This is a genomic window from Paenibacillus sinensis (assembly GCF_019904155.1).
Taxonomy (GTDB): Bacteria; Bacillota; Bacilli; order Paenibacillales; family Paenibacillaceae; genus Paenibacillus_AQ; species Paenibacillus_AQ sinensis.
In genome coordinates, this window is record NZ_JAHCMB010000069.1 from 1 (window position 1) to 46,685 (window position 46,685).

41 protein-coding genes, 9 tRNA genes and 1 other RNA gene are annotated in these 46,685 nt (G+C 55.2%); 48 read left to right on the forward strand and 3 right to left on the reverse strand.

Features of this window, described 5'->3' with window-relative positions; genetic code table 11:
• The first annotated feature begins 144 nt into the window (after window positions 1-144).
• From KIH86_RS08845 to trxB, 28 genes are all read left to right on the forward strand, one after another.
• A tRNA-Ser gene (locus KIH86_RS08845) sits at window positions 145-236 on the forward strand.
• A gap of 23 nt (window positions 237-259) precedes the next feature.
• Window positions 260-336, forward strand: a tRNA-Met gene (locus tag KIH86_RS08850).
• A 7-nt stretch (window positions 337-343) separates the two neighbouring features.
• Window positions 344-419: transfer RNA gene (locus tag KIH86_RS08855), tRNA-Val, on the forward strand.
• A gap of 33 nt (window positions 420-452) precedes the next feature.
• Window positions 453-528, forward strand: a tRNA-Thr gene (locus KIH86_RS08860).
• A gap of 14 nt (window positions 529-542) precedes the next feature.
• Window positions 543-619, forward strand: a tRNA-Asp gene (locus KIH86_RS08865).
• A gap of 18 nt (window positions 620-637) precedes the next feature.
• Window positions 638-713 (forward strand) — tRNA-Phe (locus KIH86_RS08870).
• Between the two features lie 4 nt (window positions 714-717).
• A tRNA-Tyr gene (locus tag KIH86_RS08875) sits at window positions 718-803 on the forward strand.
• Between the two features lie 7 nt (window positions 804-810).
• Window positions 811-883, forward strand: a tRNA-Lys gene (locus KIH86_RS08880).
• A 211-nt stretch (window positions 884-1,094) separates the two neighbouring features.
• A complete protein-coding gene (locus KIH86_RS08885; RefSeq protein WP_223083381.1) occupies window positions 1,095-2,192 on the forward strand; it encodes a PucR family transcriptional regulator in 1,098 nt (365 codons plus the stop codon).
• Between the two features lie 103 nt (window positions 2,193-2,295).
• Window positions 2,296-3,417: an ABC transporter ATP-binding protein gene (locus KIH86_RS08890; protein WP_223083380.1), complete on the forward strand. Its 1,122-nt coding sequence runs from the start codon at window positions 2,296-2,298 to the stop codon at window positions 3,415-3,417.
• A gap of 227 nt (window positions 3,418-3,644) precedes the next feature.
• Window positions 3,645-4,583, forward strand: coding sequence for an HPr(Ser) kinase/phosphatase (gene hprK / locus KIH86_RS08895; protein WP_223083379.1), 939 nt, complete (start codon window positions 3,645-3,647; stop codon window positions 4,581-4,583).
• A 13-nt stretch (window positions 4,584-4,596) separates the two neighbouring features.
• Complete coding sequence (gene lgt, locus KIH86_RS08900) at window positions 4,597-5,646, forward strand: prolipoprotein diacylglyceryl transferase (protein ID WP_223083378.1); 1,050 nt, start codon at window positions 4,597-4,599, stop codon at window positions 5,644-5,646.
• Between the two features lie 3 nt (window positions 5,647-5,649).
• Window positions 5,650-6,303, forward strand: a complete 654-nt coding sequence (ppaX, locus tag KIH86_RS08905) for a pyrophosphatase PpaX (protein ID WP_223083377.1) — start codon at window positions 5,650-5,652, stop codon at window positions 6,301-6,303.
• Entirely contained in the window at window positions 6,300-6,806 is a 507-nt protein-coding gene (locus KIH86_RS08910) for an acyltransferase (protein ID WP_223083376.1), read from the forward strand. The genes ppaX and KIH86_RS08910 overlap by 4 nt, the downstream gene beginning before the upstream one ends.
• 100 nt (window positions 6,807-6,906) lie before the next feature.
• The gene (locus KIH86_RS08915) at window positions 6,907-8,070 is read left to right on the forward strand and encodes an acyltransferase (protein ID WP_223083375.1); all 1,164 of its coding nucleotides are present in this window, start codon (window positions 6,907-6,909) and stop codon (window positions 8,068-8,070) included.
• A 144-nt stretch (window positions 8,071-8,214) separates the two neighbouring features.
• Complete coding sequence (locus KIH86_RS29815) at window positions 8,215-8,340, forward strand: hypothetical protein (protein ID WP_268964134.1); 126 nt, start codon at window positions 8,215-8,217, stop codon at window positions 8,338-8,340.
• A 296-nt stretch (window positions 8,341-8,636) separates the two neighbouring features.
• Complete coding sequence (locus tag KIH86_RS08920; protein ID WP_223083374.1) at window positions 8,637-9,842, forward strand: ATP phosphoribosyltransferase regulatory subunit; 1,206 nt, start codon at window positions 8,637-8,639, stop codon at window positions 9,840-9,842.
• Window positions 9,843-9,920: 78 nt separating this feature from the next.
• Complete coding sequence (gene hisG / locus KIH86_RS08925; protein ID WP_223083373.1) at window positions 9,921-10,556, forward strand: ATP phosphoribosyltransferase; 636 nt, start codon at window positions 9,921-9,923, stop codon at window positions 10,554-10,556.
• A gap of 202 nt (window positions 10,557-10,758) precedes the next feature.
• Entirely contained in the window at window positions 10,759-12,066 is a 1,308-nt protein-coding gene (gene hisD / locus KIH86_RS08930) for a histidinol dehydrogenase (RefSeq protein ID WP_223083372.1), read from the forward strand.
• Entirely contained in the window at window positions 12,002-12,661 is a 660-nt protein-coding gene (hisB, locus tag KIH86_RS08935; protein ID WP_407672256.1) for an imidazoleglycerol-phosphate dehydratase HisB, read from the forward strand. The genes hisD and hisB overlap by 65 nt, the downstream gene beginning before the upstream one ends.
• A 3-nt stretch (window positions 12,662-12,664) precedes the next feature.
• On the forward strand, window positions 12,665-13,279 hold the full coding sequence (gene hisH, locus KIH86_RS08940; protein ID WP_223083370.1) for an imidazole glycerol phosphate synthase subunit HisH: 615 nt from the start codon (window positions 12,665-12,667) through the stop codon (window positions 13,277-13,279).
• A 67-nt stretch (window positions 13,280-13,346) separates the two neighbouring features.
• Complete coding sequence (gene hisA, locus KIH86_RS08945) at window positions 13,347-14,078, forward strand: 1-(5-phosphoribosyl)-5-[(5-phosphoribosylamino)methylideneamino]imidazole-4-carboxamide isomerase (RefSeq protein WP_223083369.1); 732 nt, start codon at window positions 13,347-13,349, stop codon at window positions 14,076-14,078.
• 231 nt (window positions 14,079-14,309) lie between these two features.
• Window positions 14,310-15,068, forward strand: coding sequence for an imidazole glycerol phosphate synthase subunit HisF (hisF, locus tag KIH86_RS08950; RefSeq protein ID WP_223083368.1), 759 nt, complete (start codon window positions 14,310-14,312; stop codon window positions 15,066-15,068).
• Window positions 15,065-15,772, forward strand: a complete 708-nt coding sequence (gene hisIE / locus KIH86_RS08955) for a bifunctional phosphoribosyl-AMP cyclohydrolase/phosphoribosyl-ATP diphosphatase HisIE (protein WP_223083367.1) — start codon at window positions 15,065-15,067, stop codon at window positions 15,770-15,772. The genes hisF and hisIE overlap by 4 nt, the downstream gene beginning before the upstream one ends.
• A gap of 13 nt (window positions 15,773-15,785) precedes the next feature.
• A complete protein-coding gene (hisJ, locus tag KIH86_RS08960) occupies window positions 15,786-16,613 on the forward strand; it encodes a histidinol-phosphatase HisJ (RefSeq protein ID WP_223083366.1) in 828 nt (275 codons plus the stop codon).
• A gap of 24 nt (window positions 16,614-16,637) precedes the next feature.
• Window positions 16,638-17,588 (forward strand): ribose-phosphate diphosphokinase, encoded by a 951-nt coding sequence (locus KIH86_RS08965; RefSeq protein WP_223083365.1) that lies wholly within the window; start codon window positions 16,638-16,640, stop codon window positions 17,586-17,588.
• A gap of 237 nt (window positions 17,589-17,825) precedes the next feature.
• Window positions 17,826-19,208, forward strand: a complete 1,383-nt coding sequence (locus KIH86_RS08970) for a tetratricopeptide repeat protein (protein ID WP_316503187.1) — start codon at window positions 17,826-17,828, stop codon at window positions 19,206-19,208.
• A 154-nt stretch (window positions 19,209-19,362) separates the two neighbouring features.
• Complete coding sequence (trxB, locus tag KIH86_RS08975; RefSeq protein ID WP_223083364.1) at window positions 19,363-20,316, forward strand: thioredoxin-disulfide reductase; 954 nt, start codon at window positions 19,363-19,365, stop codon at window positions 20,314-20,316.
• 243 nt (window positions 20,317-20,559) lie between these two features.
• Here trxB and KIH86_RS08980 read toward each other — a convergent pair whose 3' ends face one another.
• Complete coding sequence (locus KIH86_RS08980; protein ID WP_223083363.1) at window positions 20,560-22,419, reverse strand: ABC transporter substrate-binding protein; 1,860 nt, start codon at window positions 22,417-22,419, stop codon at window positions 20,560-20,562.
• Window positions 22,420-22,967: 548 nt separating this feature from the next.
• Between KIH86_RS08980 and KIH86_RS08985 the strand changes: the two genes are divergently transcribed.
• From KIH86_RS08985 to KIH86_RS09030, 10 genes are all read left to right on the forward strand, one after another.
• Window positions 22,968-23,972, forward strand: coding sequence for a LacI family DNA-binding transcriptional regulator (locus KIH86_RS08985; RefSeq protein ID WP_223083362.1), 1,005 nt, complete (start codon window positions 22,968-22,970; stop codon window positions 23,970-23,972).
• A 408-nt stretch (window positions 23,973-24,380) separates the two neighbouring features.
• Window positions 24,381-25,643, forward strand: a complete 1,263-nt coding sequence (locus KIH86_RS08990) for a DUF438 domain-containing protein (protein ID WP_223083361.1) — start codon at window positions 24,381-24,383, stop codon at window positions 25,641-25,643.
• A gap of 134 nt (window positions 25,644-25,777) precedes the next feature.
• On the forward strand, window positions 25,778-26,728 hold the full coding sequence (locus KIH86_RS08995; protein ID WP_223083360.1) for an ROK family glucokinase: 951 nt from the start codon (window positions 25,778-25,780) through the stop codon (window positions 26,726-26,728).
• Window positions 26,729-26,771: 43 nt separating this feature from the next.
• The gene (gene rapZ, locus KIH86_RS09000; protein WP_223083359.1) at window positions 26,772-27,671 is read left to right on the forward strand and encodes an RNase adapter RapZ; all 900 of its coding nucleotides are present in this window, start codon (window positions 26,772-26,774) and stop codon (window positions 27,669-27,671) included.
• A complete protein-coding gene (locus KIH86_RS09005) occupies window positions 27,649-28,668 on the forward strand; it encodes a gluconeogenesis factor YvcK family protein (protein ID WP_223083358.1) in 1,020 nt (339 codons plus the stop codon). The genes rapZ and KIH86_RS09005 overlap by 23 nt, the downstream gene beginning before the upstream one ends.
• Before the next feature lie 5 nt (window positions 28,669-28,673).
• Window positions 28,674-29,606, forward strand: a complete 933-nt coding sequence (gene whiA, locus KIH86_RS09010; protein ID WP_223083357.1) for a DNA-binding protein WhiA — start codon at window positions 28,674-28,676, stop codon at window positions 29,604-29,606.
• Window positions 29,607-29,702: 96 nt separating this feature from the next.
• Entirely contained in the window at window positions 29,703-29,972 is a 270-nt protein-coding gene (locus KIH86_RS09015; RefSeq protein ID WP_223083356.1) for an HPr family phosphocarrier protein, read from the forward strand.
• A 340-nt stretch (window positions 29,973-30,312) separates the two neighbouring features.
• Window positions 30,313-31,068: an SIMPL domain-containing protein gene (locus KIH86_RS09020; RefSeq protein ID WP_223083355.1), complete on the forward strand. Its 756-nt coding sequence runs from the start codon at window positions 30,313-30,315 to the stop codon at window positions 31,066-31,068.
• Window positions 31,069-31,320: 252 nt separating this feature from the next.
• On the forward strand, window positions 31,321-32,421 hold the full coding sequence (locus KIH86_RS09025; protein ID WP_223083354.1) for a DUF3298 and DUF4163 domain-containing protein: 1,101 nt from the start codon (window positions 31,321-31,323) through the stop codon (window positions 32,419-32,421).
• A gap of 92 nt (window positions 32,422-32,513) precedes the next feature.
• The gene (locus KIH86_RS09030; RefSeq protein ID WP_235775326.1) at window positions 32,514-33,158 is read left to right on the forward strand and encodes a GDSL-type esterase/lipase family protein; all 645 of its coding nucleotides are present in this window, start codon (window positions 32,514-32,516) and stop codon (window positions 33,156-33,158) included.
• Between the two features lie 112 nt (window positions 33,159-33,270).
• Here KIH86_RS09030 and clpP read toward each other — a convergent pair whose 3' ends face one another.
• Window positions 33,271-33,867 carry an ATP-dependent Clp endopeptidase proteolytic subunit ClpP gene (gene clpP, locus KIH86_RS09035; protein ID WP_038692997.1) on the reverse strand — a complete coding sequence of 199 codons (597 nt, stop codon included), beginning with the start codon at window positions 33,865-33,867 and terminating at the stop codon, window positions 33,271-33,273.
• A 204-nt stretch (window positions 33,868-34,071) separates the two neighbouring features.
• Window positions 34,072-34,146 (reverse strand) — tRNA-Arg (locus tag KIH86_RS09040).
• 274 nt (window positions 34,147-34,420) lie between these two features.
• Between KIH86_RS09040 and KIH86_RS09045 the strand changes: the two genes are divergently transcribed.
• From KIH86_RS09045 to ssrA, 10 genes are all read left to right on the forward strand, one after another.
• Window positions 34,421-35,452, forward strand: coding sequence for a sugar-binding transcriptional regulator (locus KIH86_RS09045; RefSeq protein ID WP_223083352.1), 1,032 nt, complete (start codon window positions 34,421-34,423; stop codon window positions 35,450-35,452).
• A 135-nt stretch (window positions 35,453-35,587) separates the two neighbouring features.
• Entirely contained in the window at window positions 35,588-36,598 is a 1,011-nt protein-coding gene (gene gap / locus KIH86_RS09050; RefSeq protein WP_223083351.1) for a type I glyceraldehyde-3-phosphate dehydrogenase, read from the forward strand.
• 229 nt (window positions 36,599-36,827) lie between these two features.
• Complete coding sequence (locus tag KIH86_RS09055; protein ID WP_223083350.1) at window positions 36,828-38,009, forward strand: phosphoglycerate kinase; 1,182 nt, start codon at window positions 36,828-36,830, stop codon at window positions 38,007-38,009.
• 152 nt (window positions 38,010-38,161) lie between these two features.
• Window positions 38,162-38,917, forward strand: a complete 756-nt coding sequence (tpiA, locus tag KIH86_RS09060; protein ID WP_223083349.1) for a triose-phosphate isomerase — start codon at window positions 38,162-38,164, stop codon at window positions 38,915-38,917.
• Entirely contained in the window at window positions 38,917-40,461 is a 1,545-nt protein-coding gene (gpmI, locus tag KIH86_RS09065) for a 2,3-bisphosphoglycerate-independent phosphoglycerate mutase (RefSeq protein ID WP_223083348.1), read from the forward strand. Before tpiA ends, gpmI begins: the two co-directional genes overlap by 1 nt.
• A 62-nt stretch (window positions 40,462-40,523) precedes the next feature.
• Window positions 40,524-41,810 carry a phosphopyruvate hydratase gene (gene eno / locus KIH86_RS09070; RefSeq protein WP_223083347.1) on the forward strand — a complete coding sequence of 429 codons (1,287 nt, stop codon included), beginning with the start codon at window positions 40,524-40,526 and terminating at the stop codon, window positions 41,808-41,810.
• 197 nt (window positions 41,811-42,007) lie between these two features.
• Window positions 42,008-42,241 carry a preprotein translocase subunit SecG gene (secG, locus tag KIH86_RS09075; RefSeq protein ID WP_223083346.1) on the forward strand — a complete coding sequence of 78 codons (234 nt, stop codon included), beginning with the start codon at window positions 42,008-42,010 and terminating at the stop codon, window positions 42,239-42,241.
• Window positions 42,242-42,573: 332 nt separating this feature from the next.
• Window positions 42,574-45,294 carry a ribonuclease R gene (rnr, locus tag KIH86_RS09080; RefSeq protein WP_223083345.1) on the forward strand — a complete coding sequence of 907 codons (2,721 nt, stop codon included), beginning with the start codon at window positions 42,574-42,576 and terminating at the stop codon, window positions 45,292-45,294.
• 215 nt (window positions 45,295-45,509) lie between these two features.
• Window positions 45,510-45,989, forward strand: a complete 480-nt coding sequence (gene smpB / locus KIH86_RS09085) for an SsrA-binding protein SmpB (protein ID WP_038693006.1) — start codon at window positions 45,510-45,512, stop codon at window positions 45,987-45,989.
• A 233-nt stretch (window positions 45,990-46,222) separates the two neighbouring features.
• Window positions 46,223-46,587, forward strand: a transfer-messenger RNA (tmRNA) gene (gene ssrA / locus KIH86_RS09090).
• Window positions 46,588-46,685: the final 98 nt, after the last annotated feature.

Sequence of the window (46,685 nt, forward strand, 5' to 3'; positions counted from 1 at the left end):
TGCATGGAGCTGACCAGTACTAATCGGTCGAGGGCTTATCCAAAAGAACGCAATGTTTCGTTTCGATCCAGTTTTCAGGCGATCAAGCCTGAATGAGTTTGAATGCCCATCTTTGGCGGTCCATTGAGGACGCGAAGATTGTTTGGAGAGATACCCAAGTGGCTATAAGGGGACCCTCTGCTAAGGGGTTAGACTGCGTAAGCGGTGCGAGGGTTCGAATCCCTCTCTCTCCGCCATTTTAAACTCAATATTTTAGTATGGCGGCGTAGCTCAGCTGGCTAGAGCGTACGGTTCATACCCGTGAGGTCGGGGGTTCGATCCCCTCCGCCGCTACCATACATACGGAGGCTTAGCTCAGCTGGGAGAGCATCTGCCTTACAAGCAGAGGGTCGGGGGTTCGATCCCCTCAGCCTCCACCATGTAGCTAATTGAATAATGACATATGACATCTTGCCGGTGTAGCTCAATTGGTAGAGCAACTGACTTGTAATCAGTAGGTTGGGGGTTCAAGTCCTCTCGCCGGCACCATTGTCTTAAAACGCGGAACCGTGGTGTAGAGGCCTAACATGCCTGCCTGTCACGCAGGAGATCGCGGGTTCGAATCCCGTCGGTTCCGCCATTTNTTATGTCAACTTATGGCTCGGTAGCTCAGTCGGTAGAGCAGAGGACTGAAAATCCTCGTGTCGGCGGTTCGATTCCGTCCCGAGCCACCATCTTGGAGGCTTAGCGAAGTGGCCAAACGCAGCAGACTGTAAATCTGTTCTCTGACGAGTTCGGTGGTTCGAATCCATCAGCCTCCACCAGTTTTAAGAGCCATTAGCTCAGTTGGTAGAGCACCTGACTTTTAATCAGGGTGTCGAAGGTTCGAGTCCTTCATGGCTCATCCGAATTAAGGAGTCACCACTTAATAGTGGTGGCTTCTTTTTTTATCATTTCTATATAAAATAAAAGGTATAATCACCTGATGAGTTTAGCATACTTATCCGGGTACGGCGTGTCCCTCTGGATTCTTCATTAGTGCGAAGGAGCGCGCGAAACCGAATCGAAATATGATAAAATAGTCGAAAAGAGTAAAGTGGTGGAGAAGATTGGCGATGGACACGGAGACGTTACGGCAGAAGATCGAGCAGTTGACGGGCAACAAGGCAGAGATCAAGCAATTTGGGAGGCAGAAATCAGCTTCCCTTTTTGGTACGGGTTCGGATGCGGCTGAACGGTCAATCGGGTATGAGGAAAGCTTCTGGATTCCGCTATTCGAAAGCGAAGGGCGGGTTACGGCGCTCGGTATCGAAAGGGCCGGACTTTCCGATATGAATCTTCAGCTGGCGGAATTCGCCGCTCGTAGCTATAGCGCAGCTATGAAGGCGTCAGGGTTCAAGGAAGAAGGAGAGAATGAGGCTCGGCAGCTTAGTACATGGCTGAACGCCCAATTGGAGCAGGACGAGCATGATGGAGAGATTCCGGATGAGATCGGTCTGAAGAGCCGATTGTTCACCGATATGGTTCCGTTCTTGTTGATTAGCGAGAACATGCATGGCAACGAACTTGCCTTTCGGTCGCTGCTGAAACTGGTGCGAAGTTATTTTGACAGCACGGCGCTGCTGGTTCCCCTTCAGGAGAAGGAATGGCTCATCCTGGCCCGCAAGGAACTGCTGACCGGTTCGGAGGAGAAAGAGGAGGATGAGGCCAGCGACGATGAAGAACTTCTGGCTCAAGCCTGCATGGGGCTGCATGAGCTGATCGCTTCGGAATGGGTTGGTGTTTTTCATGTAAGCGTATCTTCGTCCATTGCGCCGGTCAAGGGATTGGCGGGGATAATTGCGCTTTTAAGAGAAACGATAAGCCTTGGACGCGTATTTCAAGTGGGAGCGTATATTCATCTGCCCTGGGAGCTTCAGCTGGAACGACTCGTGAACAGCATTCCCGACGGACGCAGACGGCAGCTGCTTGGACAGTTCGGAGATTATACGCCTGTTCTGGCAGATAAGGAGATGCTCACTACGCTGGAGACTTTCTTTGAAATGGACTGCAATGTCAGCGAAACGGCCAAGAAGCTGTATATTCACCGCAATACGCTCTTGTACCGCCTCGACAAAATCAAGCACGAGACCGGCGCCGATGTACGCAGTTTTGGAGATGCCGCTATTGTAAAGTTAACTATGCTATTGTATAAAGTAACGAAAAGGAAATAGGTTTTTTGTGAACGTTACAAATAGCCAGTTAGGGTGGACTGGGTTAAGATAAGTACAGGAATTGTTTCCGAACTCCAACTACCTATTCGAGGGGGAAATTATAATGGCAGGCGTTCGTTTAGAACATGTATTCAAGAAATATCCGGGTTCCGATAAAGCAACCGTTATTGACGTCAATCTTGACATTAAAGATAAAGAGTTTCTCGTACTGGTCGGACCTTCCGGTTGCGGTAAATCCACGACGCTGCGTATGATCGCAGGTCTCGAAGAAATCTCCGAAGGCAAGCTGTTCATCGGCGACCGCGTGGTTAACGATGTAGCTCCTAAGGACCGCGACATCGCGATGGTATTCCAGTCTTACGCCCTGTATCCTCACATGAGTGTATACCAGAATATGGCATTCGGTCTGAAACTGCGTAAGGTGAAGAAGGACGAAATCGACAGAAAAGTGCGCGAAGCTGCCAAAATCCTCGATATCGAGCATCTGCTGGAACGTAAGCCGAAGGCACTGTCCGGTGGTCAACGTCAACGTGTGGCCCTGGGCCGCGCAATTGTCCGTGATCCTCAAGTCTTCCTAATGGATGAACCGCTCTCTAACCTGGATGCCAAGCTGCGCGGTCAGATGCGCGCTGAAATCACCAAGCTGGTTAAACGTCTTGAAACGACTTGCATCTACGTAACACATGACCAGACAGAAGCCATGACAATGGGCGATCGCATCGTAGTTATGCAGGACGGCATCATTCAACAGGCTGCTTCCCCAGAAGAACTGTACAACAATCCGGAGAACCTGTTCGTGGCCGGATTCATCGGTTCCCCGACCATGAACTTCATTACCGGTACCCTGAATGAAGTGAACGGAGCTGTTCATTTCCGCGCTGAGAACCTGGACGTTGAAGTTCCTGGCGGCAAAGCTCAACTGCTCCGCGGCAAGGGCTACATCGGCAAGGAGGTTGTCATGGGCGTTCGTCCTGAGGACATTCACGAAGAGCCGGTATTCCTGGAAGCTTCTCCGAACACGATCTTCAGCGCACTGGTAGAAGTAACCGAAAATCTTGGTCACGAAATGCTGCTGTACCTGAACGGTGTAGGCAAGGATTCCATCATTGCCCGTGTGGACGGACGTTCGACAACCCGCGATGGCAGCAAGCCGAAGCTGGCAATCGACATGAACAAGGTTCACCTGTTCGACAAACAAAGCGAGCAAAATATTCTGCTGGGATAAGCACCAGCTTCCGAGCTTCGAGAAGCCGCCCTTTGGGGCGGCTTTTTTGCTGATACAGGGCAATGCCGGTGCGACCTTTGGAAGCAGCATATGATTGCATTGTCCCCCGTTATCCTTTAAGATAGCAGGAGAATTACCGTGCCGGAGGAAAGAATATACAGCCGCTGCCATCCCAATCAGCGGGACTAGCGGAGATAAGAGCTTCAGCGACGAAAGGAAGAACATACATGGCCAAGAAAGTAAAAGTAGCCGAATTGGTACAGCATTTTCAACTGGAAGTCATCTCGGGCAAGGACGGCCTGAAACGGCATATCACGGTCGACGACCTCAACCGTCCGGGTCTGGAAATGGCCGGATATTTCGAATACTATCCTGAAGACCGGGTTCAACTACTGGGTAAAACCGAGCTGGCCTTCTTCTCCATGCTTCCAGTGGAGGAGCGGACAAGCCGCATTCGTCGGATCTGCAACGATCAGACACCGTGTATTGTCATCACACGCGGGCTGGATGTGCCTCAGGAACTGATCGACATCAGCAACGAGAAAGGACTGCCGGTGCTGCGGAGTTCGATGGCAACGACTATTTTTTCCAGCAGACTGACTGGGTTCCTGGAAGGAAGACTCGCTCCGACGGCGACGATTCATGGCGTACTCTGCGACGTATACGGCGTTGGGATGCTAATTACCGGCAGCAGCGGAATCGGGAAGAGCGAGACGGCGCTGGAACTGGTCAAACGCGGGCACCGTCTGATCGCTGATGATGCGGTGGAAATCCGCCAAACGTCGGATAATCAGCTGCATGGTACGGCTCCTGAGCTGATTCGTCACCTGCTGGAGATCCGGGGTGTCGGCATTATCAACGTCATGACGCTGTTCGGGGCCGGCGCGATCCGCAATCATAAGCGCATCACGCTTGTCGTCCGCCTGGAAGCCTGGCAGCAGGATAAGCAGTATGACCGGCTGGGTCTGGATGAGGAGACCACCCGTATTATCGATACCGATGTGCCGCTGGTGACGATTCCGGTACGTCCTGGACGAAACCTCGCCGTTATTATTGAAGTGGCTGCGATGAATTACCGTCTGAAGCAGATGGGCTTCAATGCGGCGCTGCAATTCACCAACAAACTTACCGCAACCATATCCGAAGATATGGATGATATGGAATAGGGGGTAGCTAAGCATGTGGTTTCCACTGGCGCTGAACCCGATTGCGTTCTCGATCGGTGCGGTTAAAGTGCACTGGTACGGCCTGATTCTGGGGCTGGGCGCTTTAGCCGGACTGTACCTTGCGGTACGGGAGGGCAAGCGGTTCGGTATTTCGCAGGAATTCTTCATGGACATGCTGCTGCTCGGTGTTCCTTCCGCAATCATCGGCGCGCGTATTTATTACGTGGCCTTCACCTGGGACGAGTACAAGAACAATATTGCAGACGTCTTTAAGATATGGAACGGTGGCATCGCCATTTACGGGGCGCTCATCGGAGCTATTATATGTGCGATTATTTACTTCCGGTATAAAGGCTATCCGTTCTGGCGCATCGCCGATATTTGCGCTCCCGGTCTCTTGGCAGGTCAGATGATTGGACGCTGGGGCAACTTCGTCAACCAGGAAGCCTATGGCGGTCCGGCGAGCGAGACCTTTTTGCGGAAGACGCTGAATCTACCGGATTTCATTGTGAATCAAATGTATATTGAGAAGGATTTGGCTTATCACCATCCGACTTTTCTGTATGAATCGCTCTGGAGTCTCGTCGGGATCCTGTTGATTATGCTTCTTCGCCGTCAGCGTTTTGTCCGCGCGGGCGAGATCTTTCTGTCCTATTTCATCTGGTATTCCATTGGACGTTTCTTCATTGAAGGCCTTCGTACGGACAGCCTTGCGTTTAAGGGAAGCAGCGGCCTGGCCTCCTTCTTGAATGGGCTGTGGTCACCGATGAAGAGCCTGGGATTCGAGCAGGGATATTTGAATCCGGACTACGGAAACATCCGTACCTCCCAGCTGCTGGCGCTGCTGATCATTCTGGCAGCGATCGTGCTGATCGTGATCCGCCGGAACACGGCAGCAGGCAAAGTCCATTACCTGGACCCGATCATTCCGACCAAGCGGCAAACCGAAGGAGTTGTTCTGCCCGAGTCTGCCGATCAGGCTGACTCTTCCGCGCCGGGCCCTTCCACCCAGCCATCTGACCTAACCGATCCGCCTTCGGAGGAAGAGAAAAAGGAGCATTAATCCATGATTGAATGTGTTCTATTTGATTTGGACGGTACGATCGTCAACACCAATGAGCTGATTATCAACTCTTTCATGTACACGTTGGAGCAGCATGCGCTGCCTGCGCTCACAAGAGAGCAGATGATCCCCTATATGGGCACAAGCCTTCCGGCCCAACTGCGCAGTTTTACAAATCTGGAGGATGTGTCGCCGCTCGAGGCGTCTTACCGCCGCTATCAAACGGAACATCATGACGAGCTGATCAAGTCTTTTCCCAATGTGAATGAAACGCTGGAAGTGCTGCGAGGCCGGGGGATCAAGCTCGGCGTGGTGACGACCAAGATCCGGCCGAATACGATCCGGGCTCTGGAAATGTTCGATCTGAAGCAATATATGGATACGGTTGTTACGCTGGACGATGTGGAGAAGATAAAACCACATGCGGAGCCGGTGCTGACTGCGGTAGGCAATCTGGGCGTCAGCCCGGAGAAGACACTGATGGTCGGCGACAGCCCTGTCGATATCCAGTCGGGGAAGAATGCAGGGGTCCTGACTGCTGCCGTGGCCTGGTCGCTTAAAGGTGAGGAGATGCTGGGCCAGTACGAGCCGGACTTCATCCTGCAGGATATGACCGATTTATACGACATTGTTGGCGGGAGCGGGACCAGCCTGTGAGCAGAAGGGTGACGCGCTATCCCGTGGAGGGGCATAATGCGCTCTGGTATATTTACCGCACGGTAAGCCCCTGGAAGGGCGTTAAGAACTTTATTTTTATCCAAATTGCGCGCTACTGCCCGATCCTTCCGGTCAAGAACTGGATTTACCGCCGGGTGCTCGGGATGAAGGTGGGGAAGCATACCGCTTTTGGACTCATGGCGATGGTGGATGTATTCTTTCCGGAACTGATCACGGTCGGGGAGAACTCGGTTATCGGCTATAACGCCACCATTCTGGCTCACGAGTATTTGATCAAGGAGTACCGGCTCGGCGAAGTCGTCATCGGGGAAAATGTGTTGATCGGCGCCAATACAACGATCCTGCCGGGTGTAACGATCGGAGACGGGGCGGTGATCGCCGCTGGCTCGGTTGTGCACCGGGACGTACCGCCGGGAGCATTCGTCGGAGGGAATCCGCTGAGGGAGCTTAGCAGGAATGAAGGACGGGAAGCGGAGGAGTAGTCCAGGACTACTCTGTTCGCCGTTTATTGGGGACAGCCGAAGGACGGTCACGGCAACGCAGCGATGATTCATTGAGGCCGAAGCTTTGCAGGAGGAGAATATGGGACAAAAAGAACGCATTCCGCAGCTGGATATTTTTCGGGCCATCTCGATCTTCGCGGTGCTCGCGATCCACGCAACCTCGCGGACACTGGCGGAGACGCTGAACTCGCCGCTGTTTCATCCGTTTTTATATATCAATAAATTCAGTCAGTTCGCCGTACCCTCATTTGTATTCTTAAGCGGGTTCGTACTCTTCTACAATTATATCGACCGGCCGCTAACCGGCAGGACACTGGGTACGTTCTACCGCCGAAGACTGACTTATATTATTGTGCCTTATGTGGTGTTCTCGGTGATGTATTTTGTGCTGAAGGTGACAGCCGGCAGCCAGTGGGGGCTGCCTCCTGTAGAGCTGGCGTCCAAGCTGGGCAAGTATTTGATCACAGGAACGGCTTATACGCACTTGTATTACGTGATTATCATTATCCAGTTCTATATCCTGTTTCCTCTGCTGCTCTGGTGCCTTCAGGCAAGCCGCCGTCTGGCCGCCCTGGCCCCGCTGATCGGGCTTGCGCTGCAGTGGGCGTTCATTGTGCTCAACAAGTACATGGTCAACCACGGCTATTGGCATGTGTCGAAGGGAAGCCTGGCGATTACGTATTTTTCGTACTTTCTGTTGGGCGCCTCCATCGGGATCTTCTATCCGAAGCTGAAGTCATGGCTGAAGATAACAGAAACCAAGCCGACACCTGGCCGCTGGGCGGGCTGGATTGGGCTGTGGGTGCTCTGGATCGCCGCTGGTATCGCGCATGTGGAGCTCTGGTACAACAATTATACGCATAAAACGGTCATCAACACCTTCTGGTTCGAGGGAGCGGCCAATGCGCATGCTCTGCTGTCGTGTCTGGTGCTCTTCCAGCTGTCTTTCCTGCTCTATGGGGCGGGTCAGCGGCTCGGAACAAAGCTTCTGCTCTCCGCCGGGGCCTGCTCCTTCGGCATTTACCTGGTTCACCCGGCGGTGCTGTTCTTCTACCGGAAGATCGGATTCCACGGCGGCTATGCCGCTTATGCGCTGGCGATCGCAGGCGGCTGGCTGGTTGCCCTTGCGGTGTCCTGGATTATCGTAGGACTGGCTTTCCGTTATTTCGGACTGTCCTGGGTGCTGTTCGGAACGGCTCCGAAGCGCGAGACGAAGCAGTCACAGCAAGTGCAGGCCATGTAAAGCCGTCGGATTCAATTATGAAAAAGAGGTCTGTCCCCGGAAGCGCCGTCTTCTGGAGGCAGACCTTTTGTCATGTAAGGAGTAAGGCTACTAATTGGCCTCTTCTCCACTTGCTCACGCAGAATGCAGGCCATCGCCTCGTAAATGGTGGTCCAGGCTGCGGAGCAGCTTGGCGTAGTTAATCGATATGAATTCGATGCTGCGATCGAATACCTCCGATTTGGCATGACGCTGCCATACTCTGGCCTTGTAACCGGCGACATGGAATGAACAGGCGCGCCTGTGTACAGGTATATCTCATAAGTGAAAGCGACTGCTTGCCTGAACACTCGGACGTTCGCGGAAAAAGAGATATAATGGAAGCATCATCATGCTGAGCCTAGGCGTATCCTGCAGCTGATTTTTAGCATACTTCGCAATTGACTAAAAATAACACGGCATGGTACGATATCAAGGACGCTTTACTTTACTACCACTTTACCATAATGAAGTATTCGGATGTTCACCCAACGCATATATAGACAGCCGATGCTCATTTTCCAATAACCGACGAGGTGAAATTCGTTATGTCCAAACCAAAGGGCTTCGAGAAGCCGACAGGCTTCCGGGATTATCTCCCACATGCCGTAAGGAAACTGCGCAGAATCGAGAATGATGTGCTCGAATGCATGAATCAGTGGGGGTACCGGCAGATTATGACTCCTACGCTGGAATATTACGATACGGTCGGGGTCGCCAGCTCAACTTCAGATCAGAAGCTGTACAAACTGCTCAACAACCGGGGCCAGGCTCTTGTGCTGCGCTCTGAGATGACCGCGCCTGTGGCCCGCGTCGTCTCCTCGCTTCTGAAGGATGAGCCGCTGCCGCTCCGCCTGTCCTATCACGCGAATGTGTTCCGGGCGATTGAGGAGGAGGCGGGCCGCGAGGCTGAATTCTACCAGACCGGCGTTGAGTTCGTCGGAGACGACTCTCCGGAAGCGGATGCCGAGGTTGTGGCGCTGGCGATCGCCTCGCTGCAGGCTGCGGGCGTTCAGACCTTCAAGATTGCCATGGGACATGTCGGCTTTCTGAACGGGCTGTTCCAGGAGGTCGCCCCGGACCGTCCGGACGTACAGGAAGAGCTGAAGAGCCATCTGCTGGATCGCGATTATGTCGCCTTCCGGGACGCGCTCGGAAAGCTTGAGCTGAATGAAAGACAGCAGGAGGAGATGGACGGATTGCTCCGTCTGCGCGGCGGAAAAGAAATTTGCGGCCAGGCGATGAGCCTCAGCAGCAATCCGCTGGCCCTTGCTTCCATCACGCATCTGTGCAAGGTGTGGGAGGTGCTGGAGGCCTACGGTGTATCGAAGCATGTGCTGATCGACATGACGATGGTCGGCGACTTCACCTACTACACGGGCATGACGTTCGAAGGTTACGCGGCGGAGCTTGGCTTCCCGGTATGCAGCGGCGGACGCTACGACAATCTGCTTCAGCAGTTCGGCCGCTCCGTTCCATCAACGGGCTTCTCGCTGAAGACGAACCGGATTCTGGACGGCGTCCGCACCGAAGACAAAGGCCCCGAGCTTCCAACTCTTGTCCAGTACGACGCTTCTAACCGCAGTACGGGACTAGAGGAAGCGGCCAAGCTGCGGTTGGGCGGCCATGTTGTCGTAACCCGGCTCGTAGGCGGCCCGGAGGAGCTGGTTCCTGCGGAGGCAGGCAGCGGTACCGAAGTCGTGCGCTACAAGGAGATTTACACCTTCGCCGGGTTCAACGGCGGACGCAGTTGAAGTGAGGAAGAAAGACCGGGCTGTGATCCGGATCGAAATAGAATCTTATTCTTGAAGCAGAAAGGCGGACAAGAGCAAATGGCGCAGATATTGAAGGTGGCAATGCCGAAGGGCCGCATCTACAACAAGGCGGCGGAGCTGTTCCGCTCCGCGGGACTGCCGATCCCGCCGGAAGGCGAGGCTTCGCGGAAGCTGGTCATTCCGCTTCCGGAAGCGGGAATGGAGTTTATTCTGGCGAAGCCGGTGGATGTGCCGACTTACGTGGAATACGGCGCTGCCGATATCGGCATTGTCGGCAAGGACGTACTGCTGGAGGAGAATCGCGACGTGTATGAGCTGCTGGATCTCGGCATTGCGCGCTGCCGGATGTCAATCATCGGTCTGCCCAACTGGGAGCCGGGCATCCATCAGCGGGTCGCGACGAAGTATCCGAACGTCGCCTCTCGTTATTTCCGGGAGCAGGGCCAGCAGGTCGAGGTGGTCAAGCTGAACGGCTCCATCGAGTTGGCACCGCTGATCGGCTTGGCCGAGCGGATCGTCGATATGGTGGAGACGGGACAGACGCTGCGGGAGAACGGGCTTGTAGAGCAAACGAGCATTTTTGAGATCACCAGCCGGCTTGTGGCGAACCGGGTGAGCTACCGGATGAAGAACGCGGAAATCCAGCAGCTGTGCGACCGGCTCCAGGCCGTAATTGCCCAGCCGAGCCTGTAGTTTGCAGGTCTCGGCCATAACAGACGATGGCTGACGACAGGACACTGGTAGCAGAACAGCAGCCTGACGAACGTGCTGGACATACTAGACGTACATACGGGCAGGAATTGCCGGTTGCCGGCAGTTCATAGTTCATACCAAAGGACAGAGTATGCGGAAGGCCCTAGTGGCCGGTCCGCTGATTATAGGAGGGGGAAGAGCAGTGAAGGTGCAATCCAGCAGGGATTTCAAGCTGCAGCGGGAAGTGGACTACGGAACGCCGGAGCAGAACAAGGCTGTGAAAGAAATCGTGGCCGCAATCAAACAGGAGGGCGATGCCGCCCTGTTCCGCTATACGGAGAAATTTGACGGTGCCCGGCTGAGCGAGAGCAATATCCGGGTAACGCAGGAGGAGCTTCAGGCGGCTTATGCCGAAGTGGAGGGGTCGTTCATCCCGGCGATACGAGCGGCGGCGGACAATATTCGCGCCTTCCATGCCAGACAGAAGCGAAATTCCTGGATGGATTTGCAGTCTGACGGTACGATTCTCGGCCAGGTGATCCGGCCGCTGCAGCGGGTCGGCGTCTATGTGCCCGGCGGGAAGGCTTCCTATCCCTCTTCCGTCCTCATGAACGTCATTCCCGCCCAGATCGCCGGCGTGCCGGAGATCGTGATGGTAACGCCGCCGGCTACGGGCGGCAAGGAAGGCATCGACCCGTATATTCTGGTAGCCGCCGCCGAAGCGGGCGTGAACGAGATTTACCGGGTCGGAGGAGCCCAGGCCGTTGCCGCGCTGGCCTTCGGCACGGACTCGATCGCCCCGGTCGACAAGATCTGCGGACCGGGGAACATTTACGTCGCGCTGGCCAAGCGCGAAGTGTACGGCGCCGTCGATATCGACAGCATCGCCGGTCCGAGCGAGATCGTCGTGCTGGCGGATGACAGCGCGGAGCCGTCCTATATCGCCGCCGACCTCTTGTCGCAGGCGGAGCACGACGAGATGGCGTCGGCGATTCTCGTAACGCCTTCGCAGACGCTGGCGGAAGCGGTAGCCGCCGAAGTCGAGAAGCAGCTTCAGGTGCTGCCCCGTGAGGCCATCGCCCGCGCGTCCGTTGAGAATTACGGCGCTATTATCGTCGTGGAGAACCTGGAGGAGGGGATTTCCGTGGTCAACCGGCTGGCGCCGGAGCATCTGGAAATCGTCGCTCAGGACCCGATGGGGCTGGCTGGCGCGATTCGGAACGCCGGTGCGATTTTCCTAGGACCGTACAGCTCGGAGCCGGTGGGGGATTATTTTGCCGGACCGAACCATATTATTCCGACGAATGGCACGGCGCGGTTCTCTTCGCCGGTGGACGTCGACGATTTCATCAAGAAATCGAGCTTGATCTATTACAGCAAGGAAGCGCTCCTGCGCGACGGCGGTACTATTATGGAGCTGGCCCGCCGCGAGGGGCTGGAAGCACATGCAAGAGCCGTGGAAATCCGGCTTAAGAACGAAGGGAAAGGTGGAGAAGGGCGTGGAGAATAACGGACAGCTCACAAGGCAGGCGGGTCTTGCCCGCAAGACCAACGAGACGGACATCAAATTGTCCCTGAATGTGGACGGAACCGGACAATCGGAGCTGGAGACCGATGTCCCCTTCCTGAACCATATGCTGGACCTGTTCACGAAGCACGGCCAGTTCGACCTGTCTGTTCAAGCGCGCGGCGATATCGATATCGACGACCACCACACGGTGGAGGACATCGGCATCTGTCTCGGCCAGGCACTGCGTGAGGCGCTCGGCGACAAGAAGGGCATCAAGCGCTATGCAAGCGTCTTTGTGCCGATGGATGAGGCGCTGGCGCAGGTTGTGATCGATATCAGCAACCGGCCGCATTTCGAATACCGGGCGCAGTATCCGTCACAGCAAGTGGGCAGCTTCTCTACGGAGCTTGTGCATGAATTCCTGTGGAAATTCGCGCTGGAGGCGCGCGTGACGCTGCATGTTATCGTGCATTACGGTTTCAATACGCATCACATGATCGAAGCCGTATTCAAGGCGCTGGGACGTGCGCTTGACGAGGCGACGATGATCGATCCCCGGGTGAAGGGCGTCCCTTCGACGAAGGGAGTGCTGTAATCCATGAGCGTAGTGGCTATCGTCGATTACGGGATCGGCAATCTGCACAGCGTCAGCAAAGCGATTGAGCGCCTGGGCCATCAGCCGCTGATCACGGGCGAGGCCGGCGAGATTCTGGCCGCCGATCGGGTGATTCTGCCCGGCGTCGGCGCCTTTGGCGACGCGATGGATCATCTGCGGCAGAGCGGCATGGACAAGGTGGTCAAGGAAGTGGCGGCCGAAGGGCGCCAGCCGCTCCTTGGCATCTGCCTCGGCATGCAGCTGCTGTTCACGCGCGGCGAGGAATACGGCGTGCATGAAGGTCTTGATCTGCTGCCGGGAAATGTCGTCCGGTTTGAGGCCCGGGAAGGCTATAAGGTGCCGCATATGGGCTGGAACCGGCTGGAGTTCCTGCAGCCGGAGCATCCGCTTCTGAAGGGGCTGGAAGCCGGCCACGTCTATTTCGTGCATTCCTACCACGCGCTGGTGGAGCGCAGGGAGGATCTGCTGGCGGTGACCGAGTACGGCCATCCGGTGACGGCGGTTGTTGGCCGGGGGAATGTGCTGGGGATGCAGTTCCATCCGGAGAAGAGCGGAGAGCTCGGCAGGAAGCTGCTGCAGAATTTCCTGGAGCTCTGACGGTTCCGGGCATCGACCAGGATTTTTATTAACGAATTTAGCAAGGGGAAAGCGGGGAGCGCCAACAATGTCTTCTTTTATCGTATATCCGGCGATTGATATCCGGAACGGCAAATGCGTCCGGCTGCTGCAGGGCGATTATAATCAGGAAACGGTCTACGGCGAGAGCCCGCTGGAAATGGCCAAATCATGGGAGTCGCAGGGCGGGGAGTTCATCCACCTTGTCGATCTGGACGGCGCCAAGGCCGGCCATCCCGTCAACGTCGAGCTGATCGGCTCCATCGCGAAGGGTGTTCAGGTGCCCGTTCAGGTCGGCGGCGGACTGCGGACACTGGAGGATGTGGAGAAGCTGCTGTCGCTTGGCGTCATCCGCGTCATTATCGGCACCGCTGCAATCAACGACCGGGCCTTCACGGAGAGCGTGCTGGCCAAGTACGGCTCCAAGGTGGCTATCGGCATTGATGCCCGGAATGGCTATGTCGCCACGCACGGCTGGCTGAATACCTCCGAGGTGCTTGCCACCGAACTGGCCAAGGAGCTGGCGTCCAAGGGCGCCGAGACATTTATCTACACCGATATTTCCCGGGACGGCATGATGCAGGGGCCGAACATTGAAGGCATTATCGCAATGGCGCAGGCGAGCGGCAAGAGCGTCATCGCATCCGGCGGCGTAACCAGTCAGGATGATCTGGTACGCCTTCGTGCGCACAGCGACAGCGGCATTGGCGGTGCTATCGTCGGCAAGGCGCTGTACACCGGCAATATCAAGCTGCCCGAGGCGCTGGCGGCTTTGAAGTAAGCATTCCAGAGCCCTTGGCTGGCGACAACAGGCCGGGGGCTCTTCGGGATCGGGGCCTGCTTGGCGTTCAGTGATATCGGGCAGAATCGGCAAGACCAGTGTATCTTTGAGATGCCAGGCGGAAGGGTCTTGTACGGCGCGTGCTGAACTGGTCCCAATCAGACCATTACGCAGGAGCGTCATGCGCACCCTGATCGGATACAGAGAACCCAAAGATAGGAGGTTGCATTCATGCTGGCTAAACGCATCATTCCCTGTCTGGATGTAAAAGACGGACGGGTAGTAAAAGGCGTGAATTTTGTGAATTTGCGCGACGCCGGCGATCCGGTGGAGCTTGCGGCCATTTATGACAAGGAAGGCGCCGATGAGCTGGTGTTTCTCGATATTTCCGCGTCGGTGGAAGGCCGGGCGACGATGGTCGAGGTTGTACGCCGGACAGCGGGGGAGATCTCCATCCCGTTCACGGTAGGCGGCGGCATCTCGTCGCCGGAGGACATGAAGCGGATTCTGCGGGCGGGGGCCGACAAGATCGGCATCAACACCGCAGCCGTCAACAACCCGCAGCTGATTCTGGAAGGCGCGCGGCGGTTCGGCTCCCAGTGCGTTGTCGTGGCGGTTGATGCCAAGTACAATGAGAACTGGGGCGAGTGGGAGGTCTACACCCACGGCGGACGCAAGCCCTCCGGTATCCGGGCGCTGGAATGGGTCAAGGAAGCCGAGCGGCTGGGAGCCGGTGAAATTCTGCTTACCAGCATGGATGCCGATGGTACGAAGGATGGCTTCGACATCAAGCTGACCTCTGCGGTCAGCAGCCTGATCGATATCCCCGTGATCGCCTCCGGCGGCGCGGGCCGGATTGAGCATTTCCATGAAGTGTTCACCGAAGGTAAGGCGGATGCCGGACTTGCCGCAACTATTTTTCACTATAAGGAAATTGCGATCGGCGATTTGAAGGCCGACTTAAAACAAAAGGGTGTGGAAATCCGATGAGCCAAATTCAAAACGATGCAGCACAGATTATCGAACAATTAAACTGGAACGAAGCCGGCCTGCTGCCGGCGATTGTACAAGACGACACGACGCTGGAAGTGCTTATGATGGCCTATATGAACCGGGAGTCGCTGAAGCTCTCGCTTGAGAGCGGACAGACGTGGTTCTGGAGCCGTTCGCGCGGTGAGCTGTGGCATAAAGGCGGAACCTCGGGCAATACGCAGGCGATTACCTCGCTCCATTATGACTGCGACGCCGACACGCTCCTGGTCAAGGTGAAACCGGAAGGCCCGGCATGCCATACAGGAGAGGTGTCCTGCTTCTACCGTGAGCTTCCGCTGGGCGGCCAGGGTGCTGTCGGCAAGCCGGGGGCTGACGCTAAAGCCGGAGCCGCCGCAGATGGCGGACGTTTTGCCGTGCTTGCGGAGCTGGAGCGCATTATCGCCGAACGGGAGGCGGAACGCCCCGAAGGCGCCTATACCACGTACCTGTTCAACAAAGGCGTCGACAAGATTCTGAAGAAAGTTGGCGAGGAAACGGCCGAGACGATTATCGCCGCGAAGAATAAGGACAACGCGGAGCTTCGCCTTGAGGTCAGCGATCTGATCTATCATCTGCTGGTCCTGCTGCAGGAGCGCAAGCTCCCGCTCGACGAGATTATGGCCGAGCTGAGCGCGCGCCACGAGCGTCCCCGCCGCGATTAGGAGGGTGAAGTCCATGCAGATCGACTATCATACCCATCACGAGCGCTGCGGACATGCCATCGGCAAGCTGGAGGATTATGTACGCCGCGGGATCGAGCTTGGACTGGATCATCTAGGGCTGTCCGATCATCTGCCGCTGATTCATGTGGACCCGGCTTCCTATTATCCGGAGATGGCGATGCCACTTGAGGAGCTTCCCCGATATGTGGAGGAATGTCTGGAGCTCAAGGAACGCTACCGGGGCGTGATCGAGATCCGTGTCGGGCTTGAAGCCGATTATATCGAAGGATACGAGGCGCGTATCCGCGAGCTGTTGGCGCCTTACCCTTGGGATTACCTGATCGGGTCGGTGCATTTCCTTGGCGAGTGGGATATCACCGATTTCCGCCAGGTGCACGGCTGGGAGGGCCAGGACCCTCTTGAAGTCTACCGGCGCTATTACCGTGCGGTGAGACAAGCGGCTTCCTCGGGGCTGTACGATATCATCGGCCACATGGATGTGATCAAGCGCTTCGGCTACGGGCCGGACACTGCTGAAGGGCAGGCCGAGGTTCGCGAGCTGGAACGGAGCGCGCTTGAAGCCATTGCCGCAGCAGGCATCGCCATGGAGTTGAATGCCTCGGGTCTTACCAAACCATGTGCGGAAATGTTCCCGGCGCCCCATGTGCTGGCGCAGGCGCTTGAACTGGGTATCCCGCTGACGCTGGGCTCCGATGCGCATGATCCGGCGAAGCTGGGGGAAGGCCTTGGCGAAGCCCGCAGGCTTCTGCGGGACACCGGATTCCGCGAGCTTGCGGTATTTGAAGGCCGACGCCGCATGAGCGTCCCTTTGACGGAATAATTATGCAAGTATAGGAGGGATATTATGCAGCACCATTCTTTGCGTATTTTCTCGGGTTCATCGAACCCGAAGCTGGCGTCGGATGTGGCTGCCCGGCTCGGGGTGGAATTGGGCAGGATCAAGCTGACCCGTTTCAAGAGCGGTGAAATTTACGTGCATTATGAGGAAAGTATCCGGAATTGCGACGTCTTTCTGCTGCAATCCCTCTCCCATCCGATCAACGAGCTGTTCGTGGAGCTGCTGGTCATGATCGACGCGGCCAAACGGGCATCGGCCCGGACGGTCAACATCATCATTCCGTACTATGGCTATGCGCGCCAGGAACGCAAATCGGCGCCGCGCGAGCCGATCTCCGCGAAGATGGTCGCCGACGTGCTGACGACTGCCGGAGCGACGCGCGTGCTTACGATCGACCTGCACGCAGCGGCGATCCAGGGATTCTTCAATATCCCCGTCGATCATCTGACCGCACTCGATCTGATCAGCGGCTACCTGAAGACGAAGCAACTGGACGATGTGGTGGTCGTATCCCCCGACGCCGGCCGGGCCTCCATGGCCGAGAAGCTGGCAAGCCGCTTGGACTCGCCGTTTGCGATCATGATCAAGAAGCGTCCGGCCCATAATGAATCGGTCATTACCCATGTCATTGGCGATGTGGAAGGTCGGACCCCGGTCATCATCGAGGATTTAATTGATACCGGGACCACCATCGTCAATGTGGTGGAAGGGCTGAAGGAGAGAGGCGCGAGAAACAGCATCGTCTGCGCCACGCACGGCCTGTTCTCGGGCCCTGCGCTCGCCCGGTTGGAGAACCCCGGTATTGAGGAAGTGGTGGTTACCGATTCCATCGCGCTGCCGGAGGGACATTCGAACCGCTTCACGGTTCTGTCGGTCGCGCCCATGCTGGCGCGGGCCACGCGCATTATCATCGAAGGCGGCTCTATAGACAAATTGCTGGAAGACGCGGGAATCTGATATTCCCCGTCTTCTTTTTTTGCTGGTCGCCTTTAAATGTAGATGGAAGGTCGCCGATTCCTCCCTTTTTTGTCCAAAGCTTGCGGTCGCTGCGGTTGAGCCCCTTTCATGGTTTTGTGGTATACTGTGTGATGACAGCCGGGAGAACGGCGAGAGGGCGGCCAGGAATGACCGCCCCTGAGGTGTCCCACGGAATGAAAGGGTTAAGGAAGCTTACAAGGGAGGTGCCTTGCTTCCATGATTGAACAGACTTCAGAGACGGACGGATCGATGGATAAAGTGATTCCGGTCGCTCTGAACGCAAATTTTTTCTTTGAACGGGCCGTGCGCTCGCTGGACCGCTTTCAATATGAGAAGGCGCTCAAAAATTTCCGCAAAGCGGTTGAGTACGAACCTGAAAATGCGGTTAATCATTGCAATATGGCGGGCATCCTGTCAGAGATGGGAGATTACGAGGCGTCCAACACCGTACTGGCCCATGTGCTGGAGAAGGTCGACCCTTCAATGACGGAATGCCATTTTTATATGGCGAACAATTATGCCAACATGGAGAACTTCGAGGAGGCCGAGCGTTCGCTGATCGCCTATCTGGAAGAGGATGATAGAGGGGAGTTCATGGCGGAATCAGAGGAACTGATGGAGCTGCTCCAGTACGAGCGCGGCCGTCCCGTTCCGCTGCACCGGATTCGCAGCCGCAAGGGCGTGGTGGAGCATGACCGGGCCCGCATGCTGCTGGAACGCGGCGAGTTCCCGGAGGCCGTGGCCCTGCTGGAGGAAATCATCGAGAATGCCCCCGGCTTTCAGGCGGCGCATAATAACTTGGCCTTGGCATATTTCTATATGGGACGGTTCGGCAAAGCCAAGGAATGCATATTCGAGGTCTTGAAGCAGGAGCCAGGCAATCTGCATGCGCTCTGCAATCTGGCAATCTTCCTCCAATATGAGGGAGACCGGGAGACGCTGGAGGGACTGCTCCGCATGCTGGAGGTCACCGTGCCATTCCACCGGGAGCATGTGTTCAAGCTGGCGACAACAATGGGCATTCTGGGACGTCACCGGATCGCCTACGGTCATTTCCACCGCCTCTTGAAGGACGAAGAGGTCGGCGGCGATGCCGGACTCTACCACTACTGCGCGGCTGCTGCCTGCAACAGCGGCCTGCGGCGTGAAGCGGAGCGCTGCTGGCGGCAGGCCGCCAAGCTGGACCCCGACTCGGCGGTTCCACGCTTCTTCCTCAATCAACTGCTTCAGTCCTCCACAGAGGGAACGGCGCTTCCGGTGGTCAGCTATAACTACCAGCTTCCCTTCCAGGAGCAGCTGAAGCAGTGGAAGGAGAGCAGCGGCAGCTTCGCCAAGGAAGTGAAGGCGAATCCCCTGCTGCGCTCCTCCTTCTTCTGGGCGCTGCGCTACGGCGATGACAGCCTGAAGCGACAGGTTACTGATGCGCTGAGCTGGATTGGCGATCAAGAGCTGACGCTGGCACTCAAGGAACTGCTGAACGAACCCGGTAAGGACGGGCAGCAGGAGGAGGCCGGTCTGGCCCGGCTGCACAAGCTGATCGGCATGGAGGCGGAGAAGGAGCCCCAGAGCGAAGGCAAAGGTCGTCTGCCCGGGGTGTAGTTTAGTGGAAATATAGGCTTAATGGAATGCAAGACTTAGCATAAATTAAGGCATCGCCCTGCCAAAGCGCTTCTCTTGGGCATAATAGGATCACAAGCTTGCTGTAACAGCCAAATCTTATCATAATCTGTATTGCGAGGAGGCCACGTTAACGATGTATAAAGCGATTGTAATCGGAACCGGTCCTGCCGGTCTAACTGCCGCCATTTATCTGGCGCGCGCGAACTTGAACCCGCTGGTAATTGAGGGTTTGCAGCCCGGCGGACAGCTGACGACCACAACGGAGGTCGAGAACTTTCCGGGCTTCCCGGAAGGTATTCTCGGACCGGATCTGATGGACAACATGCGCAAGCAGGCTGAACGTTTTGGCGCCGAATTCAAGAACGGTTGGGTGGATTCCGTCGACTTCTCGCAGCGGCCCTTCAAGGTTAAGGTAGACGGGCTCGGCGACCTGGAAGCCGAGACGGTCATCATCTCTACCGGCGCTTCCGCCAGGTATCTCGGCATCCCGGGTGAGCAGGATAATGTCGGACGCGGTGTCAGCACCTGCGCAACCTGCGACGGCTTCTTCTTCCGCGGTAAGAAGATTATCGTCATCGGCGGCGGCGACTCTGCGATGGAGGAAGCCAGCTTCCTGACGCGGTTCGCGAGCAATGTGACCCTGGTTCACCGCCGCGAGGAGCTGCGCGCCTCGAAGATTATGCAGGATCGGGCGAAGGAGAACGCCAAGATCTCCTGGGCGCTTAACCGTACGCCGCTTGAAGTCGTAACAAGCGATACTGGCTTGAAGGGCCTGCTCGTCCGTAACAACGAGAGCGGGGACGAAGAACTGATTGAGGTCGATGGCGTGTTCGTGGCAATCGGCCATACGCCGAATACGGCTTTCCTCGGGGGCCAGATTACAACCGACGAGAACGGTTATATTAAGGTTCGTCCCGGAACGACGGAGACGAATATTCCTGGCGTCTTTGCCTGCGGCGACGTGCAGGATACCCGTTACCGCCAGGCGATTTCAGCGGCCGGGTCCGGATGCATGGCGGCCATGGATGCCGAGAAGTATCTGGAAGGCGTCATGGTGCATGACTGGAGCGAAACGTTGGATAAATAATGCCGAGACTATTTAGTGAGGCGTAAAACGAATGAAGCCGGATTCTTCCTGAGTGAAGAATCCGGCTTTTTGCTGCATTTGTTCATGCCTGCGATATTCGTCCTAACTTGCAGCATTCATTCATGTCTGCGATATTCATCCATTCTTTCCATACTCGTCTGCACCTGCCATGCCCATCGGTACATAACATTCGGTTTCGTCACTCGTGATTCTTCTACCGCAGAAACATCCAGATTCCGGCGTTTATCTGCCTGCGCCTGCGGCAGCAGCGACCGGAGAGTGGAACCAGATTTTGCGGAAATCGATCCATCCGCATTCATTGAGGGAGATGCCCTGGATGGAAGAGTGAAACCGGGTGTTGTTCTTCTTATGGATGAGGAACAAGACGTCGGCATTCTGCTGGAGCTTCTCCTCAAGCTCCCGGAGTCTGAGCCGCCGAAGGCCGGGATCGGGCTCTGCCATCAGGGAAGTCGCCGCTTGGCGGGCTTCCGCCGCGAGTCTGCCCTCCAGAAAGGCTGGAAAGAAATGCTTCTGCAAATAAAGCTCCAGCTCGCAGATTTCATTGCGGATGGAGATTTCGATCAGTTGACAGTCCCGCTGCGCCATAACCTCCGGATCGGTCATTTGACCCGGGGAGCAATGCACAAACTCCAGATTTACGCCGTAGGAACGGCACTGACGCGCGATCCATTCCGCTTCCGGGGACTGCTTGGCATAGGCATAGAACTGAAGCGTCTCTCCCTGATAGCCGCTTCTGGCGAGCAGGGTGGAGATTTCGGACTTCTCCGGAGGCTTTCTCCGCCGGGTTCCGGCCGTTTCGACGCTGACCTGATAGTGGAAGCTGTAAGCCGGGTGAATCCGGTTGTCCCCAAGCTCCTCGATCATCGCCTCCCGGTCGATTATCCGGTCGATCGCCGCGCGGAAGTGCGGGCTTTGCTGGGGGCCGCTTTTTCGCTGATTGAACACAAGCAGGCTGCAGCCGGAGAAGATCGACTCCACCTCCAGCCACTCGGCGTCCATCCCCGCATTCAGCACCATATAGCCGTTAAAAGTGTTCGGCTTCGCGCACTTTGCGCAGGACCAATCCGGCTCTTTCAGCAGTCCGTCTTCGCGTTCGGACAGGCACAGAATTTCTACCCGGTCGATATGGGGTCTGCCCCGATAATAGGCGTGGTTCGCCTCAAGAATGCAAATCCCCGCGTCATAGCGGACAAGCCGGAAGGGGCCGGTTCCCAACGGATGCTTGAACAGAGCCGTCTCCTCCTGTCCGCTCAGATCGAAGGGGAGGATGGAGGCCGCTTTGGCGGACAGGAAGTGCAGGAACAGAGCGCCCGGCGCACTGAGCTGAAAGCGGACGGTCTTGCGGTCCAGAGCTTCAACCTGGCTGATCGTCTGGAACATCCAGCTCTGCGCATGACGTTCCGGCTCCAGACGAAGCCGGTTCAGGGTATAGACGACATCCTCGGCTGCGACCTCACGTCCGTGATGGAACAGAACCCCCTTCCGAAGATGAAACACCCATTCCGTCATATCGATGGAGTGCTCCCAAGCATGGGCGATGGCGGGCTTGACGGTGCCGCTCAGGTAATCGAAGTCCACGAGCGTATCGTAAATTTGGCCGATCACATGGGCATCGAATGCAAAATGAATGGCGGCGGGGTCCAGCGTCTGGATGGAGCGGTATACGGGAAAACGGAGTGTATCCAGCTCGGCGCCCGTCTCGGAGCCAAGGGTTCGGTTGATGCCCATTCCGTCCGACAGCCACTCCAGAAAATCGTTCTTGAGCCGGAGGGACAGCCCATAGCGCTCGATCAGCTCCAGCGCCTCCCGGACTTCTCCTCTTTGGGTCAACGCGCGGGCTTCCTGCGCCAGCAGTTCCTGCGGATCGGCCAGCACAGTCAGGGTGGAGCTGTGTCCCCGCCCCTGTCCCGGCTGCCAGGCAATCCATTCCAGCTCCGACAGCTTGCGCAGAATCATTTTCACATTCCTCGGGGTGCAGTGCCATATGCCTGTCAGCGCTTCAATCGTAACCGGAAAGGGCTCCTTGGCTCCATAGTCCGGATAGACCGAAGCAAGCTCCAATATTCGCAGTGAAGCGAGCATATAATCGTCCTCCTTTCTATCCTTCGGCAAGGTTCCGTTCTAGAAAAGGTGAAGGGGTTGGCATGAATTATACCCTTTTTATCCCTTTTCTGATAGCTACAATATAAGTAACACAGAAATGTTACCTTCCTGATCAAGAAGAAAGGCGGGATAGCGATGGATCATCCGACAATAGCCGAAATGCTGCTGGAGAAGGAGAGGAGGGAGCTTGAACGCTTGGCGGGAGGATATTGGAAGCGTCGCAGGGCGGTTTCGAACCCCAAGTCTTTGAATAGAGCTCCCCTTTCTCTTTTGCTCATCCATGTGAAAAAAATCGGCAGACTGCCGTTTCGAAAAGCGCGGTAATTCCTTCTCTCGCGCAGCAACGCCTCCCTCCGTACAGACGCGCTCAAGAAGCACCTGAATGATCAGGGAGGTGAAGGAAAGTGTGATGCGGTGAAGGGCAGCCTGTCTTGGGTGGAAGGACGGCGGTGCAGCCGTGAAAATGGGCCGTGCATATGATATCCTAATGAGGACGGACAAACCCGGATAATAAGGAAGGTAAGCCTATGGCAGCCACCATTAAGGATATCGCCAAGCTGGCCAATGTGTCTCATACAACCGTATCCAGAGCGCTCAACAACAGCCCGCTGATCAATGAGAATACGAGAAGACGCATTGCCGAAATCGCGGCCCAACTGAATTATACGCCGAACTATAACGCGAAGAGCCTTGTCATGCAGCGTTCTTACACGATCGGCCTGTTTTTCACAAGCATTGCAAGGGGCACCTCGCCCAGCTTCTTCTCCGATACATTCCGGGGGGTCAACCGGGTGATTGATGTCGATTACAACCTCTCCGTGAGAGGCATAGATGATTACCGGGATTACTCTTTGGTCCACAGCAAGCGGTTCGACGGCATTATTCTCATGAGCCAGAGCGAGACCGATGATAAATTTATGCATCACGTTATTCAGCATGGAATTCCGCTAGTTGTGCTGAACCGCGTTATTGAAGACAGCTCCATTATGAATATTATCTCAAATGACCGGGAGGGCGCATACAGCGCAGCGGCGTATCTGATCGGGTGCGGTCATCGCGATATCGCCATTATCGAAGGAGTGGAGGGCTTCAAGTCGACTGTTGAACGCCGGGAGGGCTTTCTTCGCGCGCTAATCGATCATGATATCCCGGCGCAGGCTGACTACATCGTCCATGGCAATTACGATATGCAGAGCGGCTATCAGGCCATGGAGAAGCTGATGTCATACGGCAGCCCGCCGACAGCCGTCTTTTGTTCCAATGACGATATGGCGGTTGGCGCGATGAACTGCGTGTTCGAACACGGTCTTCAAGTGCCGGGCGATGTCTCCATCGTCGGCTTTGACGACAGCGGCTTCTCGCTCTTTACCAATCCGTCGCTCACGACGGTGAAGCGGCCGATCGAGGCCATCAGCGAACAGGGCGCGCGCAGGCTGCTCAGGCTGATTAAAGAGCCCGCTGAGATTGGAGAGCGGATGCTGATCAATACGGAGCTGATTATCCGCAAATCGGCGGCTCCGCTGAAGAGATGAATGCCGGACACCGGCTGCTGTTTCCACGAATAATCGGGACTGTTCATCCCGTTTCCTTATCTTTTATATTATGAAGAAAAATTCGACCGGCGGCTGTGTGTACGGCAGTCCTGTCCGGTCGGAGCGCCGTAGGCTGGCAGGGAGATGGGAGTCCTGCCGGCCTTTTTCCTGCCTAAAACACACAAATGCTGATGCCCTGGGCCCAGTCGGTACGGACGGCAGCCTGCCTGGATTGTGATCTTCCGCTTGCTGTGGCGAGCCCCCTTTCCTGTGACTCTTCTCATAAGAAATCTTATCCCGGCATGATACAATGAGAATTATTCTCAATTGCGTGTTGGATCATTAGGCTTACTTGCAAGCGTTCCGGCAGAGGACGGAAGTCAAATCGGGGTTAAGGGGGAGAAGGGGATGTATCGGTATTTAAACGGAGTCGAAGCGGGAGCGCCGAGGGAGACCCGCCGGAAGCTGCTGAAAGAAGTGGTTGACGAGCTGCGGGCCGGTAAATCGGCGGCGGACGTACAGCAACGCTTTGAGCAGGCGGTGAGGGGGATGCATGTATCCGAAATCTCAGCGATGGAAAATGAGCTGATCGCCGAAGAAGGCGTGCCCGCTCAGGATATCGGGCGTCTGTGCGCTGTGCACGAGGCCGTATTTCAGGGGACGGTGCAGGAAATTCACCGATTCTCCGGTCCGGAAGAGACGCCGGGACATCCGGTGCATACCTTCAAAAGGGAGAACCGGGACATCGAGCGTCTTGTCAATTTCAAGCTGAAGCTGCATGCCGGTAAATTCCTGAAGCAGGACTCCGCCGCCAATGTCCAGAAACTGCTGGACGATCTGTCCCTTGTGTCGGAGATCGACAGACATTACAGCCGCAAGGAAAGTCTGCTCTTTCCTTATATACGGAAGCATCAAGCTTACGGGAAATCCAGCGTCATGTGGGGCGTTGACGATCATATCCGCGGCCTGATCAAGGAAGTGAGAGCGATGCTCATGCCTTACCGGGGCAACCCGGCGGAGACGGCGAAGGCGATTTACCGTCTTATACGCGAAATCAATGATATGATCCGGGAAGAAGAGCAGGTTCTGCTCCCCGCCGCGTTGGAGAAGCTGACGGAGAAGGACTGGGCCGTCATGGCTGAAGACAGCGGAGCCATCGGCTACTGCCTGTCGGAGCCGGAAGGGGTGTGGGAGCCGGATATCAAGGAAGACCTCTCCTGTGAGGCTGCGGAGGAGATGCCTTCCACTGCCACGCAGCGGGAAGACGGCACCGGCGCAAGACTGCCGGCCGAGCGGCTGGAACTGATCCTGAAGCATCTGCCCGGGGGACTGACGTTCATTGACCCGGATGGCAGCATTGTATTGACTAGCGGGCTTGGGAAATACGAATATGTCTCCGGCGGGGCTGGACAGGAAAATCTGCTCACGGACAATCGGAAGGGTGCTGACGATATGGCCGTGCGAAAGCTGCTGAAAGAGTTCCAGTCCGGCCTCAAGGACAGCGGCGATTTCTGGATTCACACGTCCGACCGGTTCGTTCATATCCGTTATGCCGCCGTCCGCGATGATTCGGGACAGTATGCGGGAGCGCTGCAATTCAGCCAGGATATCGCGCGGCTGCGGGGCTCTGGCAGCCGAAAGCGTGTGCCGGACCGGTCCGAATCTTTCTAATATCCGAATATTTGGCTATATGGCGGCACATCGGACCCGGGTGTGCCGCCTTTCCTTGACCGCGGGAAGGGCTTCTATTATAGTGATTAACGTGGGATTTACTATTTTGCTAAAGAAAAAGGTGGCTTGTTTACATGTCGGAAAATATCTATGTAGGCGTGGATTTGGGCGGAACCGCGATCAAGGTGGGCATCTGCAACAGCGAGGGCCATTTACTGCATACTTTTGAGGGGCCGACGGGAACCTCGGACGGTGTTGATACCGTCATTGACAACATCGCGAAATACGTACGTCAAATTGTCGATGAATCCCCGTACGAATGGGATCAGCTTGTCGGTGTTGGGGCGGGAGTAGCCGGTTTCACGAATATTCGCGAAGGCATTATCGTTCTTGCGCCTAACATAGGTTTTCGGGACGTGCCGATCCGTGCCATTCTGGAGGATCGCTTGAACAAGCCGGTCAAAATAGACAATGACGCCAACGTGGCGGCGCTTGGTGAAGCATGGAGCGGAGCGGGAAGAGGCATTGAGAACTGCGTGTGCTATACGCTCGGAACCGGCGTCGGCGGCGGCATCATCATCAATGGCAAGATTTATCAGGGATTCTCCGGCCTGGCCGGAGAGCTTGGCCATATCTCCGTCGTTCCCGATCTGGAAGCCATCCAGTGCGGCTGCGGCAAAATGGGCTGCCTGGAGACCGTATCTTCCGCAACTGGCATTATCCGTATGGCTAATGATGCGGTGGCCAGGGGAGACCGGACTTCGCTGGCCGGAGTGGAAAAGATTGCGGCCAAGGAAGTGTTCGATGCCGCCAAAGCTGGCGACGAGGTTGCGATCCGCATCGTGAACCGTGCTGCTTACTACATCGGGAAGTCAATGGCTGCCGTTGCGGCCGTGCTGAATCCTGAAGTGTTCATCGTCGGTGGAGGCGTATCCAAAGCTGGCGAGTTCCTGTTCGAGGAGATCCGCCGTGTATATGCGCAGTTCACTCCCGAGCCGCTTCAGAAAGACGTTAAGATTGTAGCCGCCCAGCTCGGCAACGACGCCGGAATTGTGGGCGCGGCTGGTCTTCTGCTGCGTTCTTAAGCGATATCATTCATTCATATACTAACGTGGGGAGGGAAGCCTGATGACTGAAGAAGAAGTCGTCCCGTCGGCTGCGGCCACCCTTATTATCATCACCGGTATGTCGGGGGCGGGGAAGACCATCGCTGTGCAGAGTCTGGAGGATCTCGGATTCTTCTGCGTCGACAATCTTCCGCCCGTGCTTATTCCGAAGTTCGCGGAGCTCATCGAGCAGTCCAAGGGCAAGATCGCCAAGGTCGCGCTCGTAATTGACCTTCGAGGCCGTGAGTTCTTCACCGCTCTGTCGGAATCGCTGAATTTCATGAAAGACCAATTTACCATCGGCTGCGAAATTTTGTTCCTCGATGCGACCGATTCCGTACTGGTGCAGCGCTACAAGGAGAGCAGACGGCGTCATCCGCTGGCTCCCAAAGGCATGCCGCTGGACGGTATCCGGATGGAGCGGAAGATGCTGGAGGAGCTGAAGGATTCGGCGACGCTTGTCATTGACACGAGCAGTATGAAGCCGGCGCAGCTTAAAGAGAAGATCGTATCCCGCTTTTCCCATCTCGGCAAAAGCACGCTTTCCGTCAATATCACCTCCTTCGGCTTTAAATACGGCATTCCTATCGACGCAGACCTTGTGTTTGACGTACGTTTTTTGCCTAACCCGCATTATGTGGACCATCTTCGGCCCCATACGGGCCAGGACAGCGATGTATACGATTATGTAATGAAGTGGCCCGAAACGCAGGCATTCCTGACCAAGCTGCTCGATATGCTGCATTTTCTGATTCCCCAGTATCACAAGGAGGGCAAATCTCAGATTATTATCGGGATCGGCTGTACGGGCGGCAAGCATCGTTCGGTAGCCATAGCGGAATATCTGGGCAAGATGCTCGGGGTCAGCGAGACGGAATCGGTATCAGTCAGCCACAGGGATGCCGAACGCGACCGGCATTAGGAGAGAAGGGATCAACGTGGCTGAACAAACGGGACAGCGCCCGAAAGTCGTCGTTATGGGCGGCGGCACGGGCCTGTCCGTGATGCTCCGCGGCCTCAAAGAGAAGCCGCTTGATATTACCGCCATCGTAACGGTGGCAGATGACGGGGGAAGCTCCGGCATACTGCGCAACGAGCTGCAGATGCCGCCGCCTGGCGATATCCGCAACGTCCTGACGGCGATGGCGGATGTCGAGCCTTTGATGGCCGAAATTATGAGGTATCGCTTCAGCAGCGGGGAAGGGCTTGCCGGGCACAGTCTCGGCAATCTGATTCTGGCTGCGCTTACCGATATTTCGGGCGATTTTGTAACCGCCGTCCGCGAGATCAACCGCCTCTTCGCCGTAAGAGGACGGGTTCTGCCCGCAGCGGGCGAAGCGGTGGTGCTGAGCGCCGAGATGGAGGACGGCAGCATCGTTACCGGGGAGTCGAAGATCCCCGAGGCCGGAGGCAAGATCCGGCGCGTCTTTCTCGAACCGCCGGATGTTGAGCCGCTGCCGGAAGCGCTTGAGGCGATCCGCGCGGCTGATGCCATCCTGCTCGGCCCGGGAAGCCTGTACACCAGCATTCTGCCGAATCTGCTGGTGCCGAAGCTGGCCGAGGCGGTCGTCGCCTCGGATGCGATCAAGATGTTCATCTGCAATGTGATGACACAGCCGGGCGAAACCGACCATTATACGGTCAGCGACCATCTGCAGGCCGTATACGATCACATCGGGCTGCATCTGTTCGATTACGTCATTGTCAACAATGGCGAAATACCGCCCGAGGTGCAGCAGAAATATGCGGAGAAGGGGGCAAGCCCTGTCGAGCTCGACCGGGAGGCGATCGAAGATCCGCGCTACAAGCTGATCGCCGATCGGCTTGTCCTGTTCCGCACTTATCTCCGGCATGATACGGAGAAGCTGAGTCAGCATATTTACCAGCTGGTTCAGGACTGGATAACACGAAAGAGGTGAGGACCTTGTCTTTTGCGGCACTGACTAAAAAAGAACTGACGATGATCGAGAACGGCCCTTGCTGCGACAAGGCGGAGATGTCGGCTCTGATCCGGATGAACGGATCGGTGCAGCTCTCGAGCAAACGGATCGTCCTCGATATCTCAACGGAGAATGCCGCGATCGCAAGGCGGATTTATTCCTTGCTTAAAAAATATTACCAGGTGCATACCGAGCTTCTCGTGCGTAAAAAAATGCGTTTGAAGAAAAATAACGTCTATATCGTCCGCATCCCCGGCCGGGTGGAGGAGATTCTGAACGATCTCAAGATCGTCTCACAGGGCTTTGTGTTTAACGACGGCATCGACGAGAGCATTGTTCACAAGAACTGCTGCAAGCGCGCCTATCTGCGCGGCGCCTTCATGGCGGGCGGCTCGGTCAATAACCCCGAGGGCTCGTCGTATCACCTGGAGATCGCCTCGATGTACGAGGAGCACTGCAAGGCGCTCGTTAAGCTGGCCGATGATTTTCATCTCAATGCCCGCTGCATCGAGCGCAAGAAGGGCTTCATTCTGTATATCAAGGAAGGCGAGAAGATCATCGAATTCCTGAACCTGATCGGCGCGCATCAGGCCCTGTTCAAATTCGAGGACGTGCGAATCATGCGCGATATGCGCAATTCCGTCAACCGGATTGTGAACTGTGAAACCGCCAATCTGAACAAGACCATCAGCGCGGCGGTACGGCAGATCGAGAACATCAAGTTCCTGGAGAAGGAGATCGGCCTCGAGAAGCTTCCCGATAAGCTGCGGGAGGTCGCGGAGGTTCGTCTCGCACACCCGGATATCAATTTGAAGGAAGTCGGGGAAATGCTCAAAGGCACCGTCAGCAAGTCGGGCGTGAATCACCGGCTTCGCAAGATTGATGAGCTGGCTGAGAAGCTCCGGGTAGGGGAATGATATTTTTTTGTAGTGTGGATTCGGTTATAATGATATAATATGATAAAATTATTGTGAAATTTTTGGGGCATATCTTAATTAGGGGGTAAGCGTTTCATGACAAAGCACCCGGTAGTCGTCCGGTTGAAGACGGGGCTTCATGCCCGGCCGGCAGCATTGTTCGTCCAGGAAGCCAACAAGTTCTCGTCCGAGATTTTCGTTGAGAAAGAAGATAAAAAAGTGAATGCCAAGAGCATCATGGGGATTATGAGCCTCGCGATCAGCTCCGGTACGGAAATCTTCATCAGCGCGGAAGGCGCGGACGCCGATCAAGCTGTAACCGCCCTGACAGGACTTGTCAGCAAGGAAGAGCTGGAGAATCAGTAATCATCGCAGTCTGAACCCTCTTTGCAATAGGATGTCCGGCAGCGGTGTCCCGCTGTCTTGGCAATTGAACAGGAAGGCCGGCGATACGCAGGTATCGCCCAACCGGCCGCATTATTGAAGAAAAGCCCTGAAAGGGCTTTTTTTTGCTTAAAAATATAAGAATGAATAAGCTGCGCGCTTATCACAGCTTTCTGCTTATCGGTAAACGCATGGCGTATAAGGACGCCGTAAGGCGGTTTATCCTTGCGACGATGAATAAAGACGTGCAACTTTTGCCAATCCTGTCCGTCTAGAAGGTACAATCGCAAAACATGCGAACGACAAGGGAGGATGGCAATCTATGAAGAAGTGGATCAAGCCGGCAGCAGCCGTATTCATCGCAGGCAGTGTATTGGCGGGGGGAGCAGTAGCGGGCGGACTTGTTGACAAGCCGCAGAAGGCGTACGCGGAAGAAGTGCAGAAGAATGTGGTAAGCGTCATTGGCAAGGGAGAGCTCTCCATGAAGCCGGATGTCGTCTATCTGTCGATCGGAGCGGACAGCTCGGCGTCTACCGCCCAGGAAGCCCAGAAGAGCAATGCCGCCAAGATCTCGAAGGTGACGGCGCTGTTGAAGAATACCTGGGGAATCAGCGACAAGGACATTCAGACCGCCGAATTCTATGTGCAGCCGAATTATACTTATAATGATAAAGAAGGCCAGCAGGTGAAAGGATACAACGCGCATCATGTCCTCCAGGTGACTTACCGGGATCTGGACAAGGTAGGCTCACTGCTTGACGCGGCTTCCGCGGCCGGTGCGAACAACCTTGGCAGCGCCCGCTTCGCTGTTGAGGATACTTCCGCCTTCGAAGCGCAGGTTATTGAGAAGGCGATGGCGAACGCCGACGTCAAAGCAGGCGCCATTTCCAAAGCCGCCAAGCGCAGTCTCGGCCAGGTTCTATCAGTGAGCCAGATCGACAATGGCGCATCGCCAGTCGTATTCGCCCAGAGCGAAAGTCTGATGAAGGGTTCCGCCGACAGCGCCGGCAGCACGGAGGTTCAGGCAGGAGAAGTGAAGATCACGACTCAGCTCAGCGTCATCTATCAATTGAACTAAGCTTTGGGTATAGCGAGGCTTTTACCGCATCCGTCTGGAGGTGGTAGAGGCCTTTTTTACGTAAAAAGGATTTCAGGGCGGTTGAGCGCTGCTTCTTTTGTTTAACAAATTGTCATATGCATCCACCATATGGGGAGCAACGATGAAAGAACTGTAAGCAGAGATGTAACCCTTGGTATGCCTTCTTGTCTATATAATGGAAGAGCGGTGTTATTCCCGACATACTCTCACATGAAGAAAGGAACATCAGTTATGAATCTGAACAATCGAATTACGCGCATCCTGGGAGTCGGCTTGCTGTCGGCTGGTCTGCTGGCGGGAGGAACCATTTTTCCGGCTAATCATAGCTGGGCCGCTTCGGCCGCGTCCAAGACCGGTCAAACGTCCATCGTCCTGAAAGTCAATGGCAAGATTAGCGCCCAGCAGGGGATCTACCAGAACGGGAAGGTATGGATTCCGGTATCCTTTTTGAACAAAACCCTCGGCATGCCTCTGACATATGATAAAGCGGATAGTTCGTATACAATCGGCAAAGGAACGAACCCGCTCAAGCTGAGCGTTAACGAATACGGGGTCTTTCTTGCAGTGAACGGCCACTATTTGTCGGAATATGACGGTCTGAACTACGGCGGCCATCTCTACGTGCCGTTCGGTGTGCTGAACGATTATCTTGGATACAAGGGCGATTTCAGCAAGTCGGAGAGCAGACTGAATATTACAAGCCGCAAGCTGAATGCTCTCACTGTTACAACAGAGACTTATGCTAAAACAACCGAAGGATATACGATCAACCTGAAATATCCGCAGATTGCGGGATTGGCCAATGCGGAAGCTCAGAAGGCCATCAACAACACGCTGAAACAGACCTTCCAGACGTTCTCCAACTCCATTAATAGTTCACTGAAAGAGAGAGATGAGGATATCCGGCCCTATGATTTTGAGTCTGATTACGTTGTCACTTACAACGAGAACGGCGTGCTGAGTCTGGTGATGGACCAGTATGAATACCTGGGAGGCGCCCATGGCGGGACTTATCGGCAAGGGTTCACCTTCTCTCTGAAGGACGGCAAGCGCCTGCTTCTCGGCGACCTGTTCGGAGCCAATCCGAATTACAAGAAAGTGCTGAACAACAAGGTGAGCGAGGCTTTTAATAAGAGTCGGGATTACTACGGATACACTGGCGGGTTTACGGCTCTTCAGACGGAAAAATACTTCTATCTGCAAGAGGGCCGGGTGACGTTGTTCTTCCAGCAGTATGATTATACGCCTTACGCCGCAGGATTCCCGCAATTTACATTTAGCTTCAAAGATATTCTGCCTGACGGAAGCAGTCCGTTCGACCGGTTGAAATAATCTGTAAACCCATGGGCATTCCCCGTTCCACGGCGCCTACTCCGTTCATATGTTGAATGGTGACGAGCCTTAGGGCGCTAGGAGGGGAAACCTTGGTTTATCAATATACAGCGTTAGGAGATTCACTGACGACGGGATTCGGGGCCTTGCCGGGAAGCGGATTTGTTCCTGTCTACCGGCGGATGTCGGAGGTGGCGCTGCGCTCTTTCGTGGCATATACGAACTTGGGGGTCAACGGGTTGACGACGTCCGAGCTGGAGCAGCGGGTTCGCTACCATCCGTTGTTCCGCCAATCGATTCGCGAAGCTGATCTTATCACGGTCTCGATCGGCGGGAATGACTTGATTCATGCCGCACGGGAAGCGGGCGGACAGAGCCGTTCTTCCCAGGCGGTATTTGACCGGGCGCTTCAGGAATCCAAAGGGCATCTGGCAGCGGTCATGAGCCGGATTTATCAGGAGAAGCAAGGGGCATCAAATCCGTGGCTGGTGCGAATCGTCGGGCTGTACAATCCGTATCCGCAGATGGCCGGCGCCTCGGATTGGGTGCAGCGGTTCAATCGCCAGCTGGCGCAGTACTGCGGCCGGGAGTGCGCCTTCGCCGATATTTACGATTCGTTCGCGGGACACGAGCGGGAGCTTCTGTCCATCGACCGTCTTCACCCGAACGGCAGAGGCTACCGCTTGATCGCAGATCGGCTGCAGAGCCTCGGGTATAGCCGGCTGCTCCGTTCCTGATTTAATAATTCAGATGTATCGAAAAAGAGGGCGCTTCTGCAAGCAGCAGTTCATTCTGCTTGCGGAAGCGCCCTCTCGTTTAGTGTATGGCAGGGTGTTGCGAATCCTTGTCTTATACGCCAACGGCTATCGGCTTCTCAATAACTTTGTCCACCAGACCGTAAGCTGCAGCATCGGCCGCGCTCATGAAGTAGTCGCGGTCGGTATCCTTCTCGATGCGCTCCAGCGGCTGTCCGCTGCGCTCTGCCAGAATCTGGTTCAGCTTGTCGCGCATTTTCAGAATGCGGCGGGCACGGATTTCGATGTCGGAAGCCTGTCCTTGCGCTCCGCCCAGCGGCTGGTGGATCATGATTTCGCTGTTAGGCAGCGCGTAGCGCTTGCCGATCGCGCCTGCTGTCAGCAGGAAGGCGCCCATAGAAGCGGCCATGCCGACGCAGATGGTGGACACGTCCGGCTTGATGTACTGCATCGTATCGAAAATGGCCATCCCTGCGGTAATGGAACCGCCTGGGCTGTTAATGTACAAAGAGATATCTTTCTCCGGGTCCTCGGCGGCCAGGAAGAGCATTTGTGCGATAATGGAATTGGCTACCACGTCATTAACCTCGGTTCCAAGGAAAATGATGCGGTCCTTCAATAGGCGGGAATAGATGTCATAAGCCCGCTCGCCGCGGTTGCTTTGTTCGACGACCATAGGAATGTAACTCACGTGGAAAACCTCCTCATGAAATGTCAGATGGATTTCGTACAGCTTCATTATACTGTTACCGTATTAACCACATGATAAACAAATTCAAACAAAAAGTCAAAGAAAGTCAAACAAAAAGTCAGGGAAAGTCAAATCGGGGATACAAAAAAGCGTCACATTTAGTGACGCTGGTTGAATGATCAAGTTTTGGTTAAAGATGTAATGTGGCGCGCCCGCCAAGAATCGAACTTGGATCTCAGGCTTCGGAGGCCTACGTCATATCCATTGGACCACGGGCGCAACAGAAATTATTATAATCTAAATTCCAGGTGATTGCAACTCCCTTGTTTATAAACCTTATTTGTCGCGTAAATGGACAAGAACTCCCTTTCTGAGCTGTGAAAAAAAGGGCTTTGAATAAGAAGGAAAGTCCAAGTGAATTCTAGTTTGGGAGCCCTTGCGCTAAGTGCAATATTTGGGTAGAATAGGTGGTGGGACTTAAAAAGTTAACCCGGGACGTTTTAAGACCATAGAGAAGGGGAAAAGAGAAAGACGGAGTTGCAGGAGTGAAAGTATGCGCAATTTATTAGAAATCCAAAAGCAGCTTCTGCCTGATCTCATGGAAACCCTCAAAAGACGGTACACGATTCTTCATCAGATCCTGTTGTCCGATATTATCGGCCGCCGAACGCTCGCCGCTTCCCTCAATATGACGGAACGGGTACTGCGTGCGGAGACAGACCTTCTGAAGTCACAGGGGCTCATTGAGATCGAGAGCATAGGCATGCGAATCAGCGATGCCGGCAGAAATCTGCTTGATATGCTGGAGCCTGTGGCCAAGAGCTTGTTCGGCCTTGAGGACTTGGAAGAGAAGATCCGTTCGAACTACGGGCTGAAGAAGGTTATTGTGGTTCCGGGAGACTGTGAAGTTTCCCCGTTCACCAAGAGAGAGCTCGGGAGAGCTGGATCGAAAGCATTATTGGGAGTGCTGCGCACTGACGACACGGTCGCCGTTACAGGCGGATCAACATTGTCGGAAGTGGCGGAGCAGATGAGCGCGCCCTTGAATTTGTCCTGCCGTGAGACGCTGGTTGTACCGGCGCGCGGAGGTCTTGGGGAGAGCATGGAGATTCAAGCGAACACGATCGCCTCGACGATGGCCAAACGGCTGGGCGCGCATTACCGGCTGCTGCATGTGCCGGATTTGCTCAGCGAGGAAGCCTATCAGTCGCTGGCGCATGAGCCGAATATCGCCGAAATCGTTCAGATTATACGGCGGTCGCGTGTGATTGTACACGGAATTGGCGATGCGCTGGAGATGACCCGCAGACGCAAACTTGACCGGGAGACGGTTGAGAAGATCAGAGCGGCGGGTGCGGTGGCGGAATCCTTCGGCCATTATTTCAATGAACAGGGCGAAGTGGTTCATTCGATGCTGACAATGGGTTTGCGGCTTGAAGACATCGTCCGAACGGAGATCGTGATCGGAATTGCCGGAGGGAAGCGGAAGGCCAAGGCCATCCACGCCGTCCTGCGGTTCGGCCAGGAGAATATCCTTGTTATTGATGAAGCGGCCGCCGAGGAAATCGTCAGGGAAATCGGCTGACGGAACTCTTCTCTTGAGCAGTTGCCTAATTATGGCGAGCATTAGCATTTATTATGCATTATACTTAACTTGTTGTCTTGACGAGCCTATGGCTTGTCTTGAATAAATAAAACGAAATTTAGGAGGAAATATTCAATGACTGTAAAAGTAGGTATTAACGGATTTGGACGTATTGGCCGCCTGGCTTTCCGCCGCATTCAAGACGTGGAAGGAATCGAAGTCGTAGCGATCAATGACCTGACCGATGCCAAGATGCTGGCGCATTTGTTGAAATATGATACATCGCAAGGCAAATTCCAGGGAGACGTTGAAGTTCATGACGGCTTCTTCAAAGTAAACGGCAAGGACGTTAAGGTTCTGGCTAACCGCAACCCTGAAGAACTTCCTTGGGGAGACCTCGGCGTTGACATCGTTCTGGAGTGCACAGGCTTCTTCACTTCCAAGGAGAAGGCTGAGCTTCACCTGAAAGGCGGAGCCAAGAAGGTTGTTATCTCCGCTCCGGCTACCGGCGACATGAAGACTGTCGTATACAACGTTAACCACGACATTCTTGACGGTTCCGAAACTGTAATCTCCGGCGCTTCTTGCACAACAAACTGCCTGGCTCCTATGGCGAAAGTTCTGAACGACAAGTTCGGCATCGTTGAAGGCCTGATGACTACGATCCATGCTTACACTGGCGATCAGAACACGCTGGACGCTCCGCATGCTAAGGGCGACTTCAGACGCGCTCGCGCAGCTGCTGAGAACATCGTTCCTAACACGACTGGCGCAGCTAAAGCCATCGGTCTGGTTATCCCTGACCTGAAAGGCAAGCTGGACGGAGCCGCTCAACGCGTACCGGTTCCTACTGGTTCCCTGACTGAGCTGGTTACTGTTCTTGGTAAGACTGTAACGGCTGATGAAATCAACGCCGCTATGAAGGAAGCTTCCGATCCTGAAACTTACGGCTACACGGAAGACGAAATCGTATCGTCCGACATCAAGGGCCTGACTTTCGGCTCCCTGTTCGACGCTACTCAAACGAAGGTTCTGACTGTAGGCGACAAGCAACTCGTTAAGACCGTTTCCTGGTACGACAACGAAATGTCCTACACTGCTCAGCTCGTTCGTACGCTGGAACACTTCGCGAAGCTGGCTAAGTAATAAATCTCATAGAGTCATCCGTAGAGCGGAAACAGCAATCCATTGTTTCCGCTCTTTTCCGAAATACTTAATGATTGCAGCATCTTTATGTACCAGAGACATACGTCTAACCGGAAGAACGGACGCCGCCTTACCACTCGGCGCAGCCGTTTCTTCTTGTGCAAACGCTGTGTGGTGCCCAAATTCCATTAGTTAGTTGGAACAATATCCGGGTGTGGAGGTATAAGTCATGAACAAGAAAAGTGTCCGTGATGTAGAAGTAACAGGCAAACGCGTATTCGTGCGCGTCGATTTCAACGTGCCGCTCGAAGACGGCAAAATCACCGACGACACGCGTATCCGTGAAACGCTGCCGACGATCAAGTATTTGATCGAGAACGGTGCCAAGGTCATTCTGGCGAGCCATCTGGGCCGTCCGAAGGGCCAATTTGTCGATTCCATGCGTCTGACTCCGGCGGCTGTGCGCCTCTCCGAGCTGCTGGGCAAGCCGGTAGCCAAGGCTGACGAAGCCGTTGGCGAAGCGGTTAAGGCCAAGATTGCTGAATTGAAAGACGGCGACGTGCTCGTGCTTGAAAATGTCCGTTTCTACCCGGGCGAAGAGAAGAATGATCCGGAACTGGCGAAGCAGTTCGCCGAGCTGGCCGATCTGTTCGTGAACGACGCGTTCGGCGCTGCTCACCGTGCGCATGCTTCGACTGAAGGCATCGCCCACTTCCTGCCGGCCGTATCCGGTCTGCTGATGGAGAAAGAACTCTCCGTTCTGGGCAAAGCATTGTCCAACCCTGAACGTCCTTTCACCGCGATCATCGGCGGCTCCAAGGTTAAGGACAAGATTGACGTTATCGACAACCTGCTGACGCTGGCCGACAACGTGCTGATCGGCGGGGGCCTGTCTTACACGTTCTCCAAGGCTCAAGGATACGAAGTCGGAGCGTCCCTTCTGGACGAAGAGAAGATTGATACGGCTCTGGGCTTCATCGAGAAAGCCAAGAAGCTCGGCAAGAACTTCCTGCTTCCGGTTGACGTTGTTGTAGCCGATAAATTCGGCGCCGATGCCAACACGAAGACCGTCGATATTTCGGAAATTCCGGAAGGCTGGCTGGGTCTTGATATCGGACCGAAGACTAGCGAAATGTACGCAGACGTCATCGCGAACTCCAAGCTTGTTGTATGGAACGGACCGATGGGCGTATTCGAAATCGATATCTTCGCTGAAGGAACCAAAGCGGTGGCCGAAGCCTGTGCCAAGACGGAAGGCTACACGATCATCGGCGGCGGCGACTCCGCGGCTGCAGCTGAGAAGTTCAAGCTGGCTGACCAGATGGACCATATCTCCACCGGCGGCGGCGCTTCGCTTGAATTCATGGAAGGCAAGGCTCTTCCTGGCGTAGTGGCACTGAACGACAAGTAAGAATCCTTCATGCCGCCTTTCGCGGCATTAGCGGATTATGGAATATCAAAGGAGACCCTCGGTTTGGCGAAGCCAAACTAAGGGCTTCCATAACCTGTTCCCACTTAGTGTGACCCCAGGTTATTTCAGGATAGAGGGAGGCAAGCTTTGCTATGAGTAGAACACCAATCATCGCTGGCAACTGGAAGATGTTCAAGACTGTTCCGGAAGCCGAAAGCTTCTTTGCCGAGGTTAAGGGCAAGGCTGAAGTGGCAGGCGTGGAGACCGTAATCTGCGCGCCGTTCACCAATCTGCCGGTTCTGACCAAACTGGCTGCAGGCACATCCATCAAGATCGGCGCTCAAAACCTGCATTTCGAGGACAACGGCGCGTTCACTGGTGAAATCAGCGGCGTTATGCTGAAGGATCTGGGCGTAGATTATGTCATTCTCGGTCACTCCGAGCGCCGTGCTTATTTCGGCGAAACGGACGAAATCGTGAACAAGAAGATGCACGCGGCGTTCCGCCATGGCATCACTCCGATCGTGTGCGTAGGCGAGAAGCTCGAAGAGCGCGAAGCCGACCAGACGAAAGAAGTATGCAAAGTGCAGACTGAAGGCGCGTTCCAGGGACTGACTGCCGAACAGGCAGCTCAGACGGTAATCGCGTATGAGCCGATCTGGGCTATCGGCACCGGCAAATCGTCCACTTCGGCTGATGCGAACGAAGTTATCTCCTATATCCGCAGCCTGATCAAGGATCTGTATGACGATGCTACGGCTGAAGTTATCCGTATCCAGTACGGCGGCAGCGTGAAGCCGGAGAATGTTACGGAATATATGGGTCAAAGCGACATCGACGGCGCGCTCGTCGGCGGCGCAAGTCTGCAGCCGGCTTCCTTCATTGCGCTGGTTGAGGGGGCGAAGTAATGTCTGCACCAAAACCGGTAGCACTGATTATTATGGACGGTTTCGGTCTTCGGAACACAGTGGAAGGCAACGCCGTTGCCCAAGCCAACAAGCCGAATTACGACCGCTACCTGAAGCAGTATCCGAACACGACGCTTACCGCATGCGGTGAAGCCGTCGGACTTCCGGAAGGACAGATGGGCAACTCCGAAGTAGGACACCTGAACATCGGCGCAGGCCGGATCGTGTACCAGGATTTGACCATGATCGACAAGTCCATCCGCGAAGGTGAATTCTTCGAGAATCAGACGCTGGTATCTGCTGTACGCAGCGCCAAGTCGACCGGCAAGAAGCTGCATCTGTTCGGCCTGCTGTCGAACGGCGGCGTACACAGCCATATCAACCATTTGTTCGCCATGCTGGAGCTGGCCAAGAAGGAAGGCCTGGAAGATGTGTATATCCATGCCTTCATGGACGGCCGTGACGTTCCTCCGGACAGCGGACAGAAGTTTATGCAGGATCTGATTCAGAAGATCGAAGAAATCGGAATCGGCAAGATCGCAACGGTATCGGGACGCTACTTCGCAATGGACCGCGACAAGCGCTGGGATCGCGTGGAGAAAGCCTACCGCGCAATCGTGTACGGCGAAGGCCCTGCCTTCACCGACGGCCTGACTGCGGTAACCGCTTCGTATCAGAACTCGGTCTATGACGAATTCCTCGTACCATCCGTTATTACGGATGCAGCCGGCAATCCGACGGCCAAGGTTGAAAGTGGCGATTCCGTCGTCTTCATCAACTTCCGTCCGGACCGCGCGATTCAGCTGTCCCAAGCTTTCACCATGCCTGACTTTGCCGGCTTTGACCGCGGACCGGAGTTCCCGCAGAGCCTGCACTATGTCTGCATGACAACTTACAGCGAGACGGTTGTCGGCTATGTAGCCTTCCCGCCGAAGAACCTGGACAACACCCTCGGGGAAGTTCTGGTTCACCATCAGAAGAAGCAATTGCGCATCGCGGAGACTGAGAAGTATCCGCACGTAACGTTCTTCTTCAGCGGCGGCCGTGACGTTGAGCTGGTAGGAGAGACCCGCGTCCTCATCGCTTCGCCGAAGGTCGCTACCTATGACCTGCAGCCAGAGATGAGTGCGTATGAAGTCGCTGCTGCTTGTGTAGCCGAAATCGAAGCCGACAAGCACGACGCCATCATCCTGAACTTCGCCAATCCGGATATGGTCGGACACTCCGGCATGCTGGAGCCGACAATCAAGGCGGTTGAAGTAACGGATGAATGTGTAGGCAAGGTAGTTGATGCTGTTCTGGCAAAAGGCGGCGTAACGATCATTATCGCCGACCATGGCAACGCCGACATGGTATTCGACGAAGAAGGCCGTCCGTTCACGGCGCATACAACCAACCCGGTTCCGTTCATCGTAACCGACGAGAACGTCGTGCTCCGCGAGCATGGTATTCTGGCGGATGTTGCGCCTACGATTCTGGATCTGATGGGAATTCCGCAGCCTGTGGAAATGACCGGCCAATCCATGATCGCCAGCCGCAAATAAGATCAGCTCCATCAGGCTTCCTTGGCCTGACCTATATTTTAAATTAAAGGAGAATGAATCGAATGACTATTATTTCTGATGTATATGCTCGCGAGGTACTGGACTCCCGCGGCAACCCTACTGTAGAAGTTGACGTATACCTGGAATCCGGTGCCAAAGGCCGCGCTATCGTTCCTTCCGGCGCTTCTACTGGCGCTCACGAAGCTGTTGAGCTTCGCGACAACGACAAATCCCGCTACCTGGGCAAAGGCGTACTGACTGCCGTTAAGAACGTGAACGAAATCATCGCTCCTGAAGTAATCGGCATGGACGCTCTTGACCAATTGGGCATCGACAAGGCTATGATCGCCCTGGACGGAACGCCGAACAAAGGCAAGCTGGGCGCTAACGCCATCCTGGCTGTATCCATGGCTGTAGCCCGTGCTGCCGCTGTTGATCTGGATGTGCCGCTGTACACTTACCTGGGCGGATTCAACGCTAAGCAGCTTCCGGTTCCGATGATGAACATCGTGAACGGCGGCGCTCATGCCGACAACAACGTTGACGTACAGGAATTCATGATCCTGCCTGTTGGCGCTCCTAGCTTCAAAGAAGCCCTGCGTACCGGCGCTGAAATCTTCCACAACCTGAAGACTGTTCTGAAAGCCAAAGGCCTGAACACGGCTGTTGGCGACGAAGGCGGCTTCGCTCCTAACTTCACTTCCAACGAAGACGCACTGTCCTCCATCATCGAGGCAATTGAAAAAGCCGGCTACAAACCGGGCGTTGACGTATTCCTGGGCATGGACGTAGCTTCCACCGAGTTCTACAAAGATGGCAAATACCATCTGGAAGGCGAAGGCAAATCCTTCACTTCGGCTGAATTCGTTGACCTGCTGGCTTCCTGGGTTGACAAATACCCGATCATCACGATCGAAGACGGTTGCTCCGAAGACGATTGGGAAGGTTGGAAGCTGCTTACCGAGAAGCTGGGCAACAAGATCCAGCTCGTTGGCGACGACCTGTTCGTAACCAACACCGAGCGTCTGGGTAAAGGTATCGAAGAAGGCATCGGTAACTCGATCCTGATCAAGGTTAACCAAATCGGTACCCTGACTGAAACCTTCGACGCTATCGAAATGGCTAAGCGCGCAGGCTACACAGCTGTTGTATCCCACCGTTCCGGTGAATCCGAAGACAGCACTATCGCTGACATCGCCGTTGCAACCAACGCCGGTCAGATCAAGACAGGTGCTCCTTCCCGTACGGACCGTATCGCCAAGTACAACCAGTTGCTTCGCATCGAAGACGAACTGAGCGAACTGGCTCAATACAACGGTCTGAAATCCTTCTACAACCTGAAGAGATAATCAGGTTCACTGAACCTTACAAGGGTGCTCCAAGCCTACCGTGGCAGGAGCACCCTTTTTCCCATGCATTCTGGTTGGTCAAAAAAGGAAGTTTCCTTGTAATCGAAGACATGCTGTGATACAATAAAAATGCTGTTTATGGATCGATAATTTGACTTTACATAGATAGTGAGCCTGTAGCGTAGGAGGTGGAAGGAATGGAAATTTTTCTGAAAGTGCTGCTTCTGATTTTTTCTATCGGTCTGATTACGGTGGTTCTGCTTCAAAAGGGCAAGAGCGCAGGTCTTTCCGGTGCCATCTCCGGCGGTGCGGAGCATCTGTTCGGTAAGACGAAAGCCCGTGGCATGGATCTGGTGCTTCAGCGGATTACGGTAGGACTCGGAGCCGGATTTTTCATTATGTCGATTATCGTCGCGATTGTATTAGATTAATTATAGAACACACGAAGCCTTCGCTCTTCGAGATGAGCGGAGGCTTTTTTATAAGATCACACAGGTAAACTTTGGATACACGGCTTCTGACTCTGCAAGAACAACTACAGCTAATAAGGACTAGGCAATTTCTTCGACTAGGCCCCGATTAGAGTTTTTCTTATAACCGGATGAGAAACGGAAATGAACTCTATATGCAGCGGGCAGGGGGATGACGTCGCAGGGATGCCTGGGATTGATTTTGTGTATACTAGGGTATGAAGTATTATAGGACAACCATCATACATACAAGCCGGCGGCCTCTTTCGCCGCGGCTTAGCCGAGGTGAAGAGATGCTTACTCAAGAGAATCTGCTGGATTTCATGCGGGAAACCGCTTATAAACCGATGACGTATGAAGAGCTGATTGATCATTTTGCATTCACGGATGAGGAACCGCTGAAGGCCTTCAATGTGCTGCTAAGCGAGCTGGAGCAGGACGGACGCATTGTGCTGACCCGCACGAAGCGGTATGGGGTGCCGGAACGGATGGATCTTCTGCGCGGACGTCTGCAGGCCCATGCGAAGGGCTTCGCCTTCCTTATTCCCGACGACCGGGATCATCCCGATGTATATATTCATGCGAATGATATCAAAAGCGCTATGAACGGCGATATCGTGCTGGTGCGCGTCACCTCCAGAAGCCACTCCGGCGGCAGAATGGAAGGAGAAGTTGTGCGAATCGTACGCAGAGGCGTGCTGCAGATCGTCGGTGTATTCCAGAGCCTGGAGACGTACGGATTCGTGCTGCCAGATGACAAGCGGATTAACCGGGATATTTTTATCCCGAAGGAATCGTTCAAAGGAGCCGTGGATGGCGAGAAGGTTGTCGTGCGGATCGTGAGCTACCCGGAAGGCCGGGCGGCCGCTGAGGGGGAAATCATCGAAATACTGGGACATAAGGATGATCCGGGCGTCGATATTTTATCCGTAATCCGCAAGCATCAGCTGCCGGAGGCTTTTCCGGAAGAGGTTATGGCCGAGGCGAACGCCGCTCCGGATTCCATTACGGACGACGAGATTGTGCAGCAGGGCCGCCGCGATCTGCGGGGACTGAATATCGTGACGATCGACGGTGAGGATGCCAAGGACCTGGACGACGCCGTTAACGTAGGCCGTTTGGAGAACGGACATTTCACGCTGGGCGTGCATATCGCCGATGTCAGCTATTATGTACGGGAGAACTCCGACCTCGACAAGGAAGCCTACGACCGGGGCTGCAGCGTGTATCTGGTGGACCGCGTTATTCCGATGCTGCCGCATCGATTGTCTAACGGCATCTGCTCGCTCAATCCTCAGGTGGACCGGCTGACGATGTCTTGCACAATGGAGTTCGACGAGAACATGAAGGTCGTGAAGCATGATGTATTCACAAGCGTGATTCGTACGAAAGAGCGGATGACGTATACTAATGTGCGCAAAATCCTGATGGACGAGGACCCCGAGCTGCTGGAGCGCTATGCGCCTCTGATCGATGATTTCAAGCTTATGCGCGAGCTGGCGATGAAGCTGCGGGACGCCCGGATGCACCGGGGCGCTGTGGATTTCGACTTCCAGGAGAGCAAGATTATCGTGGACGAGAATGGCAAGGCTGTTGATATTGTCAAAAGAGAGCGCTCGATTGCGGAGCAGATCATCGAGGAATTCATGCTGGCGGCCAATGAGACGGTGGCGGAGCATTTCCACTGGCTGAAGGTTCCGTTCCTGTATCGAATCCATGAAGATCCGGACCCCGAGAAGCTGCAGAATTTCATGGCGTTCGCGGCCAATTTTGGCTATCACGTCAAGGGACGCGGGAACTCCGTTCATCCGCGGGCGCTGCAGAAGCTGCTGGAGGACATTCAGGGCACGAAGGAGCAGACGGTTATCAGCACAATGATGCTCCGCTCCATGAAGCAGGCGAAGTACGATGCAGAGAGCACGGGCCACTTCGGCCTTGCTGCCGAGTATTACTCCCACTTCACGTCCCCGATCCGTCGGTATCCCGACCTTGTTATTCACCGCGTCATCCGCGAGGTGCTGGAGGGCGGTGGAGCACTTACCGAGAAGCGCCAGGAGTACCTGGCGAGCCGGATGCCGGACATCGCCCAGCAGTCCTCCGAGCGTGAACGGGTCGCTGTCGAGGCTGAACGGGATACGGAGCAGCTCAAGAAGGCGGAATACATGCAGGACAAGGTGGGCGAGGAATTCGACGCGATGATCAGCAGCGTGACGAGCTTCGGCATGTTCGTTGAGCTGGAAAATACCGTCGAAGGCCTGATTCGTCTCAGTCATCTGACGGACGATTATTACCACTTCGACGAGGGTCATATGGCGCTGATCGGTGAGCGCACCTCCAAGGTGTTCCGCATCGGCGACGAAGTGAAGATCCGCGTCGCCAAGGTGAATATGGACGACCACACGATCGACTTCGAGCTGGTCGACATGAAGCCCCGCGCGGCGGGCGAGCACCGCAGCGGCGGCTTCGGCGGCGGTCGCGGCGGCAAAGGCAGCCGCGATCGCAGAGGCGGCCACGGCGCAGCGGCCGCCCATGGCCCCGGCGGCGGCAAAGGACGCGCCGCCGGTAAGGGCGGAGCCGCGGCGGGTGGCAGCCGCGGCAAACGCGGGCGCGGCGGGCGCGTACTCGCCGCCAGCCCGGCCGCAGGCGCCGCCGAGCGCGGCGGCGCGGGCGCACGCAGCCCGAGAGGCGAAGCCGGGGATGCCGCGGGCGGAACGCGCGGCATCAACTTCGGCTTCGGCTCGGGCAAGGGCGGCTATGGCGCGCCTCCCGGGGCGCGCGGGGACGTGTACACCGGTGTCAGCGGTGACACGAAGTTCCGCACCCGTGAGGATCACGGGGGCGACTATGGCGGCAAGTCCGGCGGTAAAGGTCGCCGCAAGAAGAAGTCGCAGAGCGGCGTCTTCATCGGCCAATCCGTAACGCCGGGCAGCGGCGCAATCGAGGCTGCTTCCGGCAACGGCGAGGGCAAGAAGCGCAAAAAGAAAAAGAAAGCAGCAAATAAAGCGAACAAGTAAAGCGGTTTGACAGCCCTGGACTTGTTCACCGGATAGCAAGCGCCAGGTCCGGCTGCGGGCTTGGCGCTTTTTACAGATCGATCTCTATCACGCGAATGGATGCGCCTTTGAACAAATTGAAACGCTTTAACTCCGCTTGCGCGGAGTCGAGACGTTTTGATACAATAGAGATCGGATGTTTTTTGCTGGATTAACCGATTCAAGGAGTGATTGTCATGGGTAAAAAAGCAGACGGGAAAGTGCTCGCCCAGAACAAAAAGGCTTCCCATGATTATTTTATCGAGGATACCTACGAGGCGGGCATGGTCCTCACGGGAACAGAAATCAAATCGCTGCGCAATGGACGCGCGAACATCGGGGACGCTTTCGCCACGATTCGCGGCGGCGAGATCTTCGTGCATAACATGCACATCAGTCCGTTTGAGCAGGGCAACCGCTCCAATCCGGACGACCCTACACGCACACGGAAGCTGCTGCTGCACAAGGAGCAGATCAGCAAGCTGCTAGGCCATTCCAAGCAGGAAGGCTACACGATCGTGCCGCTCAAGGTATATGTCCGCAACGGCTATGCGAAGCTGCTGCTAGGCATCGGCAGAGGGAAGAAGCAGTATGACAAACGCGACTCCGCCGCCAAGCGCGACGCACAGCGTGATATCCAGCGAGCGCTTCGGGAGAAGCAGAAGATCGCCAGATAGCGGCTTTTATCGGAGCAATCATCACCCGGTTGTTTCCTCTCTTGATTGTGCTGCTGGTGGCAATCCTCGCCTAAGTTTCCTGTAAGATCTATATAGTTTTGCTGCAAAATGTGATATACTCTTTTATGTAAGACAACACGCTTCAGTTCCCGACATCGCACATGAGCGACGGGATTTGGATAGCACCGCTCTTGCCGGCGGCTTGCGCTGATCCGAAGAAGCCCTTTTAATGAGGGGCCGTTTTTGGATTCGACGGGGGTAGTTCGAGCATGAGTAGCGAGTAGCGGGGACGCGTCCGCTTCATCAACGCTAAAGCCAATTAAACGGCAAACAACAAAACAACTACGCTTTCGCAGCTTAATAACCTGTGAGCGTGCTTCTACCCTGCATCGCCCATGTGACAGGGATAGGGGCTAACAAGTAGTGGGATACGCTGTCTGGTCTCCGCCTGGGGTCAGCAGAAGAAGATAATCAGGCTGACCCAACGTATAGCCGGTTACGGGGCGATACTCGGGTGACATCAAAACTGTAACTACACTCGTAGAAGCTTATGTGGCGTTACCTTCGGACAGGGGTTCGACTCCCCTCGGCTCCATAAATAAAACCCAGACCTGATAAGGGTCTGGGTTTTATTTTGATTAAAAATGTAGACACTAAGTAGACGTAGTTATTAAATGTACTTTTGGTTTATATAAA

Coding starts and splice junctions, on each gene's coding strand:
- KIH86_RS09045 (WP_223083352.1), top strand. CDS start 34,421: ATGCGCAATTTATTAGAAATCCAAAAGCAGCTTCTGCCTGATCTCATG.
- KIH86_RS09015 (WP_223083356.1), top strand. CDS start 29,703: ATGACAAAGCACCCGGTAGTCGTCCGGTTGAAGACGGGGCTTCATGCC.
- hisH (WP_223083370.1), top strand. CDS start 12,665: ATGAGCGTAGTGGCTATCGTCGATTACGGGATCGGCAATCTGCACAGC.
- KIH86_RS08970 (WP_316503187.1), top strand. CDS start 17,826: ATGATTGAACAGACTTCAGAGACGGACGGATCGATGGATAAAGTGATT.
- KIH86_RS09025 (WP_223083354.1), top strand. CDS start 31,321: ATGAATCTGAACAATCGAATTACGCGCATCCTGGGAGTCGGCTTGCTG.
- gpmI (WP_223083348.1), top strand. CDS start 38,917: ATGTCTGCACCAAAACCGGTAGCACTGATTATTATGGACGGTTTCGGT.
- ppaX (WP_223083377.1), top strand. CDS start 5,650: ATGATTGAATGTGTTCTATTTGATTTGGACGGTACGATCGTCAACACC.
- tpiA (WP_223083349.1), top strand. CDS start 38,162: ATGAGTAGAACACCAATCATCGCTGGCAACTGGAAGATGTTCAAGACT.
- eno (WP_223083347.1), top strand. CDS start 40,524: ATGACTATTATTTCTGATGTATATGCTCGCGAGGTACTGGACTCCCGC.
- KIH86_RS09055 (WP_223083350.1), top strand. CDS start 36,828: ATGAACAAGAAAAGTGTCCGTGATGTAGAAGTAACAGGCAAACGCGTA.
- smpB (WP_038693006.1), top strand. CDS start 45,510: ATGGGTAAAAAAGCAGACGGGAAAGTGCTCGCCCAGAACAAAAAGGCT.
- KIH86_RS08990 (WP_223083361.1), top strand. CDS start 24,381: ATGTATCGGTATTTAAACGGAGTCGAAGCGGGAGCGCCGAGGGAGACC.
- hisIE (WP_223083367.1), top strand. CDS start 15,065: ATGAGCCAAATTCAAAACGATGCAGCACAGATTATCGAACAATTAAAC.
- KIH86_RS08980 (WP_223083363.1), bottom strand. CDS start 22,419: ATGCTCGCTTCACTGCGAATATTGGAGCTTGCTTCGGTCTATCCGGAC.
- KIH86_RS08885 (WP_223083381.1), top strand. CDS start 1,095: ATGGACACGGAGACGTTACGGCAGAAGATCGAGCAGTTGACGGGCAAC.
- hisB (WP_407672256.1), top strand. CDS start 12,002: ATGCAAGAGCCGTGGAAATCCGGCTTAAGAACGAAGGGAAAGGTGGAG.
- KIH86_RS09005 (WP_223083358.1), top strand. CDS start 27,649: ATGCCGAACGCGACCGGCATTAGGAGAGAAGGGATCAACGTGGCTGAA.
- KIH86_RS08920 (WP_223083374.1), top strand. CDS start 8,637: ATGTCCAAACCAAAGGGCTTCGAGAAGCCGACAGGCTTCCGGGATTAT.
- trxB (WP_223083364.1), top strand. CDS start 19,363: ATGTATAAAGCGATTGTAATCGGAACCGGTCCTGCCGGTCTAACTGCC.
- secG (WP_223083346.1), top strand. CDS start 42,008: ATGGAAATTTTTCTGAAAGTGCTGCTTCTGATTTTTTCTATCGGTCTG.
- hisA (WP_223083369.1), top strand. CDS start 13,347: ATGTCTTCTTTTATCGTATATCCGGCGATTGATATCCGGAACGGCAAA.
- KIH86_RS09020 (WP_223083355.1), top strand. CDS start 30,313: ATGAAGAAGTGGATCAAGCCGGCAGCAGCCGTATTCATCGCAGGCAGT.
- hisG (WP_223083373.1), top strand. CDS start 9,921: ATGGCGCAGATATTGAAGGTGGCAATGCCGAAGGGCCGCATCTACAAC.
- KIH86_RS08995 (WP_223083360.1), top strand. CDS start 25,778: ATGTCGGAAAATATCTATGTAGGCGTGGATTTGGGCGGAACCGCGATC.
- lgt (WP_223083378.1), top strand. CDS start 4,597: ATGTGGTTTCCACTGGCGCTGAACCCGATTGCGTTCTCGATCGGTGCG.
- rnr (WP_223083345.1), top strand. CDS start 42,574: ATGCTTACTCAAGAGAATCTGCTGGATTTCATGCGGGAAACCGCTTAT.
- hprK (WP_223083379.1), top strand. CDS start 3,645: ATGGCCAAGAAAGTAAAAGTAGCCGAATTGGTACAGCATTTTCAACTG.
- KIH86_RS08985 (WP_223083362.1), top strand. CDS start 22,968: ATGGCAGCCACCATTAAGGATATCGCCAAGCTGGCCAATGTGTCTCAT.
- hisF (WP_223083368.1), top strand. CDS start 14,310: ATGCTGGCTAAACGCATCATTCCCTGTCTGGATGTAAAAGACGGACGG.
- KIH86_RS29815 (WP_268964134.1), top strand. CDS start 8,215: ATGGTGGTCCAGGCTGCGGAGCAGCTTGGCGTAGTTAATCGATATGAA.
- rapZ (WP_223083359.1), top strand. CDS start 26,772: ATGACTGAAGAAGAAGTCGTCCCGTCGGCTGCGGCCACCCTTATTATC.
- hisJ (WP_223083366.1), top strand. CDS start 15,786: ATGCAGATCGACTATCATACCCATCACGAGCGCTGCGGACATGCCATC.
- KIH86_RS08965 (WP_223083365.1), top strand. CDS start 16,638: ATGCAGCACCATTCTTTGCGTATTTTCTCGGGTTCATCGAACCCGAAG.
- KIH86_RS08915 (WP_223083375.1), top strand. CDS start 6,907: ATGGGACAAAAAGAACGCATTCCGCAGCTGGATATTTTTCGGGCCATC.
- gap (WP_223083351.1), top strand. CDS start 35,588: ATGACTGTAAAAGTAGGTATTAACGGATTTGGACGTATTGGCCGCCTG.
- KIH86_RS08890 (WP_223083380.1), top strand. CDS start 2,296: ATGGCAGGCGTTCGTTTAGAACATGTATTCAAGAAATATCCGGGTTCC.